The sequence below is a fragment of the Leptolyngbya sp. PCC 6406 genome (assembly GCF_000332095.2).
GTDB lineage: Bacteria > Cyanobacteriota > Cyanobacteriia > Phormidesmidales > Phormidesmidaceae > PCC-6406.
In genome coordinates this window covers 1,257,512-1,315,182 of the sequence record NZ_KI913949.1, presented here as the reverse complement: position 1 = coordinate 1,315,182, position 57,671 = coordinate 1,257,512, and the positions used below count along the sequence as shown (strand labels likewise).

Here is a 57,671-nt window from a genome sequence, read left to right as displayed (position 1 = left end):
CCCGAACCGAACTACACCGGAACCATCCACGATACCCGTGGGGCCGCGATCGTGTTGCCGGGATATCGCATCTACAGTACCTATCAGGGCTCCTATGACCCTGGATAAACACAAACTAGATGGTATTCCTCAAATCAAAAGCAAGACCTTACCCGTTGATGGGTTTGAGTCCCTGCTACGCACTGAAGGCTATCAGCAAACGGCTACAGCCCCCGCCCAAGACAACCGCATCAAAGTGTGGTGGTACATCCCACCCATCGTCGTATTGAGGCGATTTACAGCCGCGACGGTAAGGTTGCTATTATGGCCTATCACGTCTCTTGAACACCCCTTGAGGTTTGAGATCGCCTTAGCTACATCCCAAATAACCCGATGGGTGTTGGGGTTGATTCGGGTTGTGGGCTATCGGGTTTTGGTAGGGCGATGGCCCTTAGCCGGTCGGAGACCATCGCGCCCCATGCTCCCCCCTACAATGGTGGTAGAGTACCGGGAGCCAATCCGATGTCTACTGAACAGATGGGTAAAATCCTGACTACGTTGACTATTACAAACCGAGCCGATCAGATCCTCGCCGCTCGTCAGGTGATTCCACCGGAAGACGTGCGATCGCTCACCCTCAATAACGTCCTAGTGGATACCGGGGCGACGACCCTGTGTTTACCTGCCACCGCGATCGCCCAGCTAGGGTTGGATCTCCTGCGAGAAGTAGACGTTTCTACCGCCACTGGGCTGAGTAAAGCCCGTATTTTTCGAGATGCCAATATTTCTCTGCTGGGCCGCGAAGGCAGCTTTGAGTGTTTAGAACTCCCTGGCGGCGAAAATGCCCTGTTAGGGGTGATTCCGCTAGAAGCCCTTGGCATTGAATTAGATTTGCAAAATCAAACCCTGAAAGTATTGCCAGAAACCTCAGTCGATACCTACCTGACTATTCTTTAGGGTGGCCAGCTCGAATAGGGGTCAAGGAATGCAATGGTCAGGGACCGGCCCGAAGGGGCCATCGCTGTTTGACTGCGCCGAATGGCTAGGTCGGGCGGTGGGTCCAAGGTCAGGTCAATCTCATCCTTACCCCGCACCGTCCGCTCATTTTGAATGTAAAAACACTCGTCTGGTTCTAGCCCCTTTTGCAGGTCTTCCCGGCCCCAGGTGGTTGAGCCCAGACTGCGAATCTCGGTTTCCGTTTCTTCGGTAGCAACTTCCACCATGCGCCCCATCAGGCTCTTGTAGCTTTCATGGGGAGGCAGTGGGGCCATAATTTCTAAGGTTCCCTGATCGTAGGTCAGCCGTTTCCCCGGCTCCGATTCCAAATCGTGAATCAATGCCTGGTAGGTAGCCCAGCTAACCCCTCGTAGCACCATGCAGCGGCTAGGGGCAGTTAAGGTTGCGGTCATACAGTGCCCTCCGGGGTGAGGTCAGCCTCGTCGTCTGGCAGGCTCAAGTCTACCCCAATCGGGTGAAGCGGGGGGTATTGAATTCGGGCATCAAGAATGCTTGTGGAGGAAGCGGTCTAGATCAGAAAAGGTGCTGGCGTGGGTGACAATAGGGGTTTCATAGCCCTTCATCATTACCGTGTAGCGCTTGAACAGTTCCTCCGTAGCTCCCAAGCGCACGAGGTATTCGTAGGTCGTCTCGCCTATGGCTAGGTCTAGGCCCAACTGCTTGGTCGAGGTTTCAAAGCGAAAAGCAGCGTTGACCGTATCCCCCAGGGCGGTATATTCGGGGCGATCGCCGCTGCCCGCATTTCCCACCATAGCGTAACCCGTGTTCAACCCGGCCCCAATCCGTAGGGGAAAGGGCAGGGGGAAGCGCTTGTGGAGCGATCCCGTCATTTTGGAGAGGGCGCTAATGGCGCGACCAATCTGGAGCATTTCCTCCAATTCCGCCCCCCCTGGGCCATGGATCCACACCGCCATGACGGCATCGCCAATGTACTTGTCTACCCAACTGCCGTGCTCAGCAATGATGTCTCCGGCACAGCGAAACCAGGTACCGATGGATTCTGATAGCACCTTCTCATCGGTTTGGCGGGTCATTACCGTAAAGTCGCGAATGTCCACCACCATGACCGAGATCAGCCGCCGTACATGGAGGCTGGCGGTGGCGGTGAAATCCTGGGTACTGGGGCTGGCTTTGGGCAGATCTGACTCATGGGTTGGGCAGTAGAACTGAAGTTCTGTTTGCCCAAAGGTGAGCATATCCTTGTCCCGCAGGGTGACGGGGACACTGACTCGCCGTCCATTCACAAAGGATCCATTGCGGCTGCCCAGATCGATGAGGTAAAACTCCCCTGTCTCCATGCATTGGATCATGGCATGGTTGCGGGAGATCCAGCGATCGGGAAGGACTAAATTGTTGTCGTCACTGCGCCCCACCGTCCAGCAGTTGCTACCCGCTAGGGACAAATGGCGATTGCCAGCGTCAGTTTGCAACACCACGTAAGGCCCAGGTCTTCCAGTCACTACGAATTAAGGGCTGTATGGGATAGCGGGAGGGCAGCGTTAGGATCTGGAAAACCAGAAAATATCTCGTTTTCCAGATCCTAACGATTGAGTTGGCATCATTATGCCAAAGATATTGCTGCCCTGCGGTGTATAGAGTACAACTCAGGCTAGCAAAGCGCTCACCGCAAAAAGTCCATCTACTAATAACGTACTCAAAACTGCACCGCTGAAGGCCCACCAACAAGGCTGCTGCGATCGCAAAGGCACCACCCCCACCGTCAAGAGCCCAAGCCCCAAGAGTAGAGCCCTACTAGCGGCTATAGGGGTCTGTAATATTGCGATCGCATCCCGCAGCACCCAAGCCACCTGATCCGGTTCCGCCACCATCACCTGCCGCCACAGGGGCACCAGATCCATCCAATACACATAGAGATCCGTCACCGCCGTCCCCAGGAGGGAGCCCAGGTAAAAGTAGCAGCCCACCCGACTGTGGCCCCGCAGCAGCAGCAGCAACACAATGGGAATGCCCACAGACTCCAGGGGTAGGTGAACGAAGGGTTCCCAGCGAAACCAGCCCCAATAGAGGGATCCCGCCAACCAAGTCCAGGCAAACCCCACCAAGATATCTCCCCAGATGCGGGTGCTGCTGTGGGTCATCAAAGCCACCCCCACTAGCACCCAGGAACCTGTCAGCGTCAGACTCAGCCAGGGAAGCGATCGCACCAAAGGCGCTTCAAAGAAGACGGGCACCACAACTAGACCCACCGCCGCCAGCAAGACCCGTAGAGTCAGGGGCCACGATGCCCAGGTCTGTAGCACCCAAGCCCCAAACCAGGGGCGATCAACCGTTAGTGGAGAGGGAGGACTGTAGGAGGACAAGGAGCTTCTCAGAATAGTTAACTCTTTGTAACATACCACAGGCCGATGGGGGAGGGGGGGATAGGTTGGGTTGCCCTCCGGCGACCCAACCTATCTCTGGACTTCATCAATAGGGCCACTAACTAAGCGTTGGGATTAGTAAGGCCACTTCCAATGCACCAGTTCATCAGCATCCTTGCCATGTTCAAAGGCATAGCTGATGCAGTCGATGATGTGGTTTTTCATCCGTTCCTTGACGTAGGCCGCCGCTGACCCCAGTTTGGGCACCCGATCGATCACATCAATGACCAGGTTGAAGCGGTCAATCTGGTTGTGAATGGCCAGCTCCAAGGGGGTGTTGATATTCCCTTCCTCCTTATAGCCCCGGACGTGGATCCGGTGCTGGTTGGTGCGGCGATAGGTGAACTTGTGGATCAGGAAGGGGTAGCCGTGGAAGTTGAAGATCACCGGCTTGTCTGGGGTAAACAGGGTGTCGAAGTCGCGATCGCTCAACCCATGGGGGTGCTCCCGTTCTGGCATCAGCTTGAACAGATCCACCACGTTAATAAACCGCACCTTCAGGTCAGGAAACTCTTTCCGCAGGATGGCCGTCGCCGCCAGGGACTCCATGGTGGGGATGTCCCCCGCACAGGCCATGACCACATCCGGCACATCCGGCTCGGTGCCACAGTCGTCATTACTGGCCCATTCCCAGATACCGATGCCCTTGGTGCAGTGCTTCACCGCTTCATCGATGGGTAGGTACTGCAAATGCTTTTGCTTATCCGCCACAATCACATTCACATAGTCCTTGCTGCGGAGGCAATGGTTTGTCACCGACAGCAGGCAGTTGGCATCCGGCGGCAGATACACCCGCACCACATCGGGGCTCTTGTTGGTGACTAAATCGATGTAGCCCGGATCCTGGTGACTAAAGCCGTTGTGATCCTGCCGCCACACCACGGAAGATAACAGGATGTTCAACGACGACACCGACATCCGCCAGGGGGCATGTTTCTTGGAAATATCCAGCCACTTGGCGTGCTGGTTAAACATGGAATCCACCACATGGGCAAAGGCCTCGTAGGTGTGGAAGAGTCCATGGCGACCGGAGAGGAGATAGCCCTCTAACCAACCCTGGAGGGTATGCTCACTGAGCATTTCCATCACCCGACCATCGGGGGAGAGTTCGCCGCCGTCCAGATCCTCTGGATAGAAATCCGCCATCCAGGCTTTTTTCGTCACTTCATAGAGGGCCGACAGGCGATTGGAGGCGGTTTCATCGGGGCCAAAGACTCGGAAACTGGTCATGTTCTGGGCCATCACATCCCGCAGAAACAGCCCCATGATGCCGGTGTTTTCCACCTCCACCTTGCCGTAGCCGTCCATTTGCACCGCGTAGTCCCGGAAATCCGGTAGCCGCAGCCGATGGCGCAACATGCCCCCGTTGGTGTGGGGATTAGCACTCATGCGGCGGTGGCCCGTGGGGGCCAGTTCTTTCAACTCTGGAACCAAAGTCCCATTGTCATCAAACAGTTCCTCTGGGCGGTAACCCTTCATCCACACTTCCAAGGCCCGCAAGTGGTCGGGATTGCTGTGCATTCCCCCCATGGGTACCTGGTGGGCGCGCCAGAAGCCTTCCACCTTATGGCCGTCTACCTCCTGGGGGCCAGTCCAGCCCTTGGGGGTGCGGAGGATGATCATGGGCCAGCGGGGGCGTTCGGCGTGGCCGCTGTTGCGGGCTTCCTGCTGGGCGGAGCGAATTTGGTGGAGACAGGTTTCCATGACTCCGGCCATTTTTTGGTGCATTTCCGCTGGGTCGCTGCCCTCCACCACGTAGGGGGTGTAGCCATAGCCCCGGAACAGACTCTCCAGTTCTTCTCGCGAAATCCGGGCCAGGATCGTGGGGTTGGCGATTTTGTAGCCGTTCAAGTTCAGCACCGGCAGCACTGCCCCATCCCGGATCGGATTGAGGAATTTGTTGGAATGCCATGCGGTGGCCAAGGGGCCAGTTTCTGCCTCCCCGTCGCCGACGACACAGGTGACGATCAGGTCGGGATTATCGAAAGCTGCCCCAAAGGCGTGGGAGAGGCTGTAGCCCAGTTCTCCCCCTTCGTGGATGGAACCGGGGGTTTCGGGGGTGACGTGGCTACCAATGTGACCGGGGAAGGAGAACTGCTTGAAAAACTTCTGCATCCCTTCCGCATCTTCGCTTTTGTCGGGATAAATCTCGCTGTAGGTACTTTCTAGGTATACCGGGCCGAGAACCCCCGGCGCGCCGTGCCCTGGCCCCGCCATGAAGATCATGTCGAGGTCGTACTTTTTGATCAGGCGGTTGCAGTGGATGTAGGTGAAGCTGAGGGCGGGGGATGCGCCCCAGTGACCCAGCAGGCGGTGCTTGACCTGCTCTGATTTCAACGGCTCCCGCAGTAGGGGGTTATCCCGCAGGTAAATCATGCCCACAGCTAGGTAGTTACAGGCCCGCCAGTAGGCATCAATTTTCCGTAACTCATCATCGGTGAGGGGGCAGTTACTTTGGGTGGAGCTAGATAAAACCATACAAGCTTCTCTCCGCAAGGGGTGTACAACTGGAGTCTTCTCTATGGATCCTAGGAATGCTGCGCTACAGGGCTTTGATGGTCGCTGCCTGAGCCCGTCTCTGGGGGCCTGTTTTGGGGACGACCCATGAACTTTGCTCCTGCACGAAGCGTTAAGCGATCGCCTAGAGTGTACCGACGGGATCACGTCTCCCTAGGGAAACCCAAAGGCATCTTTAGATTTGGTGGAAGAATTTACTGGGGCGCATCACCAAACAGGGCGCGATCGCCCCAACCCGTCCCCTCCGTAAAGACAGGGTATACATGGCTATCAGGGTATCTCATCCGGCCAGCATCCACGCCGGTGGGCAAGGGGTTTGTGGTCGGATGTCACGTTAGGGCTGGCTGTTGAGGGGAACCCAGCTCACTTCCTCCGTTAAGATTCGAGTCAGCGTTATTTGAGTAACACCCGTGGACGGTCATCGCTTTATCAATCAGCTCAAACTCAAGAATTTCCTCTCCTATGGCAGTGAGGGGATAACGATTGACCTAGAACCGCTGAATGTCATCATCGGTCCGAATGCATCGGGTAAGTCCAATTTGCTGGAAGCATTGGGGCTTTTTAAGGCGTTACCAAATGATTTGAGTGTGCCAATCCGACAAGGGGGTGGCGTTGAAGAATGGCTGTGGAAGGGTGGGGCAGCGACACCGACAGCAGAACTTGAAGTTGTTGCCAACTATCCTGATGGGGTGATGCCCTTGCGATATAAGTTGCAGTTCACGATGGCGGGGCAGCGGATGGAGATCACCGATGAAGCTGTTGAAAACGAGTATCCGATTAATCACCACCAACAGGATGTTTATTTCTTCTATCGCTATCTACAGGGACGGCCAGTTCTCAATGTCAGGAACCAGCTTGAGGAAAAACCTGGAACGGATGTTGGGCGAAATCAACGTCGTCTCCGCCGAGAAGATTTAAAGCCGGATCAGTCAGTAATCTCTCAGCGGAAGGATCCTGACCAGTATCCAGAGCTAACGTATTTGGGTAGTCAGTTTTCGGAAATTCAGCTCTATCGAGAATGGAATTTGGGCCGCTATACGGCTCCGAGAATGCCCCAAAAAACAGACTTGCCGGGAGGCTTTTTGCTGGAGGATGCCAGCAACCTAGGCTTGGTAATCAACAACTTGCAACATGTGCTGGGAAGTCAGGTTCTGGTGGATCAGCTCAAGGTTTTTTACGAAGATGTAGAGGAAATTCCTACTCGAATTCTAGGCGGGACGGTGCAGCTCTTTTTGCGGGAGCGGGGACTGCGGCAACCGATACCAGCAACACGGCTGTCGGATGGGACGTTGCGATACCTGTGCCTGCTGACAATTTTGTGCCACCCCAGTCCACCGCCGCTGGTGTGCATCGAAGAACCAGAACTGGGGCTGCATCCCGACATTCTGCCGACAGTGGCGAAGCTATTGATTTCGGCATCGCAGAAGACTCAACTGATTGTGACAACGCACTCAGAAACGCTGATATCGGAATTGAGCGAGATACCAGAATCTGTCATGGTCTGTGAGCGGGGACCGGATGGGACACAGCTTCAACGGTTAGAGCCGGACCGCATGAGTGCATGGCTCGAAAACTATCGTCTGGGCGAACTCTGGAGTATGGGTGAACTGGGGGGCGTTCGGTGGTAGCTGAAATCCGGATTTATATAGAGGGAGGAGGTAGCGACAAAAGCACCAAGGTCAAGATGCGTCAAGGCATGGATGCGCTTTTATCCCACCTAAAGACAAAGGCAAGGAATCAGAAAATCCGTTTCAGGGTGATTGTTTGCGGGGCAAGAAATGATGCTTACGGAGACTTTACAATTGCTTGCAAACAAAATCCTAATGCGTTAAATATTTTGCTGGTGGATGCAGAAGACCCCGTTTCAAAGACACCGATTGAGCATTTGCACCAAAGAGATCCTTGGGATTTATCTAATGCTGAAGAAAACCAGGTTTATTTGATGACACCAACGATGGAAGCGTGGTTAGTGACTGACCCAGATGCGTTGGCAGCTTATTACGGCCAAGGATTTAATCGTAACTCAATTCCTCGCCGTAACAACATTGAGGAAACAACGAAAAGTGAAATTGAAAGTTCACTCAACAACGCTACTAGAAACACACAGAAAGGAATCTATCGAAAAATCGCTCATGGAACAGAACTTTTGGGCAAGATTGATCCTGAAAAGTTGAAGGAAAGGGCTCCTGAATTTAAGCGCCTTTGGGAAACGTTAGCAGCAAAGCTGGATGAATTAAGACGATGACAGATCAAATTGCTCCTACAAGCCGAGCTTCCCGAGTCTAGGCGGAAGAGCTGTCCCCGGAGTCTCCGAGCCAGAGGCTGGGAGCCAGGGCAAATGGAAAAGGAAGAAATTCAAAAATCCTCGTCTTCGTCGATGGGTTGCAGGTCTTGCTGCACCCAGTCTCGCCAAACGCCTAACACTTCGGCACTGGCTCCTGCCTGCACCAGGGCAGTGGTGACAGGCCCAGGATCTTGCTTGAGGTGGGGGAAGGTGAGTAACAACATGGCGATATCGCGCCAATCGGTCCCGGCTTTGGGTTTGCCCCGCCGTTGGTGGAAGGCGATCACTTTTTGAGCGATCAGATCCGTCGGGGCCAAGATGCGCACTTGCTCAATTTGCTCGTAGGCAGGCAGTTGATCAATGGCGCGAATATCAACCAGATGGCGGTTTCCAGTTTTCTGGAGTTGATACACCCGGTACCCCAGCCCTGCTTTCACTTCTCGCACCCGCACCGCAATCTGAAACCGCTGGGACAACATGTGACGAATGGCTTCGGCCAGTTCGGCGGCATTGAGGGCCATGAGGTCAATATCTTGGGTCATGCGGGGTTCGCTGACCCAGGCGTTGACGGCTTGTGCGCCAAAAACAACTACATCGTCTCGGTTTTGCAAAAACTCAAATACGGCTGCTTGCACTGTGGCCAGCGGCAGGGATTCTCCCATGGCAAATTCCTGAAAGGTCAGCACACCTGCGTTCAGCATGGGGGCTCTTGGCAAAAGGGCTCTCTACCCAAGGATAAAGCGGGATGACAAAAGCGGGATGACAAAAGCGGGATGACGAAGGTGCCTGATCTCACCCCTGTAGACCGAGCTGTTGTTTCAGTGGGCGTGGGCTGGGTCTCACTTCGTTTGACCCAGCATCGGGACAGGTTTGCTGGGTCGGCGTGCCTTGACCCAGCCGACAAATTCTGCCCAGGATCGTGGATTTAATAAAACTGAATTCTTGCGTAGGATGTGTATAGCCTGCGGCATGGCTGCGCTAAAGCGACAGCGTAACGCATCGACTTCAAGGGTCGTGATGCGTTACGGCTACCGCCTAACACATCCTACTGGTACAACACAGCTAAAATAGTGCATTACTTAGGGTGGGCTTTGCCCACTAACAAGGAATTCGCTGGAATTTCTAAAGCACAGTTTTAGCTATGTCGTACCAGTAGTGGATCGACACAGCTAAAATAGTGCAATAAGAAGTGTCGATGCAGGAGTTTTACAATGGGGCGCGGGAAAAAAGATGAAAATAAAATTTGTTTAAGTGCTGAGCAACGCCACCGATTGGAAGACATCAGTCGCAATGGTCACGCCCCTGCCAAGAAAATCCTCCATGCCCAAGTTCTACTGATGGCGGACGAGGGAGAGTGGGCAACCAGACACTGGACGGATGAGGAGATTGCAGCAGCACTCAATCTGCACCGCAACACGGTGGGACGGATTCGCTACCGCTTCTTAGCGGACGGGGAACAACCAGCGCTCAACCGACGAGTCCGAGCAACACCGCCAGTTGCCCCGGTGGTGGATGGGCATTTGGAGGCTCAAATCATTGCCCTGTGCTGTTCTGAAGCCCCTGAGGGACGCACCCGCTGGACACTCGAACTGCTCACCCAGCAGTTGAAAGCCCGACAAATTGTGGCGCAGATCTCGCGAGAGACGGTGCGACGGACGTTTAAAAAAACAAGTTACGCCCTTGGAAAGTAGAACGTTTTTGCATCCCAGAACGGGACTTGCCGCGCTTTGTGGCTCAGATGGAAGTGGTTTTAGACCTCTACAGCAGCGAACACACAGCCGATGCACCGTTGGTTTGCATGGACGAGGCGGCTTACCAGTTGCAGTCCGACCTTTATTCGCCCGTTGAGATGGAACCGGGACAGGACACAAAGGAGGGCTACCACTACCAACGCGAGGGCATGCAATCGTTGTTCATGTTTTTCGACCCCAATCGGGGTTGGCGGCGCGTCAGTCAAAGGGACAGTCGCACCAGCATTGACTGGGCCGAGGAAGTGCGTCAGTTGCTGGATGTCGATTACCCCGATGTGCCAGTCGTGAAATTGCTCTCAGATAACCTTAATACGTACAACATTGACTCGCTCTACAAAGCGTTTCCGGCTCTAGAGGCGCATCGACTCGCCAGACGCTTGATCCTCTATCACACACCCCGCAACGGTAGTTGGCTCAACGGGGCTGAAACCGAGCTGAGCGTCTTGTCCCGGCAGTGCTTAGACCGCCGCATCGCCTCACCAGCAGAACTCAAGAACGAACTCGAAGCTTGGCAGCAAGAACGCAACCAAAGTGCGGCCAAAGTGATTTGGAAATTCACAACTGATGATGCCAGAGTGAAATTGAAGCATCTTTACCCGGTGTTTGAGGCAGCGACATAGTCGACAATCTATTGCACTACTTTAGCTGTGTCGTACCACTACTGGATAGCTAGTTCCGTAGGGTTTTCAACTCGGATTGATGCGTTACGCTGCCGCTTTAGCGCAGCCATGCCGCAGGCTGTACACAGCCTACTGGATAGCTAGTGCTGGGTGGCGGAAATACCCTGGCCGTTCTATCGTGGCCCACTCGGCCCCTCTCCCTAGCCCTCTCCCAGGGGGCTAGGGGACCGGACAATGTTGAACTGGCGCGACAGAATAGCAAGCTTATTTCGGCCTGGGTGTACTAGTGGGTCATTTGCCATTAACTTGCTGACTCAAGCCACTGCTACCACAAGTTTCAGGAGCGTTCAGGGGGGGTCTAATCCTCATGCTCGTCGAAGGGGTCCGTCAGTTGCTTGGCAGGGGGACCAAAGGCGGTGTACACCGCGTAGGCGGTGAAGGCGACAATGATGGCACCGACGGAAATAATAAGAACTGTTGCAGGTTCCATGGCGAGATCTCGTTATGTCATTGTCTTCATCCTATGATATTACGGAATATTAAAGTGCGTAACACGGGTGACCCATGGCACAAAAGACTTGGCTGGGCGATGTTTTGAAGCCCCTTAACTCTGAATACGGTAAGGTTTCTCCGGGTTGGGGCACCACCCCGTTGATGGGCGTCTTTATGGGGTTGTTTTTGGTGTTCCTCCTGATCATCCTTCAGCTCTACAACTCCTCGCTACTGCTGGAGAACATTGATGTGGACTGGAGAAGCCTGGGCCTCTAGCCTTGGCGGCACCAAGCTCTAAATTCTCTGATCGGGCAGGGTAGAGACAACCTCTCTACCCTGCCTTTTTACTGTTCACCTATAGCGATTCTGCATGAGCTTTGAATAAGCCCCGTAGCGACGGGGGGCAGAAATCAAATGGGATGGCTATAGTCCCCCTAGATCGGGGCCATGGGCTGGCTTGGACTCGTCTAACTCCTAAAAACATCCCGTTAGCCCCTCACTCCTGCCCCTCTCCCGCAGGACGAGAGGTTCTGAGCATCCAGTTACCCAGTTACCCTGCTTCCATTTTGGGCGTAGGGACTGGGGGAAGAGGGTCAGAGGGTCAGAGGGATGGTTTCTGCCATGGCGCACCCTCAAGACAGGATTTTCCAGTGTCCAGTCCTATTTGTCGGCTATTACAGTAGTGTGAGTAAGGACTGCGATCGCATAGGGGAGACTGTCCCATGAACTTTTTTGGCATTGGCTTGCCCGAGATGGCGCTCATCTTGGTCATCGCGCTGTTGGTATTCGGCCCCAAAAAATTACCGGAAATTGGTAGCAGCCTTGCCAAAGCCCTCAAGAGCTTCCAGAAGGCACAGCAAGACTTTGAGGCGGAGTTTAAGCGGGAAGCGGAAGAACTACAAAAATCCGTGACCGAGCCGATGAAGGCTTCTCTTGAAAAACCCGAGCCGAAGGCGCTGGCAGCCCAAAACCACGACCAAAACGGTGCGGCAGTGGCGGGGGAAACCCCAAAGGTGGCCACCGATCTCGTTGCGACGGAGGTTTTGGCGGAGATGGAGACAGCCTCGGACCCTGGGCCGGAAGATGCTCCCGCTGAAGACCCTCAAACGGCCTAGCACCTCCTCTTCTCCGTCCTCACCGCTCTACCCTGGTTCAGCAGTCCACTGCTATCGGTTCCGGGGCTGGTGAGGCAAGATTCTGGAAAGGGCGAAAAGCCTTCCTTCGAGCAAACTTAAGCTGCAAGGTCTACCGCCTGATTCAGAGATGTCTATAAGCGGTAGCTCCCTAGGAGGCGGACTTTGAATCCGGCCCCGCTTTTCCCGTGGGCTTCGACTCCGCTCAGCCCACGGGAAAAGGGGCTGGGGGATGTAGAGCCTTGTGCTTCCCGAAGGGTGGGAGTAGGACTGCAACGTAGTCAGGCCAGAGCTTTGCGCTTTCGCTGACCATCCACCAGGGAATAAATTGCCCTAGCCCATAGCAGAAGTCCGTTATCCGTTAAAGATGCTGGGATAGTCCTCCCTCAGCACCTTTAGCCCTGCCCTTTAGCAACGGTTGATACGAAGCAAACCCAGGGCATCTGTTTAATTAGTAGCCAAGGATGGCATGGGGTAGATCCCCTAGGTTGATAGTGGGCATGCGCCTAGAGCAGTTAGAAGCATTTTTAGCCGTGATGGAAACGGGCAGCTTTCAAGCCGCTGCCCAGCAGTGTGGAGTTACCCAGTCCACCATCAGCCGCCAGATTCAGGCTCTTGAAGCGGAGTTGGATGTGGTGCTGGTGCACCGTCAGGCCCAGGTGAAATTGACGGTGGCAGGGGAAGCCCTACTGCCCCGTGCCCGTCGCATTTGCCAGGACTGGCGGCAGGCCACGCGGGAAATTGCCGACCTGATGGCAGGCAAGCAACCGGAACTCTGCGTCGCCGCCATCCATTCCGTCTGTTCCCATCTGCTACCGCCAGCCCTGCAACAGTTTCGGCGAGACTACCCAGCGGTGCAACTGCGGGTCACGGCCCTGGGCAGCGATCGCTCCCTCAAGGTACTGCGGGATGGCCTCGTGGACATCGCCATCGTTATGGATAACCCCCGCCTCACCCTTAGCCCTGATATGGCGGTGCAGCCCCTCTACGAAGAACCCGTGGAGGTGCTGATGTCCGTCGATCATCCCCTCAGCCGCTTTCGCCAAGTACCCTGGGCAGAACTGGCGGCCTATCCCCAGGTGGTCTTCAAGGATGGTTATGGGATGCAGCGCTTGGTCCAGGAGCAATTTGACCAGAGTGGCGGTATTCTCCAAGCCGCCTTGGAACTCAACACCCTCGATGCCTTCCGGGGGGTGGTGCGCCAGGGCGATCTGGTGGCGCTGTTGCCCCAGTCGGCCTTAGTGGAGAGTCGTCGAGATCCGGGTTTGGTGGTGCGCCCCACCCAAAACCCGGTGCTCACGCGGCGGGTAGTGCTGGTGACCACGGGGGATCGCCTTGCGATTCCCCCCATTCACCGGTTTAGCCAATTGGTGCAAGCCCAGAGTCGCGATTTTTTGCCTCTGGATGATATTCCTACCCTGCTCTCAGTTCCTTAACCCCCAGCGTCCATGAGTCAGGCTTTCAAAGACTTGTTAAAGAAGGTGGGCAGTGGTAGTCACACCTCGCGCCCCCTTACCCGTGATGAAGCTGCGGATGCGGGCCGGATGATGCTGACCCAAACGGCCACCCCGGCTCAGATTGGTGCGTTTTTGATCGCCCACCGAATCAAGCGCCCTGTGCCAGAGGAACTGGCGGGGTTGCTGGATGCCTACGCCGACCTCGGCCCCATGGTCATGCCCATTGAAACGGAGCAGCCCGTGGCGGTTTTGGGCTGTCCCTACGATGGGCGATCGCGCACTGCCCCCATTACTCCCCTCACCGCCCTCATGCTGGCCGCTGCCGGAGTACCCGTGCTCCTCCATGGGGGCGACCGGATGCCGACGAAGGAAGGGCTTCCCTTTATTGATATTTGGCGGCATTGGCGGTTACCCCTGGATCGCCTGAGTCTGGGGCAAGCCCGCAGTCTGCTCCAGGAAACGGGGTTTGGCTTTATCTATCTCCCGCGCCATTTTCCCCAGGCGGCAGACCTGGTGCCCTACCGCGACCAGATTGGCAAGCGTCCGCCCTTGGCCACGATTGAACTGTTTTGGTGTCCCTACGGTGGCAATGCCCATGTGGTCAGCGGCTTTGTTCATCCCCCTACGGAAGTTTTTGCTCAGGCTACGTTTGCCCTCCAGGGTCGGGAACAGTTCACCACGGTCAAAGGACTGGAGGGCAGTTGTGATCTGCCCCGCAGCCGCACTGCGATCGCGGGTTTGGCCCAAGCCGATGGCACCCTTCAGCGGCTCCTGCTCCATCCCCAAGACTACGGCTTTAGCACTGAAGACGTGCCCCTAGGGGATGAAGCCGAATATTTAGAGTCCCTTTCTGCCGTCGTTCTGGGTAAACCCAGCCCCTTGGTTGAGTCGGTGATTTGGAATGGGGGCTTTTATCTCTGGCGCTTTGGCGTCTGTGACAGCCTAGAAGCTGCCTTTACCCAGGCTGAGAAAATGTTGACCGAGGGAGCCCTGTTTGAAAAACTAGAGCACATTCGCCAGATAGCCACAGGATTGCTAGGAGAGGTACTAAACAATTGCTAGCCATCCCCACCCATAGATAGCCATCCCCACCCATAGAGTGGACGGATAATTCGGCTGTGACGATCTGGCTGTGACAAAATGTGGGTACCAAATCCATCCCAGGGTAAGTCCCGAGGCTTAGCCCTGCCTATTTAGGGACGTGCAATTAACACCCCACCACCAGCCCAATATCGGCTACCCACCCACCGGGCATCCTGCATTGGGCGCGGAAACCGCGCCCCTACCGCCCATCCTGTGCCCTTCTGCATTGGGCGCGGAAACCGCGCCCCTCCCGCCCTTCCACCCACGCCAAAGCCCAATATCGATCACCCAGCAACAAGGGTAACCACCCTACGGCTAGTTGCTCCTCTGGAGCCGCTACGCGAACAGGGCAAGCAAGGGATTGCCCCTACGGGAAATTGAATTCAAAACTCAAAATTCAAAACTCCTACCACCTGTCACATCCTGCATTGGGCGCGGAAACCGCGCCCCTACCCTATCTCCCCATGCGCCACCTCACCCCCAACCCCAGCTACGGCCTTACCCTATGTCTCAAACTCCCCAACCAGGCCGGAATGCTGGCCCAGGTCACCCAAGCGATCGCAGTGGCTAGGGGCAATCTAGAAGATGTGCGACTGCTGGAGCGCACCCGCAAATGGGTGGTGCGAGAACTGACGGTGGACGCCGCCAGCATTGAGCACGCCGAGGAAATTGTGACGGCGGTACGGGACTTGCCGGATATTCAAGTCCTCTCGGTGGCGGATCGTACCTTCCAACTCCATGAGGGGGGCAAGATCCGGGTCGAGAGCAAAATCACTGTGCGGAACCAGGATGACCTGGCCATGGCCTATACCCCCGGTGTGGGGCGAGTGTGCAAGGCGATCGCGGCGGATCCTGATCGGGTCTATGACCTCACCATTAAGCACAACACCGTGGCCATTGTCACCGACGGCAGTGCCGTGCTGGGGTTGGGCAACCTGGGACCAGCAGCAGCCCTGCCGGTGATGGAGGGTAAGGCACTGCTGTTTAAGGAATTTGCGGGCTTAGATGCCTTCCCTATCTGCCTAGACACCCAGGATGTGGAGGAGATTGTGCAGACGGTGAAGCACATTGCCCCTGTCTTTGGCGGTGTCAATCTGGAGGATATTAGCGCCCCCCGCTGTTTTGAAATTGAGGCGCGACTGCGGCGGGAACTGGATATTCCCGTTTTCCATGATGATCAGCACGGGACCGCTATTGTGGTGCTGGCGGCCCTCACCAATGCCCTGAGGTTAGTGGATAAGGCCATGGCGGCAGTGCAGATTGTGATCAATGGGGCCGGAGCGGCGGGGGTTGCGATCGCACATCTGCTGCAAAAGGCGGGGGCGCAGCAGATTCTGCTCTGTGATTCCAAGGGGATCGTAAGTCGCGATCGCACCGACCTAAATCCCCAGAAGCAAGCCTTTGCCGGAGAGCCCTCCGGCACCTTGGCGGACGCTCTCCAGGGAGCAGATGTGTTCCTAGGGGTAAGTGTGCCGGGGGCGGTGACGGTGGAGATGGTCAAGTCCATGGCGTCCCAGCCCATCCTGTTCGCCATGGCCAACCCCATTCCTGAAATTCAGCCGGAACTGGTGACAGACTTGGTTGCAGTGATGGCCACCGGGCGCAGCGACTATCCCAACCAGATCAACAATGTCCTAGCCTTCCCCGGTGTCCTGCGGGGAGCCCTAGACTGCCGCGCCGAGGCCATTACCACCTCCATGTATCTGGAGGCGGCCCATGCGATCGCGTCCCTCGTGGCTGTGAATGAGCTCAACCCCGAACACATCATCCCCTCGGTATTCGATGAGCGGGTGGTGCCTGCCGTCTCCGCCGCTGTGCAGCAGGCTGCGCGGGATGCGGGGGTGGCGAGGGGGTGATGGGGTGTGGGGTGTGGGGGTGATGGGGGTGTGGGGGGTGACAGGTGATAGGTGATAGGAATTTTGAGTTTTGAGTTTTGAATTTTGAATTCAATTTCCCGTAGGGGCAATCCCTTGTGGTTGCCCTTGTTGCTGGGTGACCGATATTGGGCTTTGGCGTGGGTGGATGGGCGGTAGGGGCGCGGTTTCCGCGCCCAATGCAGGAGGGGACAGGGTGATTGGGTGTGGGTGTTGCCGAACCGTAGGGGCGCGGTTTCCGCGCCCAATGCAGGGTGTCGCGAATGGTAGGGGCGCGGTTTCCGCGCCTAATGCAGGGTGTCGAGAATGGTAGGGGCGCGGTTTCTGCGCCCAATGCAGGAGGGGAGAGGGTGGGTGGGTGGTGGATGTGAATTTTGAAATAACTGGAGAATATTCATGCTAGATGAACAGGCTAAGAAAACCCTACTGCGGAAGATCCCCCACGGGCTCTATGTCTGCGGTGTGCGGAATGGGGAGGAGATGAATGGCTTCACCGCGAGTTGGGTGATGCAGGCATCGTTTCAGCCGCCCTTGGTGGTGAACTGCGTTAAAAATGACTCCACCTCCCACGCCATGATCAAGGCCAGCGGTGTCTTTGCCCTCAGTTTTCCAGAGGCAGGGCAAAAATCTCTGGCCCAAAACTTTTTCAAACCCCTGCGCCGGGTGGGAAATAAGTTTGAAGACATCGAGTTCTACGAGGCTCCGGAAACGGGTTGTCCGGTGATCAAGGACACCCTGGGCTATGTGGAGTGCCGGGTGGTTGGCGCTGTGGAGCACGGCGACCATACGGTTTTTGTGGGTGAAGTGGTGGGGGCGGCGATTCACCGCGAGGGTGATCCCCTGCTGCTGGAGAGCACTGGCTGGAATTACGGGGGCTAACCGTGAGGCAGATGGAGCGCTGGTTGTTGCCTGGGGTTTTTGCCCTAGTGGGTGTCCCCTTTCTCGGTGCTGGGATGGGCTTGAGTTTCTGGTCTACCCGATCCCTCTCTACGGCTGCTGAGATGGCGGCGACACCAATGGCTAGGGCCAGTAGCTTTCAGGAAGCGGGGACTCGGGTGTGGCTAGAGGGGGATATTAGCGATCGCACCCCCCCCGGTGAAGAGCTTCCCTTTGTGGCCTACCGTCGCTATCGACGGGTGACCCGTGACGGCGAAACCACATGGGAGTTGCGAGAACGGCATTCGCCGCCCCTGTGGGTCAAGGGGGTGGATCTAGAGGTGGAAGTCACCTCTGGCTACACCATTGGCAGGACGATCCACAGCGAACGGGATGGTGCCGATCTCTATGAAGGGCTGCGGGTTCGAGATCCGGTCTTTGTGATTGGGGAGGTGGTCGCCCCTTCCACACCGCCCAAGCTCCAATCTGCCACAGTGGCCTTTGGCACCTATGAAACCTATATCGCCGATCTGAATCAAGGTGTCATTGTGCTGCGGTGGATGGCGCGGGGGTTTATGGGCTTGGGCGGAGGGCTGGTGCTGGGTGCGATTTACACTGGTTTTTCTACTTGGCGACGCTATCGACAGCAGCGGTAATCACCTAACAGCCCGCTGTTCTAGGGCGGCGCGGGCCTGTTCGCGATCGTCAAAGTGAATCTTCTCTGTACCCAGAATTTGATAATCCTCGTGGCCCTTGCCTGCAATGAGAACACTATCCCCCGGCTGAGCTTGCAGAATGGCTTGACGAATAGCGTCAGCGCGATCGCAGATCACCTGCTCTGGCGGCAGTTCCGTTGCAATGCCTGCCAAGATATCCGCCAGGATCCGCTCTGGGTCTTCAGTCCGGGGATTATCAGAGGTAACCACCACCTGGTCCGCCAACTCATAGGCAATGCGACCCATCTGGGGCCGCTTGGTGCGATCGCGATCGCCGCCACAGCCAAACACACAGATCAACCGACCCTTAACAAAGGGTCGCGCCGCCTTCAAGGCATTCTGAAGACTGTCCGGCGTGTGGGCATAGTCCACAATCACGCTGATATCCTGCTCCCCAATACCCACTACCTGCTCCATGCGGCCAGGCACCCCAGAAAATCCTGCCAGTGCCACCGCTACGGCGTCTAGAGCCACCCCCAAATGCAGAGCCGCCCCCACCGCCGCCAGCATATTCGCCAAGTTAAACTGCCCCACCAGCGGCAGCGTGAAGGGAATACTCCCCACTGGGGTATGGAGGGTACCCTGGACCCCCTCTGCCCCGTAGGTCAAGTCCTGGGTATAGAGATCCACCCTAGGGTCAGAGACACTATAGACCCACCGGCGATCACTGGGCAGGGTATCCAGCAGTCGCCTACCGTAGGGATCGTCCCCATTCACAATGGCCCGTCCCACCAGGTAGTCAGAACTAAACAACAGGGCCTTAGCCGCAAAATAATCCTCCATATCCCGGTGGTAGTCCAGGTGATCCTGGGTCAGGTTCGTAAACACCGCCACCTCAAAGGGGCAGCCCCAGGGACGACGCTGGGCCAAGGCATGGGAACTGATCTCCATCACGGCAGTAGTGCAGCCCGCCTGGAGTGCCACCTTCAGATCACTTTGGAGATCTACCGCAAAGGGGGTGGTGTGGAGGGCGGTAGCTTGGTGCCCCGGCCAGCGGCTATAGAGGGTGCCTAGCAATGCCGTGGCACCCTTGCGCTGAAGGAGGGCTTCAATCAGGTGAGTCGTTGTGGTTTTGCCATTAGTGCCCGTTACCCCCACTAGCTTCATCTGGCGAGCCGGGTAGCCATAGAAAGCCGCCGCCGCCGCCGCACAAGCAATAGCCATATCCGTCATCGGAATCACAAAGGCGCGGGACTGGGCCGACTGGGGCGGATGGGACTGGAAAGCACCGGGGGAAATCAAAGCCGCGATCGCGCCCGCCTCTACCGCACTGGGCCAAAACTCGCCCCCATCCACCCGCGTCCCCGGCATCCCAATGAATAGATCCCCCGGTTGGCAGGCATGGGAGTTGGTACAAATCCCCTCCACCGATTGTCCTAACGCCGGATGACCTGCCGCAAAGGTGTCCTCCATGGCCATTAGACTACTCGGCAGCTTCGCCAGTAATTCTCGCAGCTTCACGTCAGCAACTCCTCACATCTCGGGGCTTAGGCTATTGTGCCGTATCTGCGTCCAGGTATTTCTGTATCAACCGCTCCACCTGAGCTACAGGAGCCCGAGGCGATAACCGGGGTAGGGGCTCCTCCCGACTGTCCGCCGCCGTTATAATTCGACGGCACAGCACCGGAATCTCATACTGATAGGCGGCAAACCAATCGGGCCTAGAGGTAATATCCCGCACCTCCAGGGTGAAATCCAAATGTCCCAGCGCCGCCAACTTCTCCGCCAGCCCTTCGCAGAGGTGGCACCCCGGTTTGCTATACAGCACCAGTTCCATCGCGGTGAATTTTGAACACTACGTTGGAAATTGTAGCCCCATCCCCACCCTCACCCCTTTTCTGAATTGGGCACGAAAACCTCGCCCCTACGGCGACATCCTGCATTGGGCGCGGTTTCCGCGCCCCTACCCCAATACCCATTTTCCGCTCACAAGGAATATAATCCCCACTATCCCGACCGATTTATGTGTGATTCCTGGTTAAGATAGGGTGTATAACTAAACTTGGCGCTGCCGCAGACGCTTAAAGGCAAAGACATTATGGTTCAGTGCATGATCTCTTCTCCTCGGTCTCTCACGGGTGACTTTGACTTAGAGACCCTTAACCAGCGATTTGAAACCGCTACTCCTCAGCACATCCTGAGCTGGGCCATCAACAATATTCCTGAAGGTCTTGTGCAAACCAGTGCCTTCAGCCTATTGGTGATTACCGATATGCTCTACCGAGAGCTAAAGCCCAACCCTCCTATTCCCGTACTGTTTCTCGATACGCTGCACCATTTTCGTGAAACCTTGGAAACGGTCGATCGGGCCAAATCTCGCTACAACCTAGATCTACGGGTCTATCGAGCCAAGGGGGTCAGCAGTCGTGAAACCTTTGCTGCCCGCTACGGGGAAGCCCTATGGGAACAAGATATTGCCCAGTTCCACTATCTTACTAAGGTGGAACCTCTCCAGCGGGCTCTAGAGGAAATCGGGGTCACCGCCTGGATCACTGGGCGTCGCCGGGAACAGGCTTCTACCCGTGAGCAGATGCCGATTCTGGAACGGGATGGGGATGGGCGGCTCAAGATTAATCCCCTGGCCAACTGGAGCCGGAATGACGTGTGGAGCTATACCCTCAAGCACCACGTTCCCTATAACCCCCTCCATGATCAGGGCTATGCCAGCATTGGTGACGAACCCCTCACTACTCGGGTCAATCCCGGCGAACATGAGCGGGCGGGGCGCTGGCGGGGCAGCGGCAAAACCGAGTGCGGCATCCACATTTAGAGCCCACCCGGCAAAACCCTCAAAGGCTGTTTGAGACGTATCCAATGTCATGCTGTTCGCGAAGCGACTTCTCAGAAACTTCCCTCCGTGACCTGAGTTCGACAAGGAGTAGGGGGCTAAAAAACGTCAATGCGGTATCAGCGCTGTCACCCCGCCGGGAATTTTGAATTCCCGGCTAACAGGCTCTAGTCCATTTTTAATGGCTATTAAAAATGGACTGGGAGCTGGGCTGGGGATAGGGGGGCGAGTCCGTTTTAACGGACTTCTGCCTCGGGTTAAGTACAGGCAAGGGGCTTAAGCCCCTTGTTCCCCGAATTGCCATCAAGTTGAGCTGTACCTCATCCATTAGGGAACCGCTATTTGAAAACATCCTCTCAAAGCCTGTATTTCTCGTAAACAAAGCGAGCTATAGGCATGGGTTCTTAGCGACCAGCCTTTAGGCTCCAGTTGCTCAGTTCTAGTTTTCTGATACCCACCTTAGGGATTCGCAGGAAAGTAACGTACCCGCAGATCCCTTAGCTTTACCCAGGGAGACCACAGGAAGCGAGGAAAGGCTATATCCTGATGATTCCGCCACTTTGGTGGATAATCTCTTTGGATACGGCACGACGGGGAGTGGCTGTGAAATATTTTTTTCTCTCAGACGGCTGGGTAACAGGCCGGATATGGGAATTTGGCGGGCTCTGGAATGAAATGAGCTGGCAGCGCAAACCCCAAATTCAGCGATTGGATCTCTGTATTCAGGAGCAGGGGGAAATCCTCTGGCTCTATCAGGTCGAGGAGGCGGTGCTGATGGTGGAGGTGTGCCCTCAACCCGGTCACCCTCTATCCCGTGATGTTCCAGGTGTCGCCCCGGAAGGATCACCGCCTTTCGGGCAAGTGGTGCTCAAGCGACTGATCACCGCTGAGCAGGCTATTCAACACCTTTGCGGTGCAGAACAGGTGCTGTCAGCGGAGCAAGTCCGTGGAATCGCCGTGGAGGCATCGGTGTAACTAAGGACGTTCTGTCTCAGCGGTATCAATGTTCCATAGGGCAAATAAAGCCTCTACGCGCTCTGTTCCTGCTAGATCTCCTTGACTGTCATAAAGACGACGGGCCTGTTGAAGAGAGGCAATGGCCTGTCCCCTTAATCCCTGGCCCCACAGTGCCAGTCCTAGATTGTAGTGGGCACCGGGGTTATTCGGGAGGGCGCGGGTGATCCGACGGTAGGCTAGGACTGCCTGGATATATTCTTCTCGGGCCAGATACTGGGCTCCTGCTGCCGCTTGGGCCGGAATGAAGGTTTCATCGGCCTGGGCCGCTCGACGGTAGCTGAGGTAGGCGGCGTCTTCATCTCTCCGCTGCATGAAAATTTCCCCTAATAGGAAATGGGCTTGGGCATTGGAGGTGTCTATCTGGACGGCCCGCTGGAGTGATTGAAAGGCGCTATTGCTCTGCCCTAGGGCAATTTGGGCCTCTGCTAGCCCTACGTGAAGGCTGCTGCGATTAGCATTGAGGCGTAGTGCCTGTTGAAAGGCGTCGCGGGCGGCGGTGTAGTTTTCCTGAATGAGGTAGAGGTTACCGACCGCTTCCGCACCACTGGGATTGTTGGGGGCAACTCGCCGCAGCCCTTCGTAGGCTTCTAGGGCGGCGCTGTAGTCTTCTTGCTGAATGTAGATACTGCCTAGACCGAGATAGGCGGTTTCATTCTGGGGGTCTACGGTCAGGATATTGCGGTAGACCTCTAGGGCGCGGTTGTACTGTTCTAGCTGGATGTAGCTATAGGCTAGGGCGTAACGGGAGGGTAAATGTGCTGGGTCGAGGCGAATGGCTTGTTCATAAGCGGAGATGGCTTCGGCATGGTTACCCTGCTGGGTGTAGAGATAGGCGATACCGGAATGGAGCCTTGGATTGGCGGGGTCCAGGCGCATGGCCTGTTGGTAAATTGCGATCGCATTTCCATAGTCCCGAGCCGAGACCCGTTCCTGCCCTTGGCGTAACAGTTCATCAAACTGTTCCTGGTCGGCATCGTTGAGGGTTGCGGTCTGGGCCAAGGTGATCGGGCTGGGGAGCAAGATGGCGGTGGGTGCGGTAGCCAGGGGTGGGGAAACTGCGCCCTCAGCGGCCCCAATCGGCTCTCCCCAAGTGGCTCCCCCCAGGGTCAACACACTGGCTCCCAAGAACGATGCTATCCACTGGCGTTTGATCATGGTTTATCTCTCCTAGAAATTCTGCATGGGGGACTGCGCTCCAGACGCCCCCAGACAGGGATGTCTCCCTACCGCTTTGATCCCCGTTGCCCTCTCCTCCGGGAATGGGGGCAATGGGGATCAACCTTGGGTTCTCTATACCGCCCTGATGCCATCGGGTCAGGGGCCGATATCTAAGCCAGTATAAACCCAGGAAAAGTTACATAAGTTCATGGGCCAGTCCCGGCTGCTAGGCACTGTGAAGCCTTATGTGAAGCATCAACGTCAGATTCCTGGTTATGGGGCGGTTACAGCCCCTAGCTTGATTCCCTAGGGTGGGCGTGGTCATGCCTACCCCGCAAGGATTTACTCGTTAATTGTCGTCAATTGTCGTCACGCTCCAGGGCGTGACGACAAAACACCACAGAAAGGTTGTTGGCGGGCATGGCTATAACCTGAGTCAGCGTTAGACCGTGGGTCGTGGCTAGGGCCACCACTGCTTCCAAGTCCCGGACTCCCCAGCGGGAATCCTGCGATCGCAGGCTAAGGTCAAAGGCTTCATTGCTGGGAGCGGTATGGCTTCCCCCCTGTCGATAGGGGCCGTAGAGATAGAGCAGGCCACTGGGGGGCAGCAGGATTTCCGCCCCTGCCATCAGCCCTTGGCAGGCGGCCCAAGGGGAAATATGGATCAGGTTAATGGCGACGAGGGCTACAATCGGGGGCACATGATCCCGGTGATGTTGTTTCCAGTCCAGGATGATTTGGGACCAGTCTGCCCGCATTACATCCAGGGCAAGGGGGGAATGCAACTCGACCCCATCTACCTCAGACCGCCAAGCCTGAATGCTTTCCCGTGCTTCTGGGTTGGGATCGCTGGGTAACCAGTGACGGGGAGCGAGGGCGGGGGCAAAATGGGCGGCGTGCTGGCCGGTACCGCTGGCAATCTCCAGCACCGTACCCGTGGTGGGCAAGATCTGCTGGAGTACGGACAAAATTGGTTCGCGGTTGCGCTCTGCTGCTGGGGCATGGCGGCGGCGATCGCTAGACTCAGACATGGTGGTGGTATTCCAATACGGCCAATACGGATTCCCAGGTTTCCATCGTTGACTTGCAGTCTCTTTACAACGTCTACCCCTAGCCTCCCATGCCACCTTTTTTCTCGCCATCTCTTGCCCAGACCTCTCAGCAGTCTTGGCCCTGGCTGGGGTGGGGATTGGTCTTGGGGCTGACGATTGTGAATTTGATCCTGCGGTGGGGGGCCATGGCTACCCCCGCCACCCTGGTGTTTGATGAGGTGTACTACGTTCAATTTGCGCTGGACTATTTGCAAGGCGTCCCCTTTTTCGATTTGCATCCGCCCCTAGGCAAACTTGCGATCGCGGCGGGGATCTGGCTTTTTTACGCCGTCACTACGGGCAACGGGTTGCCAGCGGGGCTCACCCCTGAGACCCTCGATCCCCTCAGCTACCGCTGGCTGAATGGGGGGCTGGGCACCGCCATCCCCCTACTGGCGGGGTGGGTGGCCTGGGAATGGAGCTACGGCACCGATCCCCGTCGCCGTTGGGCTTTCACCCTATTGGCAATGGGGCTAACCAGTTTGGATGGATTGGCCCTGGTGGAATCCCGTCTGGCCCTACTCCATCCCGCCCTAGTGGTGGCGGGTTTAGCGGCTCTCGGGGCTTGGGGACGGGCAGCCCATAGTTCCTGGGCTTGGGGGTGGCGATCTCTGGCGGGGATCTGTTTGGGAAGTGCGATCGCGGTGAAATGGAATGGGGCCGGATACCTGCTAGCCCTAGGGCTGCTGAGCCTCGGTCCTGGCCTGAATTGGGCAACCCGCCTTTTTACCCTCGGGGTGCTGCCCGCCCTCACCTACAGCCTGTGGTGGTGGCCCCATCTCCAGCTTATGGGTCAGAACCTGGGGAGTCTCCATAGCGAGATCTTTTTTACTCACCTCGGGCTCACGGCGTCCCATCCCTACCAGTCTCCCTGGTTTAGTTGGCCGCTGCTGCTACGACCCATGGCCTATTTTTACGAGGACTTGGGAGATAGCAGGGCGATCGCCCTCTACGGCACTGGCAACCCGGTGCTGTGGTGGCTATCTACAGCAGCCCTGATCATGGTGCTGAATCAATGGCTGTGTCCGTTGATTTCCAAAGTCTGGACTCACCGCATTGAGATCCTTGGGGCCATGAAATCAAATAACACCCAAGCCCTATGCCAAAGGCAGGCTCATCGTCAACCGGCAGGCTCGCCTTTCTTGAATGCCTTTAGGCTATACACACCCATCCACCCCAATATCGGTCACCCACCCACCGGGCAACCCCCCTACGACTATGTTGCTCCTTCGGAGCCGCTACATGAACAGGGCAAGCAAGGGATTGACCCTACGAAGACATCCTGCATTGGGCGCGGAAACCGCGCCCCTACCCCAATACCTGGCATTGGGCGCGGCATCTCTGCGGTGCATTGCTTCGCGTGGGCGAAGCCACGCCTTAGCGTTATGCACCCTACGGGCCATTCAACTCAAAACTCAAAACTCAAAACTCAAAACTTAAAATTCCTGTCCCCCACTCCCCCACCCCCAATATTCCTATGCGTCACCTATCTGACCCTATGGTTGCCCTGGGCCGGGATCAGCCGTAGCACCTTTCTCTATCACTATCAGCCCGCTGCCCTGCTAGCGGAACTGGCCCTGGCTTGGCTTATGGGGCGATGGCTCACCGCCCCCCGACCAAGCTGGCGCTGGGCAGGCTGGACTCTGCTGGGGGCGATGCTCGCCAGTTTCGGCTTTTGGCTGCCTCTGTGGCTGGGCTGGCCTCTGCCCCTGGAGGCCCTGGCTTGGCGCTGGTGGGTTGGGTCTTGGCTGTAGGGGAAGCGATGCCCTTTAATTTCCCTGTAATACCATTACAGGGAAATCTGGAGTTGGGAGCCGTCGGGGGTTTTGATGACATCAATGCGAGTCTGGAAGGCTTCCCGGAAGTGGGATACGTGGGTCACCGCCAGGATGCAGCTAAAGTCCGCCGCGATCGCATTAATGGCCCCCACTAAGCGATCGCAGCCGTCTTGGTCTTGAGTGCCAAAACCCTCGTCGATGATCAGCATTTGCAGGGGGGTGCCGGAGCGCTGGGCCAGGAGTCGCGCTAGGGCAAGGCGAATGGCGAAATTGACGCGAAAGGCTTCACCACCGGAATAGGTTTCGTAGGGGCGGGTGCCCTGGGCATCGGCGATCAGGATATCCAGGGTATCAATCAGCTTGGCCTTATTGCGTCCCGTCCGCTGGGTAACGAATTGGACGTGGAGTTGGTGGGCACTGAGGCGACCGAGGAGTTGATTGGTTTCCGCCTCTAACTGGGGCAAAACATTTTCGATCAGCAGGGCTTGGAGGCCATTGCGGCCAAAGGCAGTGGCTAGCTCCTGATAGACCTGCCCTTGACGTTTGGCGGTGAGCAGGGTTTGCTGGTGCTCCAACTGCTGGGCTTGGAGCTGCTCTAGGTGCTCAAGCTGCTGGTGCAGGGCTCCAGTGCGGGCCAGGATGTTCTCCCGCTGCTGCTGGCGATCGGCCAAAATGCCCTCTAACTGGACGATCTGCCCCTGGGGCTCGGGCAAGGCTGTCAGCAGTTCCTGGGTTGCTTGAATGTGCAGGGTTAAGGTTGCCTGGGCCTGCTCTAAGTCTGCCTGTCGCTGGGCTAGTAGGGTTCCCTGGTGCTGAACGTGGGGCAGGGTGTCACGGGCCTGTTGTAGGGCGGCGTACTGGACTGCCCAGGTTTGGGCCTGTCGCAGGTCTGCCCGGACCTGCTGGTGGTGATCAAGGGAATAGTCGAGGGCGGTGATCTGCGCCCCTAGGGCTTGAATGTTCTGGACGACTACCGATTGCTCCAGCGCCATAAGCTGCTGGGTGAGATCTGCGATCGCACGCTCCAACTGGGGGCGTTGGGCCTGAAGCTGACCCTGTTTTCGCTGGGCTTGGTGGATTTCCGCCTGCTTGATCTCTGCCCACCGTAGCCGATCCACCTGACCCCGCACCAGGGCATGATCTCGCTCGTCGTAGGCCAGGGCCAGCAGTTCCTCCGTCACCTGGGCTAGAGCCGCCTGGAGATCTGGCGCATAGGATCCCTGGCTGAGGGTCTGTTCTAACTGCTGGCGCTCCTCTAATAGGGTGGCCAAATCTTGGCGCAGGCTGGCGCTTGAGTCGAGCTGGGCCTGGAGTTGCCCCCGGCGCTCCAGCACCGTGCCATAGCCCGCCAACTCCGCCTCCAGATCGCGGTATTCCTGACGCAGGACTTGAATCTCCCGCTCCGAGACCGTGAGCTGCTCGTGGATGCCCCAGATATCCCGCTGAATCTCCTCCCGCTCTTGGTGATGGCGACTGCGGACCAACTGCCAGTGGAGAGGATCTAGCGGGTGGTCACAGAAGGGGCAAGGGGCACCGGGGGTCATCAAAACCTCTAGTTTTTGGTCGATTTGGGCCAACTGCACCTCATAGCTGCGCTGGGTGGCCTGGAGTCGTTCCATAAAGCTGCGGCGCTCTAGCCCCTTTTCCCGGACCTGCTCTTGGTAGGCACGGCGGGCCATGAGCTGATCTAGGGTGTGCCCCACCGCCACCGCCGCCTGTTGGAGTTGGGGCTGGGCCTCCATCTGCTGTTGTAATTGCAGGGCAGAGCGGTTCAGGGCTTGGATCTCAGCGGTGATCTGGGCTTGGGCCTGGGTTAGTTGGGTCTGAATCTCCCGTTGCCGCTGGATCAGGGGGGCAGCCTCTGCCTGCTGTTGATCGAGGTAACGCAACTGGTCTCGTGCCGCCTGGAGTTGGGCCATGGCGGCGGCGATATCATCCTGCTGGGCCACCGTGGCGGCGAGATCGCTGCCCTGTTGATCCACCCAGTCCAGTTCCCGTTGGGCCTGATGGCGTTGTTGCTCTAGGGCATCTTTCTGACTTTGGTAGGTGTGGATTTGCGCCTGGTGCTGTTGTTGCAGGGCTTGCAGTTGGCCAAACCGATGGGCGAGATCCTCCTCTTCTACCTGGAGGGCTTGCAACCGTTGCCAACCGATTTCGATGGTTGCAGCCTCTGCCAAGGTGGCTTCTAGGGCCAATTGCTGGGTACGATGGGCGGCTATTTCCGTATCGAGGCGCGATCGCTGTTGGGCTAGATGGGCTGCTTGCTGCTGGTGCAGGGTGAGGCGCTGCTGCTGTTCTTGCCGTTGGGTCTGGACCTCTCGCCAGTGCTGGAGTTGGCTCTGATCGTCCTGCTGTTGGGCTTGCAGGTCCGTCAGTTGGCTCTGAAGCTGGACGGCTTCCTGGGCGATCGCACTGCGCTGATCCAGTTGGCCCTGGAGGCGGGTGAGGGTGGTTTCCAGCACCACCGTCTGGGCCTGGGCTTGCCGCGATCGCACCTTAGCCCGTTCCGCTAGGGTGTCGTACTGGGAGAGCTTCAGCAGGTCCGCCAGAATTTGCTTGCGTTCACTCGGGCGCTTCACCATAAACTCATCGGCCCGACCCTGGCGCAGATAGGCCGCGTTTACAAAGGTGTCATAGTCCAGCCGTAGCGTCTCACAAATTAACTGTTGGGTGGCCCGCATTCCCCGCTGGGTCAAGGGTCGAAATCCGGCTTCGGTCTGGACCTGAAATTCTAGGCTACCCCCCTGTTGGCGGTGGCGATGGCGCAGAACGCGATAGGTTTGCTGCTGATGTTCAAAGGTGAAATTCACTTGGGTTTCCATAGCCCCAGCGTGAATCACATCGTCCTCCGTGGCGACCCGACTTTGTCCCCAGACGGCCCATGCGATCGCCTCTAGCAAAGAGGATTTTCCAGCCCCATTGGGACCACAAATACAGGCCACATGTAATCCCCGGAAATTCAATTGGGTTTCCCGATAGCTGAGGAAGTTTTTGAGGGTTAATTGATGGGGGATCATGACGCTAACGCGACATTGCCCCTTCAGAATAGCAGTACATTAGACCTTGAGTACACCTGCTCTGTCCCCATTTCTGGGATATTGGCCCTGCTTCTAGAAGAGTAGATTATGGTTAATATCTGAAGTCTGTGGGATTTTGGACCCGCTCTAGCGTGAGAGTATTTCAGTACGACATTGCCTCCATCATTGAGGGCTACACCCAGGGTTACTTCTTGATGGCAAACGAGGGGGAAGGCAACGTAGCCTGGTATTCCAGCCGTCAACGGACTCTGCTGCCTCTGGATGAGCGGTTCCGTTATCCCAAGTCACTGCGGCGGGTGCTGAATCAAAACCGCTTTGAGATCGCTATTGATCGGGCCTTTACTGAAGTGGTGGAGGGCTGTGCCAATCGGGATACAACTTGGATTTCAGAGGAACTCAAGGGTATTTACCAAGCGCTCCATGGGGCGGGCTGGGCGCACAGTTTTGAGACTTGGCAGGGGGATGAACTGGCAGGGGGCATTTTGGGACTCACCATTGGCGGGGTCTTTGTGGGGGAGTCGATGTTTTACCGCATCCCCGAGGGCTCGAAGGTGGCCATGGTGAAGCTAGTGGAACGACTGCGATCGCGCCGATTCCAACTCTTCGATGTCCAGATGATGAATCCCCACCTAGCCCGATTTGGGGCCTACGTCGTCCCCCAGCGCATCTATCGCCAGCAACTCAACTACGCCCTGCAACAACACTGCACGCTATTGTAGATACGCTATTTCAGTCACCATCAGGGACGCTACCCTACTCGGGCATCTAGTGCGCTGTCAAGCCACAATGCTGGCTTACTCTGGCCTAGTACTGGGCGGCGGAAATACCCTGGCCGTTGCATCGTGGCACACTCGGCCCCTCACCCTAGCCCTCTCCCACGGGGAGAGGGGACCGGACAACGTTGGGCTGGTGTGACAATAGTGGACTGATTTACGCCCTGCGGTACTAGTCGTTTCTAAAGATTTATTTTGCCCGCTCACAAAATAGTACATAAGAACTATATTGATTGCGTGGTTAGCCGATACTGAACCAGCCGGTACCCACCATGTCTGAGTCAAGCGCCATTTCATTGCGGCCCGCTACCCCTGCCGACACAGCCCTACTCCGTTACTGGGATGAGCAACCCCATGTGGTCGCTGCCGATCCCAACGACGACTGGATGTGGGAGGTCGAGCTAGCCCGCACCCCTGTCTGGCGCGAGCAGTTGATCGCCGAGCTAGGAGGTCGCCCCATTGGCTTCATTCAAATCATTGACCCTGCCGAAGAAGACAGCCACTACTGGGGCGATGTGCCTGCCAATTTACGGGCGATCGACATTTGGATTGGCGAACCCACTGCGTTGGGCAAAGGCTACGGAACCACCATGATGCGGTTGGCTCTAGTCCATTGTTTTGCCAACCCCGAGGTGACTGCGGTGCTGATTGACCCCCTGGACAGCAACACCCGCGCCCACCGCTTTTACCAGCGTCTCGGGTTCAAGTTTTTGGGACACCGCCGCTTTGGCGACGACGACTGCTCAGTCTATCGCCTAGATCGAGCGGATTGGTCTGAGTTCAACGCTAAGGGAGCTGCGGGTTAATAGTGTACCCAGTGGCCAGGTTTTCTCCCGAAGGGAGAAAGCCCGATCAGCGGAGCGGGTACGTTATTTTCCTGCGAGTCCCCTAGTACTCTGCGGCGGAAATACCCTGACCGTTTCATCGTGGCACACTCGGCCCCTCACCGTTCGGCTGAGCTCACGCCGAAGCCCTAGCCCTCTCCCCTTGGGAGAGGGGACCGGAAAAGGTTGGGCTGGTGCGACAGAATAGTAAGCCTATTTCAGCCTAGGTGTACTCGTATTCCTGAGGCGTTCCCAATTGTTCGATGTAACTCAGCTATTCAAGGAGATCATGATGCAAGTCAATCCTTACCTCTTTTTTGATGGCCAATGCAAAGAAGCCTTCACCTTTTACCACCAAGTCTTGGGGGGCGAATTAGGTGACATGATGACCTTTGCGGGCTCCCCTGCCGAAGCCGAAGTGCCTCCTGAGTTTGGCAGCAAAATCATGCACACTCAACTGACCCTGGGCGACTGGGCCATCATGGGGTCTGACTGCCCCCCTGGGCAGTACGATGTGCCCAAAGGCTTCTCGGTTTCTCTACAAATTCCTGACCCAGACAAGGCTGAGAAAATCTTTCAAGCCCTGGCCGAAGGCGGCAACATTCAAATGCCTTTAGCAGAGACTTTTTGGGCCAAACGGTTTGGCATGGCCGTTGATCAGTTTGGCATTCCCTGGATGATCAACTGTGATTAGTCTTATACCAAGTCCAGCCCGAAATCTGGAGTTTCCCCACCGGGAAAACTCCACTTCTGGACTTGGGCAAGGTTTAGATCGATCAACCGGGTTTCTGTAAGACAGCAAAAATCAGTCACCGAGGACACCACAACTATCCAGCAATTTCGATGCAGCCATATTTGTAATGTGACGTAAATGGAGAAGAACTATGACAACGACAACTGACGTGCAACAGGCTTCGCCCACAGTAGAACAGCCCCAAAAAGAACACCAGTGGCTCCAACAGTTGGTAGGTGAGTGGACCTATGAGGTTGAGGCTGTGGCAGAGTCAGATCAGTCCCTTGAAACATCCACGGGGATAGAGCGTGTCAAATCCCTGGATGGTCTCTGGGTGGTCGCCGAAGGTCAGGGCGAAATGTGTGGCAGTATGGCCACTACCCTTATGACCCTGGGCTACAACCCCCAAAAGCAGCGCTATGTCGGTACCTGGCTGGGGTCAATGATGAGTCACCTTTGGGTCTATGACGGCGAACTCGACGCCGCTGAACGGGTGCTCACCTTACATTCTGAGGGGCCTGCCATGGCTGGCGAAGGCAAAATGTCTCAGTACAAAGACGTGATCGAATTTAAAAGCGACGATCACCGGGTACTGACCTCTTTTAACTTGGGCGATGATGGTCAGTGGCACCAGTTTATGACGGCAAACTATCACCGTCAGTTTTGAGGCCTTTTCCGGTGATCTGTCAATCATGAGTTGACAGACCACTAGCGGTCTGTCAACTTTGCCTTTGCGAGTCTGCGTAGGTTGAGTGCAGCACTAGCGATTCGCAGAAAAATAAGATGCCCGCTGATTGGACTTGCTCCCTGGGAAGCCATTATTATGAATGACTTCGCTCAGGCTTTTTCCCTTCGAGAGACTCTGACGCCAACGACTTAAGCTATACGCTTTGCGTCTCCCGAAGGGAGAAAATCTGTACACCTGTACACCATTAACCCGCAGATCCTCTAGGCCGCGAGCAACTGCCGCAGGACATAGTGGAGAATGCCGCCGTGGCGGTAGTATTCCACCTCATCCAGAGTATCGATGCGACAGAGCAGAGGTACTTCCATTTGGCTACCATCGGCACGGTGCACCGTTAGGGTCACCGTCATCCCCGGCTGAATGCCACCGCTGAGGCCCGTCAGATCAAAGGTTTCGGTGCCCTCTAGGCCCAGGGTGCGGCGATCGCTGCCCGGTGGAAACTGCAAAGGCAACACCCCCATCCCCACTAAGTTGGAACGGTGGATGCGCTCAAAGCTCTCCGCCACTACTGCCTTTACCCCCAGCAGGCGGGTGCCCTTCGCGGCCCAGTCGCGGGAGGAGCCGGTGCCATATTCCTTCCCAGCAATCACCACCAGGGGAGTCCCTTCCCCTTGGTACTGCATGGCGGCATCGTAGATGGATAGCTCTGTGCCATCGGGCATGTGTTTGGTCACGCCGCCCGAGGAACCGGGCACCATCTCGTTTTGCAGGCGAATATTGGCGAAGGTGCCCCGCATCATCACCTCATGGTTACCCCGGCGGGAACCAAAGGAGTTGAAGTCCGCCACGGTGACCTGATTGCCCGTGAGATAACTGCCAGCGGGGCTATTGGTCTTGATTGCTCCGGCGGGGGAAATGTGATCCGTGGTGATGCTGTCCCCCAGCAGGGCCAGGGGCCGCGCCCCATGGATATCGCTGAAGGCTTGGCCATTGACCGTTGCCGCCATGCCCTCAAAGAAGGGAGGATTTTGCACATAGGTGCTGGCGGATTGCCAGGGGTAGGTTTGGCTGGCTTCGGTGGAGATCGCCTGCCAGTCCTCTGTCCCGGTGAACACGTTGCTATAGCGGCTACGGAACATCTCTGGCGTCAGGGCCGCTGCCATCACGGTTTTAATTTCCTCCGTGGTGGGCCAGATGTCCTTGAGATAGACGGGCCTACCAGTGGAATCTTGACCAATGGGATCGGTTTTCAAATCCATGGCCAGATTGCCGGCAATGGCATAGGCCACCACCAAGGGGGGCGATGCCAGGTAGTTGGCCTTGGTGTGGGGGCTCACCCGCCCTTCAAAGTTGCGGTTGCCCGACAGGACAGCTCCCACCACCAGATCTTCCGCATTAATCGCCGCCACAATGGCATCTGGCAGGGGACCAGAGTTGCCAATGCAGGTGGTGCAGCCGTAGCCCACCAGGTTAAAGCCCAGGGCATCCAAGTCTTCCTGGAGCCCCGCCTTTTCTAAATAGTCGGACACCACCTGACTGCCGGGAGCGAGGGAAGTCTTCACCCAGGGCTTCACCATCAGCCCCTTGGCCCGTGCCTTTCGCGCTACTAGCCCCGCCCCGATCATCACGGAGGGGTTGGAGGTGTTGGTGCAACTGGTAATGGCCGCGATCGCAACTGCCCCATCCGTCAAGTCGTAATCCGTTCCTACGACAGGCACCGACCGCTTCTGGGCATAGGACTCCAGGCCACTAAAGCTGGGAAAGTCCGACTCCCGGAACTGCACCGCCAGATCCGACAATAGCACCCGATCCTGGGGCCGCTTCGGCCCCGCCAAAGAAGGCTCCACCGTGGCCAGATCTAACCCCAGACTGTCGGTGAAAACGGGATCGGGGGTATCATCCTCCCGCCACAGACCCTGAGCCTTGGCATAGGCTTCCACCAGGGCGATGCGCTCCGGATCCCGCCCCGAAAATGTCAGGTAATTCACCGTCTCCGCATCAATGGGGAAAAAGCCACAGGTCGCCCCATACTCAGGGGCCATATTAGATAGGGTGGCCCGATCCGCCAGGGTCAGGCAGGAGAGGCCATCGCCATAGAACTCCACAAATTTACCCACCACGCCCTTTTGCCGCAGCATCTGCACCACCGTCAGCACCAGGTCGGTGGCGGTGGCCCCCTCCGGCAGGGCTCCCGTCAGCTTAAAGCCCACCACCTCCGGCAGCACCATGGAGATGGGTTGGCCCAACATGGCTGCTTCTGCCTCAATGCCGCCCACACCCCAGCCGAGGACAGCAAGGCCATTGATCATCGTCGTGTGGCTATCGGTGCCCACCAGGGTATCGGGGTAGGCCACAGTTTGACCGTTCTCCTCCTTCGTCCACACCACCTGAGCCAGGTACTCTAGGTTGACCTGGTGACAAATGCCCGTTCCTGGAGGCACCACCCGGAAATTGTCAAAGGCGCTCTGACCCCAGCGCAGAAAGGCGTAACGCTCATTGTTGCGATAGAACTCCTTGGTGACGTTGTCGGCGAAGGCATGGTCACTGCCAAAGCTATCCACCATCACCGAATGGTCAATCACCAAATCCACGGGGGCCAGGGGATTGATCTGCTCTGGGCTTCCCCCCAGGGCTACCATCGCGTCCCGCATGGCGGCTAAGTCCACCACAGCAGGGACTCCTGTAAAGTCCTGCATGAGGACGCGGGCGGGACGGTAGGCAATTTCGCGGTTGGAGGTTTTGCTCTGGAGCCAGTTGGCCACTGCCTGCACGTCTTCCGCTTTTACCGTGCGCCCATCTTCGTAACGCAGCAGGTTTTCCAGCAATACCTTGAGGCTATAGGGCAGCCGACTGATGTCGCCGAGGGTTGTGGCGGCCTCGGGCAGACTGTAATAGATATAGTCTTTGCCGTTAACGGTGAGGGTTTGCTGGGCGTTGAAGCTATTGGTCACGGTGCGGATCTCTCCCATGGCGAATGATGCGGCGTGGTGAAGGGTCACCTTTGGCCCATCGTTCAGTCTAAACAACCTTGGCCTTGGATTTCGAGCGTTCTGCTACAAAGCGATCGTCCTGGCCCCTGGCTAGCGGCTGGGAGCCTCCGGGGCGGCTCTGCGAATTTTTGTGGGGGCTGCTGATCTACGGTGGGCGATGCCCACCCTACGCTTAAGCTACTTCGGAGTTCACCTGCTGCATGAAGAGCGATCTCTCCCCACGGATTTAGGGGGTGCAGCGCCCAATCTACCCCACCAGTCCTGCTAGGCGAAGGGTACGGGTTCCTAGAAAGGGGGCTGGCTACGAAGTAAAACTGTGGCCTAGGAACCCGTCCCCTGGGTCAAAGGTTATGGCTTCATTATTGTATCAATGGGTTGGTGGGCCTCACTGCGCGCAGGGCGATCGCAGCTATGGTAGAGATAGCACTAATGCCTATTATGCTGACCAGTCTTCAACTAACAAGTCTGCTACTTGCTTAAAATCTGAGGTGTTGCGGGTCAAAAGAGTTGCTTGGAGTGAAATCGCGATCGCAGCAATTTTCAGATCCGCAGCGGGCTACCTAATCGGCGGTCTTGCGCCAGTCTTGCCCAAAGGTGATCGCGGCATCAAAGGTAGGATCGTTTTCAAAGCTGCCTGAGATCGCTGACCACCAGGGGGTTGGCTTTTGCAGAAATGCAGACAACACCTGCCTGAGCTGCGCCAGTTCTGTTTCTAGGGCTGCAACTCGCGCTTCGAGGTGCTGGGAGCGCTCTTCGAGTTGTTGAGAAGTCATGGCAGCAAGCATGAAGGCTGCTGACATTATACAGCGATCGCAGGGGTGCATCTCAATGTGGTGCCGATGGCTGCGGGTCTACGGGGGCTGGCTCTGCCGCCTGGGATCGGGAGGCAGAGCCTCAGCGGGGGGTGCCCAGGCGGAGCCTAGGCACCAGGGGTAGCCTAGGCAAAGGGGACGGGTTCCTAGACCATGACTTTACTCCGTAGCCAGCCTCCCCCCTAGGAACCCGTCCCCTGGGCAAAATTTGTCGGCTGGGTCAAGGCACACCGACCCAGCAAGCCTATCCTGATGCTGGGTCTCACTTCGTTTGACCCAGCCTACGCCCACTGGGCAGAGATTCGGTTGTAGGGTGCATCCGCGCTAGCGATGCACCCTTGCAGGGGACTCCCCCAGACAATCTGAGGATACTCTAGGGTATGGATTCCCTGGGTAATGCCCTGATGTCCCCACCCCCGCCCACCCCCTGCCCCTTTGTGGCAGGGCCAATGATTCAGTCGCCCCAGAGTTTTGTGGGGCGCGCGGACGAGCTGCAAACCCTGATCAACCGGATGGCCGGAACCTCCCAACCCACCAGCGTCAACGTGGTGGGAGAGCGCCGCATTGGCAAGTCCTCCCTGCTCTATCACTTTTACCAAACCTGGCCCCAGCGGTTACCCCCAGAGCATCGCCACGCCTACGCCGTGATTTACCTCAGTCTCCAGGGAGCCCCCTGCACCGAGGAGCGCAGCCTGTACCAAGCGATCGCCCGCACCCTCTTAGACAGCCACCCCCACTACCCAGAGGAATGGCGGGCCATCTGGCGGGAGCGACGGCTAGATCGCCCCGACTTTGGGGCGGCGGTGCGCCAGAGTCGGGCAGCGGGGGTGTTGCCGGTGCTGTGTCTGGATGAATTTGAAGCCCTGTTTGCCCATCGCGCCGTTTTCCAGGACGACTTCTACGACAGCCTCCGCACCTTGATGAACAACAGCGATCTAATGCTGATCACCGCCTCTCGTCGGTTGCTGGATGAATATCGCCGGGACTATCAACTCACCTCGGCATTTTTCAACCTGGGACAGGTTAGCAGGCTAGAGTGCTTCTCCGATCCCGAAGCCCGCCAGGTCGTCACCTTACCCGACCCGGCCCACCCCGCCCTGTCCCCCGCTGCCCAGGAAACTGCCTTGCAATGGGGCCGCAAACATCCCCTGTTGTTGCAGATGGCGGCCCTAGCCCTGTGGGAAGCGGCCCAGCTCGACAAGCCCGAAACCTGGGCACAGCAGCGATTTGCCCTAGAAGCCCAGCGCCTCCAGAGGGAACTCCGCCAGCCCCGCTATTGGCCCCGATGGTGTCAATGGCTGGTGTTTGGTCTACCCCGAGTGCTGGGGAATTGCCTCAGCCGTGGCTTTAATGGGCTGGAGCGGATCTTGAAGTTGGGGCCGGGGGCGATGGTGCCGTTGATTGTGCTGCTGCTGGCAATGGGCATCATTACCCAGTCCCAATGGGCTTGGCTGAGAAATGTTATTCGCGAAATTTTAGAGACATTTGGAATGGGAAACTAATGATCCAAGAAACACGCTGGCAAGGGGCAATCACCTACCTGGGGGAATGTCTGCGGTTGCTCTATTGGATCTATTTCAAACCCTTTACCCTGCGGCGCTGGCTGCGCACCCTGCACCCGGAGCTAGAACTCGACACGAACCCCTTCTGTAAACAGGCAGAGTTTGCCACTAAACCAGCCTTGGCCCGCTATACCAGTCAAGTGTGGTTGCTGGCGGCGGTGTTGCCCCTAGTGGCAGCGGTGCTAGTGGCCGTGCCCTATTCCATCTGGGCTAAACCTTTTAACTGGTCAGAGAGTGGGTTGTTTCTCCTGGGTTTGGTAGTAGGGCTAGTTGTTGCTCACCTAAGTATCCAAAAGCTACATCGCTTGAGAAGAATAGTACTACTAGCATTAAGCACTGTTTTTATCATTCTAGGGATTGCAGTGCAGTTTAGATCGGATTTGCAGTTTATGTCAGGTTTAAGTAACTTCATTGGGCAGCAAATAATTGGCCATTCGCCCTTGGGAGAAATCGTCTTCGTTGCAATCGTCTTTATTGCAATTGGGATCGCACTCGGTATGCCAGAAATCGGTCTCGCAGCAATCGGTGCCCCAGGCAGTGTCGCATTCAGTATCGCAATCGGTGTCGCAGTTGGTGTCGCAGCAATCGGTGCCGCATTCAGTGTCGCAGGCATTGTCGCAGTCGGTGTCGCAAGCGGTGTCGCAAGCGGTGTCGCATTTGGTGTTGCAGTCGGTGTCGCAGTCGGTGTCGCAGTCGGTGTCGTATTTGGTGTCGCAGTCGGTGTCGCAAGCGGTGTCGCAGTCGGTGTCGCAAGCGGTGTCGCAGTCGGTGTCACGATCATCTTGGGGGTACTGCGGGTCTGGTTTTGGCTACCGGAGTTGCTGTGGATGGTGGGGCTGGGGTGGGTGCTTCCAGAAGAACAGGCGGCCAAGGGGTTGCGGTGGTTACCCCCTCGGTTTGATGAATTGATCTACCTGCCCCTGCCCTTTATGGCGGAGTTCATTGCCCAGGCCCACCGCACCAACCCCGTGGCGGCGCAGCAGACCATCGACTACCTGATTACCTCCACCAACCAGCAGCGGGTCGCAGCAGTGGCCATGGCGGAGATTGCCGTGGATCGACTGGCGGGGTGTCAGACCGTGGCGCAGATGGGGGCCATGGCCGGGGAGTTGGCTTGGATTCCCTCGCCACCGCCGCCCCAGGTAGGGCCACTGTTGCCCCAGTTCCTCGACCTCAGCCAGGGGGTGCGGGCCGCAACGGAGATGACCTCCACCTATCGCCAATGGGAAGCCCTGGGGCCAGTAATCCAGCAGGTGCAGCGCCTGAAACAGGAATTAGCCCAGCAGTCCCCGGCCCTGGCCACCACCTATGGCGGCATTGTGGAGCAATGGCTGGGGCTACTCACCACCGCCCAGGCCACCCTCAAGGATCAAGCCCTGCGGGCCTCTGAAATCCCAGCGGTGTATGTGGCCGGTGCCGCCCTAGACCCCACCACGGCAGGGCTGCGGTTCCGGGGTCGCCAAGACCTGTTTCGAGAAATCGAAACCCTGGCCACCGCCAGCCAGCCCCCGACACTGTTGCTCTATGGCGGTCGCCGCACCGGCAAAACCTCCGCCCTGAAATATCTGCCCCAGCGGGTCGGTCCCGACCTGGTGCCCCTGCTGGTAGACGTGCAAGGGTTAGGCATGACCGTCACCCTCCAGGGCACCGCCCAGTTTTTGGTCAGTGCCATCCAGCAGGCGGCACGGCAGGGCCGCAACCTCACCCTGCCAGCTCCAGACCTCGAAGCCCTAGAACGTGATCCCTTCGCCGCCTTGCAGAACTGGTTCACCACCATCGAGCAGACCCACCGGGGCAAGCGGTTCTTGCTGTGCCTAGACGAATTCGATCGCTTCAGTGAAGTGGTCAACGCCACCGGCAGTCGGGCACCGCTGAACTTTCTGCGCTACATCATCCAGCACCAACAGCAATGGATCGTTCTCTTCAGTGGTTCCCGCGCCCGCCACGAACTCGAAGCCTACTGGAGCGACTATCTAATCAATGCCCAATCCCTCAAGCTCAGCTATTTAGAAGAGCCGGAAGCCCGCGCCCTGGTGCAAAACCCCATTGAGGGCTTCCCTGACATCTACACCCCAGCGGCGGTGGAGACCATCCTGCACCTGACCCACTGCCAGCCCTACTACCTCCAACTCACCTGCCTCGTCCTCGTCGAAGATCTGAACCGTCGCCAAGCCAGGGAGCGGGGCTACCAAGCCATCCCCGCCGACATCACCGCCATCCTGCCCAAGGTGATCGAGCGGGGCGGCGAAGTCCTGCGGGAGCGCTTTGAGACCTTGCCCGACCCAGAGCAAGCCCTGCTGCTACACCTGGTCACCCAAACCACCCTCTCCCCCGACTCCCAGCCCACCCTCCAGCGCCTAATCCAGCGGGACATCCTAGCGCTAGACCCCCAGGGCTCCCCCCAATTCCAGATCCCCCTCTTCCGCCACTATGTCGAGGGCGTGGCCGCAGGCCGCTACTGAGCCCATCCCCCCATGGGGTAGGGGACGGGTTCCTAGGCGATGACCTTACTCCGTAGCCAGCCTCCCCCCTAGGAACCCGTCCCCTGGGCAGAGATTGTTGGGTTTTCTTCTGTCGGCGACGCTGCACGAACGTTCCTCGACCCAAGCTACGCAATCTACAACACACCGTTCCCTACGGCGTGATACCTGGATTGGTGGGCGATGCCCACCCTACGGTTCTGTCACCTGCGGTGCATTGCTTCGCAGGGGCAAAGCCGCGCCTTAGCGTTATGCACCCTACGGGACATTGAATTCAAAATTCAAAACTCAAAACTCCTACCACCTGTCACATCCTGCATTGGGCGCGGAAACCGCGCCCCTACCCCCTCACCCCCCCAAACCCTAAACCTCAACATAGACACCGGGCCGCTAAGACAGCGCGGTAAACTGAGAAAACAACGGCTCTGGGCTGGTCCCAGTCCGAGTTAAACCCAGCTCCCAAAATGGACAAGGGTTCAAATCATCGCCAAAAACTAGTGATTGCGTAGTAGGTAACCCGTGACCCTGAGTGTAGATTCGGCTGTAACAACCGCCCCCCCTTCCGCCCCCACACCTCCAGCCCACCAAGGCTGGGGGGGATTGATGCGCCACTATGCGAACTACCTGCCCATCAGCGATCGCACTCCCATTGTCACCCTCAACGAAGGCAATACCCCGCTGATCCCCGCCCCCGCCATCGCCCAGCGCATCGGTCGCCAAGTCCAGGTTCTTGTCAAATATGATGGACTCAACCCCACCGGCAGCTTCAAAGACCGGGGCATGACCATGGCCGTATCCAAGGCCAAAGAAGCAGGAGCCGAAGCCGTCATCTGCGCTAGCACCGGCAACACCTCCGCCGCTGCCGCCGCCTATGCCCGCCGGGGAGGAATGCGGGCCTATGTAGTAGTGCCCGACGGCTATATTGCCCTAGGTAAACTGGCCCAGGCATTGCTCTACGGCGCTGAAGTCCTAGCCATTCAAGGCAACTTCGACGATGCCCTTGCCCTAGTGCGCCAGATGGCAGACCAGTACCCCGTTACCCTAGTGAACTCCGTCAATCCCTATCGTTTAGAAGGGCAGAAAACCGCCGCCTTTGAAGTCGTAGACGCCCTCGGGGACGCCCCAGACTGGCTCTGCATTCCCGTTGGCAATGCAGGCAATATCACCGCCTACTGGATGGGCTTCTGTGAATACCATCGAGAAGGCCGCTGCCGTCGCCTGCCCCAAATGATGGGCTTTCAGGCCGCCGGAGCCGCTCCTCTAGTGCTAGGCCACCCTGTCCATGCCCCAGATACCCTAGCCACCGCCATCCGCATCGGCAACCCCGCCAGTTGGAATCAGGCGGTGGCGGTCCGCGACGCCAGCCAGGGAGCCTTCAACGCCGTCACCGACGATGAGATCCTCGCCGCCTACCGCTTCCTAGCCCAGGAAGAGGGCATTTTTTGCGAACCCGCCAGCGCCGCCTCCGTAGCAGGTTTGTTCAAGGTCAAGGATCAGGTACCCACCGGAGCCACCGTCGTCTGCGTCCTCACGGGCAATGGCCTCAAGGATCCCGATGTGGCCATCACCCACGGCGAGAATGGGGTCAAAACGGGAATCCCCGCCACCCTAGATGCGATCGCCCAGGCCATGGGCCTCTAGTACACCTAGGCTGAAATAGGATTACTATTCTGTCGCACCAGCCCAACATTCTCCGGTCCCCTCTCCCCGTGGGAGAGGGCTAGGGTGAGGGGCCGAGGTGTGCCACGATAGAACGGCCAGGGTATTTACGCCGCACAGTACCAGTACCGCAGGGCGTAAATCCTTGCCGTTTTCTAACGACAAGGCAGAGCCTCGGGGAGGATTCCCAGGCAGAGCCTGGGAACCAGGAAAGCCAGAAATTGACCAAAGCCATACAGCAGAGATAGGGGCAGCTTTAGAGCCATGTGCTAAGACTAGAGACAGGCAGTGACCTGCCGCCCAAGGGGTTTCTCTCAAAGGGTTAAGGAAACCGGGCCGACCGCCGGGTATAAGGCTAAGGTGTGGGCATCCTGCTGTCTAGGTGCCAGCCTGGGAGTCTAGGGACTGCCTAAGCGTTCCACATTGCACGGACCCAACGCATTGGTGCGTAGCATCCCTGCGAAAGGATACCCTCCGACGAGTCACACATACATTGGAAGGAAACTCAGAGTCATGGGGTTGTTTGATCGAGTCAGCCGAGTTGTTCGCTCCAACCTGAACGCCGCCGTTAGCGCCGCCGAAGATCCAGAAAAAATCCTAGATCAAGCCATTATCGACATGCAGGAGGATTTAATCCAAATGCGTCAGGCCGTGGCCCAGGCGATCGCCTCCCAAAAGCGAGTTCAACAGCAATACGAGAAGGCCCAGTCCGAGTCCAATACCTGGCACCAACGGGCACAACTGGCCCTGCAAAAGGGTGATGAGAGCCTAGCGCGGGAAGCCCTGAGCCGTAAGAAGGCGAACACCGACACCGCTGCCTCCCTCAAGACCCAACTGGACGGCCAAGTCACCCAGGTAGACCAGCTCAAGAAAAGCCTGATTGGCCTAGAGAGCAAGATCTCCGAAGCTAAGACCAAGAAGGACATGCTGAAGGCTCGGGTCAGCGCCGCGAAGGCCAACGAGCAATTGCAAAGCACCATGGGCCAGATGAGTACTGGCAGTGCCATGGGAGCCTTTGAGCGCATGGAAGAAAAGGTGTTGATGATGGAGGCCAAATCCCAGGCTGCATCAGAGTTGGCGGGAGCCGATCTAGAGAGCCAATTTGCGGCCCTAGAATCCGGTGGCAATGTGGATGATGAACTGGCGGCCATGAAGGCCCAACTGGCGGGTGGGTCCGTCGGCCAATCCTCGCTGCCCGCTTCTGACGAGCCCGTGGCCGCCCCTCAAGACCAGGCGGTAGATGCCGAGTTGGAAGAACTCAAAACCCAGTTGGACAGCCTGTAACCGTTGCCCATCTTCGGATCTGGAGTTTTGACCCCCACTTGTCAACCCGCACCAAAGCTCCCCATTGCCCACCTAGGTGGGCAATGGGGAGCTTTGCGTTAATCGACCAAAACCTTGCATTGGGCGCAGTCGATGCCTTGCGGTATCAGAATGTTAATGACTGTTTCATTCCAGTTACAACGGCGAGAGTGCCTCCAGATCCACCAAACCCCCGTGATACGATACTTTCCGTAGCTTTGTACCGTGTGGAGAAATTCCCTTGTCACTTCGGGTTGCTGTTGTCGGATCAGGGCCAGCGGGATCCTCTGCCGCTGAGACTCTCGCTAAGGCTGGAATCGAAACCTATCTTTTTGAACGCAAATTAGATAATGCCAAACCCTGTGGAGGGGCCATTCCCCTCTGTATGGTGGAAGAATTTGACCTGCCCCCCGAGATCATTGATCGCCAAGTGCGAAAGATGAAGATGATCTCCCCTTCCAACATCGAAGTGAATATCGGCAGCACCCTCAAGGATGGGGAATATATCGGCATGTGCCGCCGGGAAGTGTTGGATGGGTTCCTGCGCGATCGCGCTGCCATGCTAGGGGCCAAGTTGATCAATGGCACCGTCCACACGCTGGAACTACCCCAGACCGAAAGTGACCCCTACACCCTGCACTATGCAGATCATAGTGAAGAGGGGCTAGTGGGTAATCATAAGAGCCTACAAGTGGATCTTGTGATCGGGGCCGATGGGGCTAACTCTCGCGTGGCCAAAGCGATCAAAGCTGGAGATTACAACTACGCGATCGCATTTCAAGAACGCATCCGTCTGCCCGCAGACAAAATGACCTACTACGAAGACTTGGCGGAGATGTACGTGGGTGACGATGTTTCCCCCGACTTCTACGCTTGGGTCTTCCCCAAATATGACCACGTAGCGGTGGGCACCGGCACCATGCGGGTCAACCAGGCCAAGATCAAACAACTCCAGGCAGGCATTCGCGCCCGCGCCGCCAAGCGCCTAGAGGGCGGCGAGATCATCAAGGTAGAAGCCCATCCCATTCCCGAACATCCCCGCCCGCGCCGGGTGGTGGGTCGGGTGGCCCTGGTGGGCGATGCCGCTGGCACCGTCACCAAGTCCTCCGGCGAAGGCATCTACTTTGCTGCCAAGTCCGCCCGCATGTGCGCCGAGGCCATCGTGGAATTCTCCCAGGGGGGACAACGCATCCCCACCGAGGCAGATCTCAAGGTGTACCTGAAGCGCTGGGATAAGCAGTACGGCACCACCTATCTGGTGTTGGATTTGCTGCAACGGGTGTTCTATCGCACCGACGCCACGCGGGAAGCCTTTGTGGAAATGTGCGCCGACATGGATGTACAGAAGCTAACCTTTGACAGCTATCTCTACAAGACCGTCGTGCCCGCCAATCCCCTCGTGCAAATGAAGATCACGGCCAAAACCCTGGGGAGTCTATTGCGGGGTAATGCCCTAGCACCGACTCGGGGTTGGTAATTTCTGAATCTCAACGAGCTGACCTATACATTCCCCCCACGCGCTGAGCCCCGGTTCAGCGCGTTTTTTTTGCTTTCTGAGGAATTTTTCAGGGGGTTTCGGGGGAGATTCTACAGCGCCGCTTTTCGCAGTACAAAAACATTTCCCTCGTTGCCCCGACCAATCCGCAAATCCGCATCCAGGTAGGTCACTTCTAGCCAGCCCGATGACTCCCGGTTGATGCGAAAATCGATGCCTTGCCACAGGGGTAATTTGGCTTGGGTGGTAAGGGTCTGGATCAAGGCACTAGGCCGGGTATAGCCCAAGATCCGCTGGAGTCCAAAGACACCGCGCTCAAAGGCCACATTCACCCGCTGACGAGACACGACCTCAAACCGGGCCGACACCGACACCAACCCCTCCAGTAGGGGTACCCCCACCACCTCTGCAATGTTGTAGATGCGCTGCTCATCGGGACGAATACATTGGTAAATTTGTCCCAAGCGATAGAGGGGAAAGCGGTCGATCCCCAGCAGTTCACTGCTGGTGGTGTAGAGCAAGCGCCAGTTTCCCCCCAGCAAATCTAGGGCGGAGAAGGGCTCGGGGGTGGGGTTGCGCTCCTCTAATCGAGCGATGGCGATGCCAATGGCCTGTTGGTCTTGTTTAGAGGCTAAAAGCCCGCGATTTGTTGGGGAAATTGCCTCAATTAGTTCCGATTTTCCCAGCATAGGTCCGTAGTAATAAACAACAAGGCATTGCTACCGCCGCGATCGCCCGTATCTTCCCTGTGAGGTTGGTCGGGATCACTCGGGATAACCCATAGGGACTTTCCTACAGCTTAGTAACGTTACGTTCCTTCAGGGAGAATTGACATTTCCAGGGATGTCGTCTAACACTCCAGTGGTAAACTCTAGGCGGGCTTAGTTTGAGTCAAGCCGCGATGGTCCATTTGGACCAGAGGATGTTTGGACCAGAGGATGTCCGCCCAGCAGGACCAGAGAACTGCCCAAGGGGTTTCTGTTATGCTAATCACCCCAAGTTTTGATTTTTTGCCAATTTCAGGAAATAGTTTATCCCTATGGTTTATAACCCCTCTCTCCGTCAGATTCCCCGTAGCCAATTAGCTGAAGTGCTGCCTGCGCAGCAAGAACCCTCTATTCTCGTGTGGCTAGAAGGCACGGGGCGGCTGAAACCCCGCGAACCTGCCGAGGTCGTCAAGGAAGAGGCTGACAGCGAAGAACTGTCCGATCTGATGGGAGACAGCGATAAGTACGACGACGACGATCTCAGCCTTGGCGGTGACGACGACGATTAGAACGAAACGTCATCTGACCGAATCGTAATGTCCTAGGGGCATAGGCATAGATCGATGTGCCCCATGCAGATAATTTCTTTTCCCCAATAGAAACCTTAACCCTTGCCTTGCCAGTACGTTCTGGGGGTTTGCATGGTAAAACGATGGGGGAAAACCTAGGATTTCGCTGAGGCGTAGGGAATTTGTTCCCGCCTGGGTACTGGAGTGGTGTGAGTGGCAATCTGTGAGGAGTGAACGCGCTTGTGGACGCAAAATTTTCATCGACACGACCGATTAACAACACGGTTATTTCGGGACAAACCCTTCTAGCTTGGGTTGGTGGTGGCTTGCTGTTACTGGCCCTAGGACTAGACGCCCTCTGGGGACGGCTGGGGCAAATCACCTCCCTGACCCTGCCTTGGGTCGGGGCGGCAGCGATAACGGCAGCAGCGGGGTACGGTGTGGTGCCCCTGCTGCGATCCCTCAAGGCGGGGCAGTTCATTCGTGAAGATGGTCCCCAGGCTCACCTCAAAAAAGCCGGGACGCCTACCATGGGCGGCATTTTCTTGATCCCAGCGGGGGTACTTGTGGGGGTGCTCGTGGGCGGTGCCCAACCCCTAGTATTGGCGGCGGCTCTCCTCACCCTGTCCTATGGCTTCATTGGCTGGCTCGATGACTGGCAAGTCCTACGCCGCAAATCCAATAAAGGGATTTCCCCCCGCACAAAACTCGGACTCCAGATCGTCTTTGCCGCCCTCTTCTGTCTCTGGGTGCTGCTGACCCAATCCTCCACCCTGACTACCGTGGCCCTGCCCCTGGGCTTAGCCCTGCCCTTGGGGGCCTTGTTTTGGCCCATGGCGGGGTTTGTACTGGTGGCGGAGAGTAATGCCACTAACCTCACTGATGGATTAGATGGATTAATGGGGGGCACGGGCGCGATCGCACTTTTGGGTCTAGGGGCCATCGTGGCACCCACCCACCCGGAACTAATGGGGTTCTGTGCCGCCCTGAGTGGAGCCTGTATCGGCTTTCTGGTTCACAATCGCAATCCTGCCAAGGTCTTCATGGGGGATACAGGTTCCCTGGCTTTAGGGGGAGCTTTAGCCGCCGTAGGCATCCTCACGGGCCAACTTTTTCCCCTGTTGATTCTCACCCTGCTGTTTTTTGCTGAAACCCTCTCGGTCATTATTCAAGTCACCTATTACAAGGCCACGAAGGGACCAGACGGCATCGGCAAGCGATTTTTCCGCATGTCTCCCTTGCACCATCATTTTGAATTGTCAGGCTGGTCTGAAGTTCGCGTCGTGGCGACCTTCTATGCCGTGACCGCAGTTTTGGCCCTGATGGTCATCTTTCCCCTCAGCCCCGCCTGATCTGAATGCGTTGCCCCATTAATTCCAAGTGGGGAACGGCAAGATTTCGACCTGTCCCTCTGGGGGCAGGTTTCTTTCTGGCACGTCAAAGGCTCCATTCAAAAACAGGTATTCCCGTAGGAAGGCTTCAGCCTCCTCTCGATGGTGGAAGCCGTAGTTGACGAGGTAGAGGTAGGGATAGGGATTTTTCTGAGAATCCGGCGCAATTTCCCAGAGTCTCAGACGAATTTGTCCTGCTTCTAGGACAATCTTGTAGTAGATGGCGTATTCCGCTGCCAAGTTAGGAAGAGAACTCATAGTGACGAAGGAAGGAGTTTCGCTAGCTGACGGCACCCTGATAGCACTCTGATAGCACCCACAATGGAGCCGTTCAGTGAGGACTGATATGGGCGACTCATGCCGTAGCGCTGGTCCTGAGAATCTGGCGGCTGTTGCGCCAGTAATATTCCGGTAGTATTCCAGTAATATTACGGAGTTCTTGCCCCAGCAATATAGTCCCCCGAATGCGCGATCGCGAATCGCCCCCTAACACCCTTAACACCGGGTGTGGCTACAATCCCGGAAAGTCTCAGTGTAAATGCTGAATCTCTTGGGAATTAAATCAAACTTTATGGTTGTGATCCCTAGTCTTCAGGTGATCCCACGGTTTTATTCCCGGCTTTGGGAATGCAAAGGGGAAATGGGGGGGTAAATGGGGCGAGTGAAGAGCGAGATCGCGGCCAGCCCTAGCAGCAAAGGGGTGAGCCAATCTCCCCAGCGGACATAGAGGGTCTGGGTGCGGCGGCGGTAAATTTGCTCTAGATGGGTGACGTACTCATGGTGAGGGGCCAGCCACCGGGTTTCCCCTCGGGGGGTAACCACACCGGAAATTCCTGTATTGGTCACCCGCAGCGCCCAGCGATCGGTCTCAATGGCCCGCATCACATCCTGGGCATGGTGCTGGAGCATCATCCGAGGCGGGTAGGGATCATTGTTCGAGGCGGTCATGATCCATTCCCCGCCTCGGACCGCCTGTCGCCGGAACAGGTCACTGTAGGCTGACTCGTAGCAAATCCCTACAATGGCTCTGCCAAAGGGAGTTTCCAGCCCCGTGGGTAGGGCTCCAGGGTAGAGACTGCCCTCCAGGGGGGAGAGCCGGGAAATGATCCGCCCTAACACTGCCGGAAAGGGGATGTATTCCCCCAGAGGCACCAGCTTGACCTTGTCGTACTGGCTTATGACCTGGGCATTGCCATCTAGGGTCACGAGACTCTGGGTGAGGCTGCGCCCCAGGGGAGTTTCTACGGGGCGAAAGGTGCCCAGCCACAGCACCCGTCCCAGTTCCGCCACCGCCTGATAAATCGGGCTTTGGCGTTGGGTGTGGTCCAGCCATACCTCCGGGATCGCCCCCTCTGGGGTGAGGACCGCTTCTGCACCCTGGGCCACTAGGGCGCGATAGCCCTCCGCATAGCCCCGTGAGGCCCGACGCATTCCTTCGGGGGTGAGCTTGATGCGGGTCGGGACATTCCCCTGAATTAAGCCCAGCGTCAGCCCCTGTTCGGCGCTATCTGCCGGGGCCAGGGACATCAGCCCTGCCCCCAAGCTATGGAACCCGAGCCACAGCCCCAGCCCGATCCCCGCCCAAGGGGAAAGGGGCCGTCGGGCTGGGTGGGCAGGGGATCCGATCGATCGCCCCCGCCGTTGGGCCATCCAAGCTTCAGCCCAGCAGCCATTTACCAGCACAATCGCTGCCGTCACCGTCATCGGCCCCGAGAGCTGACCCAGGTGCAAAATCCAGCTATTGGTTGGGCTCTGGGTGTAGGACAGGGAGGGCCAGTAGAGCGGCCCCCAACTCAGCAAGGTTTCTAGGGCGCACCACAGGGCAGTCCCCAGCACTAGTCGCTGGAGGGCATTGAGGGACCACCGGGCACCAGCCCAGTGCATTAACCCGGCCCAGGCCCCAAAGGTGACGCCCCCCAGTAGGGTGATAAAGCTCCAGGCAAAGGCCGCGATCGCAATACTGCCCAGCCAGGGTACCCCCAGCCACATCAAGGGATGGAGAGCCGTAATCCAGGACAGGACAATGCCATGGTAAGTGAGGCTCCACCAGAGCCCCTGACGAAAGGCCCATCCTGGAGAGGTGAATTTGGACGGATTGGCCACCGTTAGCCACAGAGGCACGAGGGCCACCCAGGCTAGGGGCCAGACATTCACCGGAGCAGGGCACAGACCCATGGCGATGCCCCCCAGGATGACCGTCAGCGGCGATCGCCAAGACCGGGGCAGGTGGGGACGGTTGAGGGCGGATTGTACAACCATGGTGGGAAAAACCCGCTGGGATATCGGCCTTTGCGAACCCTAAGGGCGGTTTTCGCCCTGGGGCTTGTTCCCCACCTTCGTCATGATGATGGAGACATGTACAGGACTAGGGTTCTCCCCATGAAGTATCTCATCCAGGCGTTTTACCAAGGTTACCGGCGCTTCATTCGCCATCCCCAGTACCGTTGGCTGGTCATTGGTGCCACGATGCTGTATCTCATCAGCCCAGTGGACCTGATCCCCGATGTATTTCCCATCGTGGGCTGGATTGATGATGGTCTGTTGGCAACCCTGATGCTGACAGAACTGAGCCAACTGATTGGGGAGAAGGTGCGGCGGCGACCCCAGGGGGTAAATACGGTGGCGGAGGAAGGACCAGTGGTGGATGTGGCGGCTAGTTAGGAATTCGCCCGATTAGTTCGTGCCCCTTAGCCTGCACCACAACAGCGATCAATCCCTAGACTATCGAGGAGGAGATCGCTGACAGCATTTGCGATCGCAAATTCGCCATAGAAGCTCTGGGAAAAGTCAAACCCCTGCATTTCCATGACAATGGCCACCACCAGAGAACCCAAGTCATTTTCCCCCTCCATGCGTTGTCGGACAAAAACCTGGGCAGCCCGCGCCGCAATCTCTCCATTCACCGCTTCGGGGATGAACTCCTGATCAAGCCACCGATGTAGGGTCGCCTGGAGCCATTCTCCCTCTTGCAAAGGATCCTCAGGTGGAGGCAGGGTAATGGGGGGAATTGGTTCAGCCATTGCACTCAACGCTCAATCAGCCATGGGCCAACGCAGATCGCCCCTAGTTCTGGGGGAAGCCCCGCAGGGCATCAATTTCCTGCCGGAGAGTAGCCAATTCCTGGGTCAAAAGGGCGAGATCCATCTGGACCGATGGGTCCACAATCGGCGTCGCAATAGTATCCACCGTAGCATCAGAGGCAGGGGTGGGGTTGAAAGGATTGGGCACCTGAGTCATCAGGCTATCCACCAATTCTCGGGCTTCCCGCTCGGTGGCAACCCCTCGGGACTCTAGTTCCTCGGTTAGCCTATCGACATCGCTACCAATCTCAGCAAACCTAGCCTGGGATCCCTGGGGATCCTTGAGCGCCTCCAACAACGATGCTGTTGCACCTAGGGTGACGCGGAAGCTTTTTTGAATCGTCTGAGTCAGAGTATCTGGGTTCATGGTGAATGCGGCTTAGCTATGCCAACAACAGAATAATGAGCAGACGAAAAGGAGCATAGGCGAGACTAACCCATAGGTGTTAACCGAGGGGATAGATAATTCCCCCTGCGGCCCGAGTCTCACCAGCTACGTCTCCGATTCTAACCCGTCTCCTCAAGGCGCTTAGGCCACGGTCTCTAGGTACTGATTGACATCCTCTAGAATACGCGGCAGTTCAGCCTCGGTGGTTAGCCGAATGCGATCATCCCGCACAGTGATCAGCAGTTTAGCCGCAAAGGGGTTGGGCCAAATATTGGGGTTACAGAAGACCTCCAGAAAGATCTCCCCAGCGTGTTGATATTCCAAGGAGGGCTCCGGTGATCGCCGCCCACCACTGGCGGTACGATCTGCGATCGCTTTTAGAGAAGCCATGAGATCCCCCAGGGACTGCTTGAGCCCCTGGGCCACCTCTGGGGAGAAGCTAAACCGAACTGAGCCCTGGAGCAAATTGAAGGTGATTTGTGAAGTCATGCCGCCATTGATTCAATACCAAGGCTCATTGTGCCATCCCGCTTCACTGGCCACTCGTCTCCCTGGCCAACTTTGGTCCCCCACCCACTGGGCAACCATCCTATGCCCTCCGGGCAGGCTCCGCCCTAGCGTTAGCCTTAGCGCGGATTTTAAGCGCGGATTTTATATCACTTGCCAGCTAGCAAAGGATACAGAAATTCCCGCATCGATCTACCCCCAGCGGCCTGGACTGAGGCGACCCTGGGGGTCAAATTGGGCCTGGAGCAGCGCCATCAGACGGCGGCTATCAACACTCAGTCCCCAGGCGTCAAAGTCCTGTTTCACCGCTGGGGGCGCTTTGAGCAGGACACAGTAGCCGCCATGCCTCTGGCAAAAGCTCCGCAGTTGCTCCAGAGTCTCTCGGGCTGTGGGAAATGGCAACATCCCAAGCTGGCCAATGCCACTGCTGGCGTGGAGACGGCCCCGCCAACCCGGTGGTAGGTGGGTGGTGAGCCATGCCATCAGGGCCAAGGCGTCAGCGGGAGAAATGCCCACCTTCAGAAGCAGTCCCGGTTCTGTCTGGGGACATATCTCGGTTTGGATTTGGGTCCAAAAGGCTGTATCAGTGCCAGCGGTCAGGATGTTTCCAGAGATCCCCCGATCCCCTGCCAGGGCAGTTAAGACCTGAGCTTGTTCCGCCACCCCAGCGGCAATGGCTTGAAATTGTAGGGCAAGGCCGTAGGTGCCGGTATCGGCAAGGTCAGTTCCAGTGGCCGCTAGCAAGCTGGGGGACAACAGATCCATGGCCACGGGAGTAAGGGGCGATCGCCGCACCGCTGCCATTAGGTCACCGATGGTGGTGTCGGCCCCCGCTAGTAGAACGGTTTGAGATGCCTCGGGTTGGGGATAGGTGCGGAGAGTGGCCTGTCCCACAATGCCCAGGGTGCCGTAGGATCCCGTCATTAACTTCATCAGATCGTAGCCCGCCACATTTTTCACTACCCGGCCCCCAGCCTTGGCAATTTGCCCATCATGGCGCACTAGGGTGATACCGATAACCCGGTCCCGAACCCCGCCGTAGCGCTGGCGCAGGGCTCCCGTATCCGCTGTCGCGATGATGCCCCCCAAGGTAGCCCGGTGCGGATAGGCGGGATCTAGTCCCAGGGATTGTCCGGTCTGGGCCAGTTGGGTTTGCAACTGGGCAAAGGGCAGACCTGCTTCCACGGTTACAGTCAGATCGCCGATGGCATGGTCCACCACTCGATTGAGGCGGGTAGTGCTCACCACCAGATCTACCCCGGCTACCAGACCGCCCCAGGCCACCTTGGTGCCGTGGCCACAGGGCAGGATCCGCCAGCCCTCCCGATGGGCACAGGTCATGAGTTCCGCCAGTTCTTCAAGGGTGGCAGGCTGGGCGATGCAATGGGGGGGGGTGATGCGTCCTGCTCGGTCAGGCCGCAGGGTAGCAGTGAGGCGCTGGCGCAGGTCAGGGTCCACTGCCTCCCAGGGTTGAGTCGCTGTTTCCCCCAGCAGAGCCGCAACCTGCTGTGCGATTGTCCCCATGTTGCCCTCTGTACCAACGCCATCCTTCAGTTTACGACGGCTTATGACGGCCCTTGACTGGCCCCACCTCACTTCCCCCTGGGCTTTTCTATACTGAAGTGCAGACAGTCATGGCAAAAGGAGACACGATGCGACTACTGCACACCATGCTACGGGTGGGAAATCTCGACGCTGCTCTCAGGTTCTACTGCGAGGTGCTGGGGATGAAACTGCTGCGCCAGAAGGACTATCCCGGCGGCAAGTTTACCTTGGCTTTTGTCGGCTATGGGGATGAGGCGGACCATACGGTGCTGGAGCTGACCTACAACTGGGACACGGACCACTATGACCTGGGGGAAGGCTATGGCCACATTGCCATTGGTGTAGATGATATCTACGCCACCTGCGACAGGATCAAGGCCCAGGGCGGTCAGGTGGTCCGAGAACCTGGCCCGATGAAGCATGGCAGTACCGTCATTGCCTTTGTGAGTGATCCTGACGGTTACAAGGTAGAACTGATCCAGCTCGGTAGCCAAGGATCTGCCCGCCAAGAGGCAGTGCCTGTAGCCCAAACGGTCTAGGTGGGGGGGTATTGGGGTGATGGGGTGATGGGGTGATGGGGTGTGGGCGAAGCCTGCCCGAAGGGCTTAGGGGTGATGGGGTGATGGGGTAGGGGCGCGGTTTCCGCGCCCAATGCAGGATGTCTCCTTTAACGGACTTCTGCGATGAGCCAGGGCAATTTATTCCCTGGCGGATGGGCAGCGAAGCATAAGTCGAGATCAGATCTCCGTGAGCCAGACCAGGATCCCTCCCTGTGCTCGGAATGACAGGCTTTCCTCTGTTTCTTCCGGGCATTACCCAACATTTTGGGTTGGGTCGGTTGCGCCGGAGGAGCAACTAGCCGTAGGGTGCTTGCCCGATATTGGGCTCCTGGCAGGAAATTCAGGTATGGTCACTCAAAATCTGCCCTGCCCGGTGGCAATATTCGGTCTGTATTGGGGTCATGCTGAGGTAGCGGATAACTCCCCCGGATTCTCAATAGGGCCGAGAACTACAGGTTAGTAAAGCCACAGGTTAGTATTGTTAAGAACTGTTTTAGGTCTGGCCTGTGTCCGGTCCGGATTCCATTGCAGCGAGAACAGTTTTCACTGCCCCTGGTTTTGTCCCTATGCCCCAGTCTCCTCCTCCGACTGAGCCCACACCGCCTGACACTATGGCTGCGAATCTTGTTAGTTCTACCCAGGGTCAGTCGCCTGTAGGGAACCTGCCAGAGGAAAACCTAATTAAGGTGCGCGGGGCGCGGCAGCACAATCTCAAGAATGTCGATCTAGAACTGCCTCGGGATCAGCTTATTGTCTTCACCGGGGTTTCTGGGTCGGGCAAGTCGTCTCTGGCCTTTGACACGATTTTTGCTGAGGGCCAGCGGCGCTATGTGGAATCCCTCAGTGCCTATGCCCGTCAGTTCCTGGGCCAGGTGGACAAGCCCGATGTGGATGCCATTGAGGGGCTAAGTCCGGCCATTTCCATTGATCAAAAGTCCACCTCCCACAACCCCCGCTCTACGGTGGGGACGGTGACGGAGATCTATGACTATCTGCGACTCCTGTTTGGACGGGCGGGGGAGCCCCATTGTCCCCACTGCGATCGCGCTATTTCCCCCCAGAGCATTGACCAGATGCTGGACCGGATCATGGCCCTGCCCGATCGCACCCGCTTTCAAATCCTAGCCCCGGTGGTGCGGGGCAAAAAGGGTACCCACAAGAAACTCCTGTCTGCCCTGGCGGCGGAAGGGTTTGTCCGCGTCCGCATTAACGGCGACGTGGTAGACCTGAACGACAATATTGAGCTGGATAAAAACCATGCCCACACCATCGAGGTGGTGGTGGATCGCTTGGTGAAAAAGGACGACTTGCAGGAGCGACTGGCGGACTCCCTGGGAACCTGCCTCAAGCGATCTGAAGGCATTGCCATCATTGACGTGATTTCCACCCCTGACAGTACGTCTCAGGGGAATGGGGGTACAGCCACCGCTGCCGCCGCAACCGCAAAAGCCACGACCAAGGTGGTGCCTCTGAATCCCGGCATCCTCTCCGATCGCCTGCCGATGGCGGCGGAGGGCAATGGCACCTATGCTGTGGTGTCGGAGACGTTGAAACCGCCGGAGGCTCAAGAGCTGAAGGAATTGGTGTTTTCAGAAAACTTCGCCTGTCCTGAGCATGGGGCGGTGATGGAGGAACTGTCGCCTCGGCTGTTTTCCTTTAATTCTCCCTACGGAGCCTGCCCCCATTGCCATGGGTTGGGTAACCTACGCACCTTCTCGGCGGATCTGGTGGTGCCGGATCCTAGTCTGCCGGTCTATGCCGCGATCGCGCCCTGGTCCGAGAAGGACAATACCTACTACTTCTCTCTCCTGTTCAGCGTCGGCCAAGCCTTTGGCTTTGAAATCCAGGACCGCTGGGAAACCCTCACCCCAGAGCAGCAGGAAATTGTTCTTCACGGGTCCGACGAGAAGATCTATGTAGAAACCGACTCTCGATACCGCGATGGCAAGGGCTACCAACGCCTCTACGAAGGGGTGCTACCTATGCTGGAGCGCCAGTATCGGGAAACCACCTCCGACACCTACAAACAAAAGCTAGAAAAGTATCTCGTGGATCAACCCTGTGAAGTCTGCCATGGAGCAAGGCTAAAGCCGGAATCCCTAGCCGTCCGCATCGGACCCCACACCATTCAAGACCTCACCAGCGTCTCCATTCGGGAATGCCTAGACCGGATCAAAAAACTGATGGGGGCCGACGGCCATACCCCCCTCCTATCCCCCCGCCAGCGGCAAATCGGCGATCTGGTCCTGAAGGAAATTTGTGCCCGTCTCCAGTTCATGCTGGATGTGGGCCTGGATTATCTGACCCTACACCGCACCGCCATGACCCTCTCCGGCGGTGAAGCCCAGCGCATCCGCCTCGCCACCCAGATCGGTTCTGGCTTAACCGGCGTCCTCTACGTTCTAGACGAGCCCAGCATTGGCCTCCACCAACGGGACAATGATCGCCTGCTCCACACCCTCCACCGCCTGCGGGATCTGGGCAACACGTTAATCGTCGTCGAACACGACGAAGACACCATCCGCGCCGCCGATCACCTCGTCGATATCGGCCCCGGTGCAGGCGTCCACGGCGGTCGCATCGTCGCCCAGGGCCAGCTCCAAGATTTGCTGGAGGCCCAAGACTCCCTCACCGGAGCCTACCTCTCCCGCCGCCGCTCTATCCCGACCCCCGCCGCACGGCGACCGGGCAATGGCCGTGTCCTCAAGCTACACCAGGCCAACCGCAACAACCTCAAGGGTCTGGATGTGGAAATTCCCCTGGGCAAGCTGGTGTGCGTCACCGGAGTGTCAGGATCAGGCAAATCCACCCTCGTCAATGACCTGCTCTATGGAGCCCTGCGCCACCACTTCGGCAGCAAGGTGCCCTTCCCCCAGGATCTGGAAAAGCTCTCGGGCCTGAAGGCATTGGATAAGGCCATCGTCATCGACCAGTCCCCCATTGGCCGCACCCCCCGTTCCAACCCCGCCACCTACACAGGGCTGTTCGACATCATCCGCGACCTCTTCGCCACCACCGTAGAGGCCAAGGCCCGAGGTTACAAAGCGGGTCAATTCTCCTTCAACGTCAAGGGGGGCCGCTGCGAAGCCTGCGGCGGTCAGGGCGTGAATGTCATTGAAATGAACTTCCTGCCGGATGTCTATGTCCAGTGCGAAGTCTGCAAGGGAGCCCGCTACAACCGCGAAACCCTCCAGGTGAAATACAAGGGCAAGACCATCTCCGATGTCCTGAACATGACCGCTGAGGAAGCCCTAGACTTCTTCCAAAATATTCCCAAGGCTGCGGCCCGCCTACAAACCATGGTGGATGTGGGCCTGGGCTACGTGCGCCTAGGCCAAACCGCCCCCACCCTCTCTGGTGGCGAAGCCCAGCGCATGAAGCTGGCCTCGGAACTGGCCCGCCGCGCCACAGGCAAGACCCTGTATCTGATTGATGAACCCACCACCGGACTCTCTTTCTACGATGTCCACAAGTTACTGGATGTAGTGCAGCGGCTGGTGGATAAGGGCAACTCAGTGCTGACCATTGAGCACAATCTAGATGTGATTCGCTGCGCTGATTGGATCATTGACCTAGGACCAGAAGGGGGCGATCGCGGGGGTGAAATCATCACCCAAGGCACGCCGGAGGAAGTGGCCGCCCATCCCCATTCCTACACGGGCCACTACCTAGCCCGCGTCCTCGCCCAGCATCCCCCCAGCAAAAGCTAGCGGTTGCATAAATCTGCCCCCAATAGCCCTGTGTTGCGAGGGCTGAGGGCATAAGGGATCTGCGGGTACACTATTAACCCGCAGATCCCTAAGGCAGCGGACAAAGGTCTGTGGAGGCTGCCGTCCGGAGTGAGAGGTCACCCCTTCAGAGTAATAGTCCCGAAGATACTCCTTGGCCAAAAATATGGTCTGCTTTGCTGACCAACCTGTGGCATATCCGTTTATGGTGCGGTGCGATCGTCCAAACGATTGGGAACCTTAATTGAAGATACTTCGACCTGATTCGGGCTCGCGCCGCCCATCCCGACCTATGAAATCTCTAAACCCACATACACCTCATTCATTCCCGGATATTTCCGGCTATAGCATTGTTGAACAAGTGTATCTGGGTTCTCGAACAGCGGTATATCGAGCCGTACAAATAGCGACTAAGCATCCAGTCGTGATTAAGATGCTGCGACGCGACTATCCAAGCTTTGGCGAACTGGTGCAGTTTCGCAATCAATATGAGATTGCGAAAAATCTCTCCTTTCCCGGTATTGTCCGGCCTTTGAGCTTAGAACTCTTGGGCAGTAGCTATGCCCTCGTCATGGAAGATTGGGGAGGCGTGGCCTTAGAGGGTGTCTGAGAAGTAGAAAGGCCCTCAAAAACGCTACTCTATCAGTCAGTAAGTACACTTGATAGGGTTTTTGAGGGCAATGCGATTATCCTACCCCACCGATTTGACTGATGAACAATGGGATATTCTCTCTCTCTTGATTCCTCCGGCGAAGCCTGGTGGACGACCTCGGAGCACGGATATGCGAGAAGTGGTCAATGCGATTCTGTACGTTCTGGACAATAGCACCA

Annotated in this window: 51 protein-coding genes (2 of these 51 running past the window's edge); 31 read left to right on the top strand and 20 right to left on the bottom strand. The window is 57.3% G+C overall.

The genetic code is table 11. The features are described from left to right. Window positions 1-108, top strand: partial view of a hypothetical protein gene (locus LEP6406_RS0206105; protein ID WP_027268891.1) — the 3' end only. The gene continues 141 nt to the left of window position 1, outside the view; only the last 108 of its 249 coding nucleotides appear in the window; its start codon lies off the left edge, out of view; the stop codon is at window positions 106-108. 393 nt (window positions 109-501) lie between these two features. Beyond that, window positions 502-936, top strand: coding sequence for an aspartyl protease family protein (locus LEP6406_RS0206100; protein WP_008308827.1), 435 nt, complete (start codon window positions 502-504; stop codon window positions 934-936). Here LEP6406_RS0206100 and LEP6406_RS26765 read toward each other — a convergent pair. From LEP6406_RS26765 to LEP6406_RS0206080, 4 genes are all read right to left on the bottom strand, one after another. Next, entirely contained in the window at window positions 933-1,388 is a 456-nt protein-coding gene (locus tag LEP6406_RS26765; protein ID WP_008308829.1) for a Uma2 family endonuclease, read from the bottom strand. The genes LEP6406_RS0206100 and LEP6406_RS26765 overlap by 4 nt on opposite strands. A 90-nt stretch (window positions 1,389-1,478) precedes the next feature. Further along, complete coding sequence (locus LEP6406_RS0206090; protein ID WP_225886437.1) at window positions 1,479-2,429, bottom strand: adenylate/guanylate cyclase domain-containing protein; 951 nt, start codon at window positions 2,427-2,429, stop codon at window positions 1,479-1,481. A gap of 171 nt (window positions 2,430-2,600) precedes the next feature. After that, window positions 2,601-3,257, bottom strand: a complete 657-nt coding sequence (locus tag LEP6406_RS0206085) for a DUF3120 domain-containing protein (protein ID WP_225886435.1) — start codon at window positions 3,255-3,257, stop codon at window positions 2,601-2,603. A 195-nt stretch (window positions 3,258-3,452) separates the two neighbouring features. Further along, window positions 3,453-5,855 carry a phosphoketolase family protein gene (locus LEP6406_RS0206080; RefSeq protein WP_008308833.1) on the bottom strand — a complete coding sequence of 801 codons (2,403 nt, stop codon included), beginning with the start codon at window positions 5,853-5,855 and terminating at the stop codon, window positions 3,453-3,455. Between the two features lie 449 nt (window positions 5,856-6,304). Between LEP6406_RS0206080 and LEP6406_RS0206075 the strand changes: the two genes are divergently transcribed. Beyond that, window positions 6,305-7,522 carry an AAA family ATPase gene (locus LEP6406_RS0206075; RefSeq protein ID WP_008308835.1) on the top strand — a complete coding sequence of 406 codons (1,218 nt, stop codon included), beginning with the start codon at window positions 6,305-6,307 and terminating at the stop codon, window positions 7,520-7,522. Next, window positions 7,516-8,139 carry a DUF4276 family protein gene (locus LEP6406_RS0206070; RefSeq protein ID WP_027268889.1) on the top strand — a complete coding sequence of 208 codons (624 nt, stop codon included), beginning with the start codon at window positions 7,516-7,518 and terminating at the stop codon, window positions 8,137-8,139. The genes LEP6406_RS0206075 and LEP6406_RS0206070 overlap by 7 nt, the downstream gene beginning before the upstream one ends. Window positions 8,140-8,249: 110 nt before the next feature. Here the strand turns inward: LEP6406_RS0206070 and LEP6406_RS0206065 are convergent, their stop codons facing one another. Then, window positions 8,250-8,879, bottom strand: coding sequence for a nucleotidyl transferase AbiEii/AbiGii toxin family protein (locus LEP6406_RS0206065; RefSeq protein WP_008308838.1), 630 nt, complete (start codon window positions 8,877-8,879; stop codon window positions 8,250-8,252). A gap of 510 nt (window positions 8,880-9,389) precedes the next feature. On the opposite strand from LEP6406_RS0206065, the gene LEP6406_RS31970 reads away from it, so the two are divergent. Then, a protein-coding gene (locus tag LEP6406_RS31970) for an IS630 family transposase (RefSeq protein WP_155834640.1) occupies window positions 9,390-10,549 on the top strand; the annotation gives its coding sequence in 2 pieces (ribosomal slippage) (window positions 9,390-9,840 and window positions 9,840-10,549; 1,161 coding nt in all). A gap of 358 nt (window positions 10,550-10,907) precedes the next feature. On the opposite strand, the gene psbN is transcribed toward LEP6406_RS31970, so the two are convergent. Beyond that, window positions 10,908-11,039 (bottom strand): photosystem II reaction center protein PsbN, encoded by a 132-nt coding sequence (psbN, locus tag LEP6406_RS30945; protein ID WP_008311394.1) that lies wholly within the window; start codon window positions 11,037-11,039, stop codon window positions 10,908-10,910. Window positions 11,040-11,113: 74 nt separating this feature from the next. Here psbN and psbH point away from each other — a divergent pair, with 74 nt between their 5' ends. The 7 genes from psbH (at window position 11,114) to LEP6406_RS0206015 (ending at window position 18,120) form a co-directional block, all read left to right on the top strand. Next, window positions 11,114-11,317 carry a photosystem II reaction center phosphoprotein PsbH gene (gene psbH / locus LEP6406_RS0206045; protein WP_008311396.1) on the top strand — a complete coding sequence of 68 codons (204 nt, stop codon included), beginning with the start codon at window positions 11,114-11,116 and terminating at the stop codon, window positions 11,315-11,317. A gap of 446 nt (window positions 11,318-11,763) precedes the next feature. Further along, complete coding sequence (locus LEP6406_RS31965) at window positions 11,764-12,156, top strand: TatA/E family twin arginine-targeting protein translocase (RefSeq protein WP_008311399.1); 393 nt, start codon at window positions 11,764-11,766, stop codon at window positions 12,154-12,156. Between the two features lie 518 nt (window positions 12,157-12,674). Further along, a complete protein-coding gene (locus LEP6406_RS0206035; protein ID WP_008311401.1) occupies window positions 12,675-13,610 on the top strand; it encodes a LysR family transcriptional regulator in 936 nt (311 codons plus the stop codon). Between the two features lie 12 nt (window positions 13,611-13,622). After that, on the top strand, window positions 13,623-14,693 hold the full coding sequence (locus LEP6406_RS0206030) for an anthranilate phosphoribosyltransferase family protein (RefSeq protein ID WP_008311402.1): 1,071 nt from the start codon (window positions 13,623-13,625) through the stop codon (window positions 14,691-14,693). A gap of 485 nt (window positions 14,694-15,178) precedes the next feature. Beyond that, the gene (locus LEP6406_RS0206025; RefSeq protein ID WP_008311403.1) at window positions 15,179-16,570 is read left to right on the top strand and encodes an NAD-dependent malic enzyme; all 1,392 of its coding nucleotides are present in this window, start codon (window positions 15,179-15,181) and stop codon (window positions 16,568-16,570) included. Window positions 16,571-16,984: 414 nt separating this feature from the next. Then, a complete protein-coding gene (locus tag LEP6406_RS0206020) occupies window positions 16,985-17,467 on the top strand; it encodes a flavin reductase family protein (RefSeq protein WP_008311404.1) in 483 nt (160 codons plus the stop codon). Window positions 17,468-17,478: 11 nt separating this feature from the next. After that, a complete protein-coding gene (locus LEP6406_RS0206015; RefSeq protein WP_008311405.1) occupies window positions 17,479-18,120 on the top strand; it encodes a hypothetical protein in 642 nt (213 codons plus the stop codon). Here the strand turns inward: LEP6406_RS0206015 and LEP6406_RS0206010 are convergent, their stop codons facing one another. Then, entirely contained in the window at window positions 18,121-19,641 is a 1,521-nt protein-coding gene (locus tag LEP6406_RS0206010) for a UDP-N-acetylmuramoyl-L-alanyl-D-glutamate--2,6-diaminopimelate ligase (RefSeq protein WP_008311406.1), read from the bottom strand. A gap of 31 nt (window positions 19,642-19,672) precedes the next feature. Further along, complete coding sequence (locus tag LEP6406_RS0206005) at window positions 19,673-19,957, bottom strand: glutaredoxin family protein (protein ID WP_008311407.1); 285 nt, start codon at window positions 19,955-19,957, stop codon at window positions 19,673-19,675. Window positions 19,958-20,230: 273 nt separating this feature from the next. Here LEP6406_RS0206005 and cysH point away from each other — a divergent pair, with 273 nt between their 5' ends. Both cysH and LEP6406_RS0205995 read left to right on the top strand, forming a co-directional pair. Further along, the gene (cysH, locus tag LEP6406_RS0206000) at window positions 20,231-20,950 is read left to right on the top strand and encodes a phosphoadenosine phosphosulfate reductase (RefSeq protein WP_155834639.1); all 720 of its coding nucleotides are present in this window, start codon (window positions 20,231-20,233) and stop codon (window positions 20,948-20,950) included. A gap of 621 nt (window positions 20,951-21,571) precedes the next feature. Beyond that, window positions 21,572-21,943, top strand: coding sequence for a hypothetical protein (locus LEP6406_RS0205995; RefSeq protein ID WP_008311413.1), 372 nt, complete (start codon window positions 21,572-21,574; stop codon window positions 21,941-21,943). Here LEP6406_RS0205995 and LEP6406_RS26755 read toward each other — a convergent pair whose 3' ends face one another. Next, the gene (locus LEP6406_RS26755; protein ID WP_008311414.1) at window positions 21,944-23,140 is read right to left on the bottom strand and encodes a tetratricopeptide repeat protein; all 1,197 of its coding nucleotides are present in this window, start codon (window positions 23,138-23,140) and stop codon (window positions 21,944-21,946) included. It lies immediately after the preceding gene. A gap of 362 nt (window positions 23,141-23,502) precedes the next feature. Continuing rightward, entirely contained in the window at window positions 23,503-24,174 is a 672-nt protein-coding gene (locus tag LEP6406_RS0205985) for a DUF938 domain-containing protein (RefSeq protein ID WP_008311415.1), read from the bottom strand. A gap of 89 nt (window positions 24,175-24,263) precedes the next feature. Between LEP6406_RS0205985 and LEP6406_RS30010 the strand changes: the two genes are divergently transcribed. Next, window positions 24,264-25,988, top strand: coding sequence for a phospholipid carrier-dependent glycosyltransferase (locus LEP6406_RS30010; RefSeq protein WP_008311416.1), 1,725 nt, complete (start codon window positions 24,264-24,266; stop codon window positions 25,986-25,988). 35 nt (window positions 25,989-26,023) lie between these two features. On the opposite strand, the gene sbcC is transcribed toward LEP6406_RS30010, so the two are convergent. Next, window positions 26,024-29,029 (bottom strand): exonuclease subunit SbcC, encoded by a 3,006-nt coding sequence (gene sbcC / locus LEP6406_RS0205975; RefSeq protein ID WP_008311417.1) that lies wholly within the window; start codon window positions 29,027-29,029, stop codon window positions 26,024-26,026. Window positions 29,030-29,181: 152 nt separating this feature from the next. Between sbcC and aat the strand changes: the two genes are divergently transcribed. The 4 genes from aat (at window position 29,182) to LEP6406_RS0205955 (ending at window position 32,047) form a co-directional block, all read left to right on the top strand. Further along, entirely contained in the window at window positions 29,182-29,769 is a 588-nt protein-coding gene (aat, locus tag LEP6406_RS0205970; protein WP_027268888.1) for a leucyl/phenylalanyl-tRNA--protein transferase, read from the top strand. A 326-nt stretch (window positions 29,770-30,095) separates the two neighbouring features. Beyond that, window positions 30,096-30,629: a GNAT family N-acetyltransferase gene (locus tag LEP6406_RS0205965; protein WP_008311419.1), complete on the top strand. Its 534-nt coding sequence runs from the start codon at window positions 30,096-30,098 to the stop codon at window positions 30,627-30,629. 307 nt (window positions 30,630-30,936) lie between these two features. Further along, complete coding sequence (locus LEP6406_RS0205960; protein ID WP_263971140.1) at window positions 30,937-31,341, top strand: VOC family protein; 405 nt, start codon at window positions 30,937-30,939, stop codon at window positions 31,339-31,341. A 190-nt stretch (window positions 31,342-31,531) separates the two neighbouring features. Beyond that, window positions 31,532-32,047, top strand: a complete 516-nt coding sequence (locus LEP6406_RS0205955) for a DUF1579 domain-containing protein (RefSeq protein ID WP_008316456.1) — start codon at window positions 31,532-31,534, stop codon at window positions 32,045-32,047. A gap of 281 nt (window positions 32,048-32,328) precedes the next feature. Here the strand turns inward: LEP6406_RS0205955 and acnA are convergent, their stop codons facing one another. Together acnA and LEP6406_RS0205945 are read right to left on the bottom strand one after the other, a co-directional pair. Beyond that, a complete protein-coding gene (acnA, locus tag LEP6406_RS0205950) occupies window positions 32,329-35,064 on the bottom strand; it encodes an aconitate hydratase AcnA (RefSeq protein WP_304607854.1) in 2,736 nt (911 codons plus the stop codon). Window positions 35,065-35,615: 551 nt separating this feature from the next. Next, the gene (locus LEP6406_RS0205945; protein WP_027268886.1) at window positions 35,616-35,828 is read right to left on the bottom strand and encodes a hypothetical protein; all 213 of its coding nucleotides are present in this window, start codon (window positions 35,826-35,828) and stop codon (window positions 35,616-35,618) included. Between the two features lie 419 nt (window positions 35,829-36,247). On the opposite strand from LEP6406_RS0205945, the gene LEP6406_RS26745 reads away from it, so the two are divergent. The 5 genes from LEP6406_RS26745 (at window position 36,248) to chlP (ending at window position 44,347) form a co-directional block, all read left to right on the top strand. Beyond that, window positions 36,248-37,369, top strand: coding sequence for a TniB family NTP-binding protein (locus LEP6406_RS26745; protein WP_008311456.1), 1,122 nt, complete (start codon window positions 36,248-36,250; stop codon window positions 37,367-37,369). Next, window positions 37,369-39,891, top strand: coding sequence for an ATP-binding protein (locus LEP6406_RS32690; RefSeq protein ID WP_008311457.1), 2,523 nt, complete (start codon window positions 37,369-37,371; stop codon window positions 39,889-39,891). Before LEP6406_RS26745 ends, LEP6406_RS32690 begins: the two co-directional genes overlap by 1 nt. 621 nt (window positions 39,892-40,512) lie before the next feature. Next, window positions 40,513-41,550, top strand: a complete 1,038-nt coding sequence (gene thrC, locus LEP6406_RS0205930) for a threonine synthase (RefSeq protein ID WP_051463625.1) — start codon at window positions 40,513-40,515, stop codon at window positions 41,548-41,550. Window positions 41,551-42,081: 531 nt separating this feature from the next. Continuing rightward, the gene (locus LEP6406_RS0205925) at window positions 42,082-42,852 is read left to right on the top strand and encodes a PspA/IM30 family protein (RefSeq protein ID WP_008311460.1); all 771 of its coding nucleotides are present in this window, start codon (window positions 42,082-42,084) and stop codon (window positions 42,850-42,852) included. 259 nt (window positions 42,853-43,111) lie between these two features. Continuing rightward, on the top strand, window positions 43,112-44,347 hold the full coding sequence (gene chlP / locus LEP6406_RS0205920) for a geranylgeranyl reductase (protein WP_008311461.1): 1,236 nt from the start codon (window positions 43,112-43,114) through the stop codon (window positions 44,345-44,347). 110 nt (window positions 44,348-44,457) lie between these two features. Here the strand turns inward: chlP and LEP6406_RS0205915 are convergent, their stop codons facing one another. Continuing rightward, window positions 44,458-45,054, bottom strand: coding sequence for a PAP/fibrillin family protein (locus LEP6406_RS0205915; RefSeq protein ID WP_008311462.1), 597 nt, complete (start codon window positions 45,052-45,054; stop codon window positions 44,458-44,460). Between the two features lie 350 nt (window positions 45,055-45,404). Between LEP6406_RS0205915 and LEP6406_RS0205910 the strand changes: the two genes are divergently transcribed. Next, window positions 45,405-45,641, top strand: coding sequence for a DUF3134 domain-containing protein (locus LEP6406_RS0205910; RefSeq protein ID WP_008311463.1), 237 nt, complete (start codon window positions 45,405-45,407; stop codon window positions 45,639-45,641). 242 nt (window positions 45,642-45,883) lie between these two features. Continuing rightward, entirely contained in the window at window positions 45,884-46,993 is a 1,110-nt protein-coding gene (mraY, locus tag LEP6406_RS0205905; protein WP_008311465.1) for a phospho-N-acetylmuramoyl-pentapeptide-transferase, read from the top strand. A gap of 18 nt (window positions 46,994-47,011) precedes the next feature. Here mraY and LEP6406_RS0205900 read toward each other — a convergent pair whose 3' ends face one another. Beyond that, complete coding sequence (locus tag LEP6406_RS0205900) at window positions 47,012-47,290, bottom strand: hypothetical protein (RefSeq protein ID WP_008311467.1); 279 nt, start codon at window positions 47,288-47,290, stop codon at window positions 47,012-47,014. 351 nt (window positions 47,291-47,641) lie between these two features. Continuing rightward, window positions 47,642-49,291 (bottom strand): apolipoprotein N-acyltransferase, encoded by a 1,650-nt coding sequence (gene lnt / locus LEP6406_RS26740; protein WP_008311469.1) that lies wholly within the window; start codon window positions 49,289-49,291, stop codon window positions 47,642-47,644. A 120-nt stretch (window positions 49,292-49,411) separates the two neighbouring features. On the opposite strand from lnt, the gene LEP6406_RS0205890 reads away from it, so the two are divergent. Then, window positions 49,412-49,693 (top strand): YkvA family protein, encoded by a 282-nt coding sequence (locus tag LEP6406_RS0205890; RefSeq protein ID WP_008311472.1) that lies wholly within the window; start codon window positions 49,412-49,414, stop codon window positions 49,691-49,693. Between the two features lie 26 nt (window positions 49,694-49,719). Here the strand turns inward: LEP6406_RS0205890 and LEP6406_RS0205885 are convergent, their stop codons facing one another. From LEP6406_RS0205885 to LEP6406_RS0205870, 4 genes are all read right to left on the bottom strand, one after another. Continuing rightward, the gene (locus LEP6406_RS0205885) at window positions 49,720-50,052 is read right to left on the bottom strand and encodes a hypothetical protein (protein WP_008311474.1); all 333 of its coding nucleotides are present in this window, start codon (window positions 50,050-50,052) and stop codon (window positions 49,720-49,722) included. A 43-nt stretch (window positions 50,053-50,095) separates the two neighbouring features. Continuing rightward, window positions 50,096-50,479 carry a hypothetical protein gene (locus LEP6406_RS0205880; protein ID WP_008311475.1) on the bottom strand — a complete coding sequence of 128 codons (384 nt, stop codon included), beginning with the start codon at window positions 50,477-50,479 and terminating at the stop codon, window positions 50,096-50,098. Between the two features lie 162 nt (window positions 50,480-50,641). Beyond that, window positions 50,642-50,989, bottom strand: coding sequence for a hypothetical protein (locus tag LEP6406_RS0205875; protein WP_008311476.1), 348 nt, complete (start codon window positions 50,987-50,989; stop codon window positions 50,642-50,644). A gap of 210 nt (window positions 50,990-51,199) precedes the next feature. Further along, on the bottom strand, window positions 51,200-52,531 hold the full coding sequence (locus tag LEP6406_RS0205870) for an FAD-binding oxidoreductase (protein ID WP_008311477.1): 1,332 nt from the start codon (window positions 52,529-52,531) through the stop codon (window positions 51,200-51,202). A 128-nt stretch (window positions 52,532-52,659) separates the two neighbouring features. On the opposite strand from LEP6406_RS0205870, the gene gloA reads away from it, so the two are divergent. The 4 genes from gloA to LEP6406_RS0205850 all read left to right on the top strand — a co-directional run. Next, window positions 52,660-53,091 carry a lactoylglutathione lyase gene (gene gloA, locus LEP6406_RS0205865; protein ID WP_008311478.1) on the top strand — a complete coding sequence of 144 codons (432 nt, stop codon included), beginning with the start codon at window positions 52,660-52,662 and terminating at the stop codon, window positions 53,089-53,091. Window positions 53,092-53,723: 632 nt separating this feature from the next. Then, entirely contained in the window at window positions 53,724-56,822 is a 3,099-nt protein-coding gene (uvrA, locus tag LEP6406_RS0205860; protein WP_008311479.1) for an excinuclease ABC subunit UvrA, read from the top strand. 442 nt (window positions 56,823-57,264) lie between these two features. Next, a complete protein-coding gene (locus LEP6406_RS32685; protein WP_155834638.1) occupies window positions 57,265-57,450 on the top strand; it encodes a hypothetical protein in 186 nt (61 codons plus the stop codon). 70 nt (window positions 57,451-57,520) lie between these two features. Further along, window positions 57,521-57,671: the 5' portion of an IS5 family transposase gene (locus LEP6406_RS0205850; RefSeq protein WP_027268711.1), read on the top strand. The gene runs 644 nt beyond the window's last position; 151 of the gene's 795 nt are visible here — the first part of the coding sequence; it begins with the start codon at window positions 57,521-57,523; its stop codon lies beyond the right edge, outside the window.

Excerpts from the sequence above, each read along its gene's own strand:
- LEP6406_RS0205965 (WP_008311419.1), top strand. The coding sequence starts at position 30,096 with ATGTCTGAGTCAAGCGCCATTTCATTGCGGCCCGCTACCCCTGCCGAC.
- LEP6406_RS26765 (WP_008308829.1), bottom strand. The coding sequence starts at position 1,388 with ATGACCGCAACCTTAACTGCCCCTAGCCGCTGCATGGTGCTACGAGGG.
- LEP6406_RS0205955 (WP_008316456.1), top strand. The coding sequence starts at position 31,532 with ATGACAACGACAACTGACGTGCAACAGGCTTCGCCCACAGTAGAACAG.
- LEP6406_RS32690 (WP_008311457.1), top strand. The coding sequence starts at position 37,369 with ATGATCCAAGAAACACGCTGGCAAGGGGCAATCACCTACCTGGGGGAA.
- LEP6406_RS31965 (WP_008311399.1), top strand. The coding sequence starts at position 11,764 with ATGAACTTTTTTGGCATTGGCTTGCCCGAGATGGCGCTCATCTTGGTC.
- sbcC (WP_008311417.1), bottom strand. The coding sequence starts at position 29,029 with ATGATCCCCCATCAATTAACCCTCAAAAACTTCCTCAGCTATCGGGAA.
- LEP6406_RS0205945 (WP_027268886.1), bottom strand. The coding sequence starts at position 35,828 with ATGACTTCTCAACAACTCGAAGAGCGCTCCCAGCACCTCGAAGCGCGA.
- cysH (WP_155834639.1), top strand. The coding sequence starts at position 20,231 with ATGATCTCTTCTCCTCGGTCTCTCACGGGTGACTTTGACTTAGAGACC.
- LEP6406_RS0206035 (WP_008311401.1), top strand. The coding sequence starts at position 12,675 with ATGCGCCTAGAGCAGTTAGAAGCATTTTTAGCCGTGATGGAAACGGGC.
- LEP6406_RS0206100 (WP_008308827.1), top strand. The coding sequence starts at position 502 with ATGTCTACTGAACAGATGGGTAAAATCCTGACTACGTTGACTATTACA.
- LEP6406_RS26745 (WP_008311456.1), top strand. The coding sequence starts at position 36,248 with ATGGATTCCCTGGGTAATGCCCTGATGTCCCCACCCCCGCCCACCCCC.
- LEP6406_RS0205870 (WP_008311477.1), bottom strand. The coding sequence starts at position 52,531 with ATGGGGACAATCGCACAGCAGGTTGCGGCTCTGCTGGGGGAAACAGCG.
- LEP6406_RS0206030 (WP_008311402.1), top strand. The coding sequence starts at position 13,623 with ATGAGTCAGGCTTTCAAAGACTTGTTAAAGAAGGTGGGCAGTGGTAGT.
- thrC (WP_051463625.1), top strand. The coding sequence starts at position 40,513 with ATGCGCCACTATGCGAACTACCTGCCCATCAGCGATCGCACTCCCATT.
- LEP6406_RS0205925 (WP_008311460.1), top strand. The coding sequence starts at position 42,082 with ATGGGGTTGTTTGATCGAGTCAGCCGAGTTGTTCGCTCCAACCTGAAC.
- LEP6406_RS26755 (WP_008311414.1), bottom strand. The coding sequence starts at position 23,140 with ATGATCAAACGCCAGTGGATAGCATCGTTCTTGGGAGCCAGTGTGTTG.
- psbH (WP_008311396.1), top strand. The coding sequence starts at position 11,114 with ATGGCACAAAAGACTTGGCTGGGCGATGTTTTGAAGCCCCTTAACTCT.
- LEP6406_RS30010 (WP_008311416.1), top strand. The coding sequence starts at position 24,264 with ATGCCACCTTTTTTCTCGCCATCTCTTGCCCAGACCTCTCAGCAGTCT.
- LEP6406_RS0206020 (WP_008311404.1), top strand. The coding sequence starts at position 16,985 with ATGCTAGATGAACAGGCTAAGAAAACCCTACTGCGGAAGATCCCCCAC.
- gloA (WP_008311478.1), top strand. The coding sequence starts at position 52,660 with ATGCGACTACTGCACACCATGCTACGGGTGGGAAATCTCGACGCTGCT.
- lnt (WP_008311469.1), bottom strand. The coding sequence starts at position 49,291 with ATGGTTGTACAATCCGCCCTCAACCGTCCCCACCTGCCCCGGTCTTGG.
- LEP6406_RS0205880 (WP_008311475.1), bottom strand. The coding sequence starts at position 50,479 with ATGAACCCAGATACTCTGACTCAGACGATTCAAAAAAGCTTCCGCGTC.
- LEP6406_RS0205960 (WP_263971140.1), top strand. The coding sequence starts at position 30,937 with ATGATGCAAGTCAATCCTTACCTCTTTTTTGATGGCCAATGCAAAGAA.
- LEP6406_RS0205985 (WP_008311415.1), bottom strand. The coding sequence starts at position 24,174 with ATGTCTGAGTCTAGCGATCGCCGCCGCCATGCCCCAGCAGCAGAGCGC.
- LEP6406_RS0206065 (WP_008308838.1), bottom strand. The coding sequence starts at position 8,879 with ATGCTGAACGCAGGTGTGCTGACCTTTCAGGAATTTGCCATGGGAGAA.
- psbN (WP_008311394.1), bottom strand. The coding sequence starts at position 11,039 with ATGGAACCTGCAACAGTTCTTATTATTTCCGTCGGTGCCATCATTGTC.
- LEP6406_RS0205875 (WP_008311476.1), bottom strand. The coding sequence starts at position 50,989 with ATGACTTCACAAATCACCTTCAATTTGCTCCAGGGCTCAGTTCGGTTT.
- LEP6406_RS0205915 (WP_008311462.1), bottom strand. The coding sequence starts at position 45,054 with ATGCTGGGAAAATCGGAACTAATTGAGGCAATTTCCCCAACAAATCGC.
- LEP6406_RS0206025 (WP_008311403.1), top strand. The coding sequence starts at position 15,179 with ATGCGCCACCTCACCCCCAACCCCAGCTACGGCCTTACCCTATGTCTC.
- LEP6406_RS0205890 (WP_008311472.1), top strand. The coding sequence starts at position 49,412 with ATGAAGTATCTCATCCAGGCGTTTTACCAAGGTTACCGGCGCTTCATT.
- LEP6406_RS0205900 (WP_008311467.1), bottom strand. The coding sequence starts at position 47,290 with ATGAGTTCTCTTCCTAACTTGGCAGCGGAATACGCCATCTACTACAAG.
- LEP6406_RS0206005 (WP_008311407.1), bottom strand. The coding sequence starts at position 19,957 with ATGGAACTGGTGCTGTATAGCAAACCGGGGTGCCACCTCTGCGAAGGG.
- LEP6406_RS0206015 (WP_008311405.1), top strand. The coding sequence starts at position 17,479 with ATGGAGCGCTGGTTGTTGCCTGGGGTTTTTGCCCTAGTGGGTGTCCCC.
- uvrA (WP_008311479.1), top strand. The coding sequence starts at position 53,724 with ATGGCTGCGAATCTTGTTAGTTCTACCCAGGGTCAGTCGCCTGTAGGG.
- LEP6406_RS0205910 (WP_008311463.1), top strand. The coding sequence starts at position 45,405 with ATGGTTTATAACCCCTCTCTCCGTCAGATTCCCCGTAGCCAATTAGCT.
- LEP6406_RS0206080 (WP_008308833.1), bottom strand. The coding sequence starts at position 5,855 with ATGGTTTTATCTAGCTCCACCCAAAGTAACTGCCCCCTCACCGATGAT.
- LEP6406_RS0205885 (WP_008311474.1), bottom strand. The coding sequence starts at position 50,052 with ATGGCTGAACCAATTCCCCCCATTACCCTGCCTCCACCTGAGGATCCT.